Raw genomic sequence first — 57671 nt, 5'->3', positions numbered from 1 at the left:
TCCGCGTCTTCGCGCAGCGCAATCCGGCTGAAATCCCATGGGGCGACCTGGGCGTGGACGTGGTGCTGGAGTGCACCGGCTTCTTCACCACCAAGGAAAAGGCTTCGGCCCACCTGAAGGGCGGCGCCAAGAAAGTCATCATCTCCGCACCGGGCGGCAAGGACGTGGACGCGACCATCGTGTACGGCGTGAACCAGCACGTGCTGAAGTCCACCGACACCGTGATCTCGAACGCTTCCTGCACCACCAACTGCCTGGCCCCGCTGGTCAAGCCCCTGCACGACGCCATCGGCCTCGAAACCGGCCTGATGACCACCGTGCACGCCTACACCAACGACCAGGTGCTGTCCGACGTGATGCATGAAGACCTGCGCCGCGCCCGTTCGGCCACCATGTCCATGATCCCGACCAAGACCGGCGCCGCCGCCGCGGTCGGCCTGGTGCTGCCTGAGCTGAACGGCAAGCTGGACGGTTTCGCGATCCGCGTGCCGACCATCAACGTGTCGCTGGTCGACCTGTCCTTCATCGCCTCGCGCGACACCACCGTGGACGAAGTCAACGCGCTGATGAAAGCCGCTTCCGAAGGCGCGCTGAAAGAAGTGCTGACCTACCAGACCGAACCGCTGGTATCGATCGACTTCAACCACAATCCTGCTTCGTCGAACTTCGACTCGACCCTGACCAAAGTGTCGGGCCGCCTGGTCAAGGTTTCGTCGTGGTACGACAATGAGTGGGGCTTCAGCAACCGCATGCTGGACACCACCGTGGCGTTGATGACTGCCAAGTAATTTGCTTCAGACGTAAAAAAACCTCCCGGACTCGCGTCCGGGAGGTTTTTTTTCGCCCGTCTACATTAGAAGTTGTAGGTGGCGCGGGCGTAGAAGGTGCGGCCCTTAGGATCGGTGAAGCGCGGATCGTAGCCAGCCTGGAAGGTCTCGGTCTGGTAGGACAGCGGCGGGGTGCGGTCGAACAGATTGCGCACGCCCAGCGTCAGCGACAGGTTTTTCATGAAGTTCGCGGTCGCGTAGCCGTCCCAGGTGGTGTAGGAAGCGACGCGGAATTCAGGATCCTGGTCGATATAGCCGGTCTTCGAGTGCGCGGACAGGCCGGCGCCCCAGATGCCCTTGGTCCAGTTCACACTGGCGTTGTTCTGCCAGCGGAAGATCGGGCCGGTGCCGGAGAACACGCCCACGTTCTGGTGCCATTCGCCGCCGTCGTTGTTCTGGTACTCATACTTGTGCACATAGGTGCTGTTCAGAGCCAGGGTGGTGTTGCCGTAGTCGGCGCTGCGCCACTTGTAGTTCACGCTGATGTCCAGGCCGTCGGTGTTCACGCCGCCCAGGTTCTGGGTGCGCAGGTCGACATAGCCGCAGGTCAGCGGGTTGGGGCACTGCGAACCGTCGGTCGCCAGGTTGCCGGAGGCGGTGCGGTGGAACAGCGCGGCGTACTTGACCGGGTCGCCGAACACGTCGTCCTGGTTCAGCTGGCCGATCTGGTGTTCCAGTTTCAGCTTCCACAGGTCCAGGCTCATCGACAGGTTGTTGACCGGCTCGATGACGATGCCCAGCGCGTAGTTGGTCGACTCTTCAGGCGCCAGCGCCTTGTTGCCGCCCGTCAGGGACTGGAACTGCTGCTGGCAGTTGGCCGCCGCCGGCTTGCCCGGAATCGGGTTGCCGCCCGGGCAGTTGACCGGATCGTCGTACTGGTTGGTGTTGGTGTAGGTCTGGGCCGAGTTGATCTCGTACAGCGACGGGGCGCGGAAGCCGGTCGAGTAGGAGCCGCGCAGCAGCACGGTCTTGTTCGGCTGGTAGCGGAAGCCGAACTTCGGATTGGTGGTGTTGCCGAAGTCGTTGTATTTGTCGTAACGCACGGCGGCGGTCACGTCCAGGTCCTTCAGCAGGGCCATGTTCAGCTCGGCGTACACGGCGCTGACCTTGCGCGAACCTTCGTTCAGCGTGTTCGGGTCGATACCGGTGGAGGCCACCACTTTTTCAGCGTACTCGGTGTTGGCCGCGCTGTGGAAGTCCTGCTTGTCGAACTGGCCGCCGATGGCCAGGGCGGCTGGACGGCCGGCGCTGAACCAGTCGCCCAGTTCGCGGCTGGCGTGGGCGTCGATGCCCTTCATCGTGCCTTTGGCGTTCTGGATATTGCCGTTCAGCGCGGCGCTTTCGATCAGCGCCATGCCGGCGGCGCTTTGCTCGCCGTAAGGGTTGATCACGCCGTCGCGCACGCCCTTGGTGATGATGCCGCCGTCGCTGTAGCCGAGCAGATTGCTTTTCACCTTGTTTTCATTGTAGGTGAAGGCTGCCTCGTAGTCCCAGCCTGCCACGGTGCCCTTCAGCGACGCGATGAAGCGCTGCTGGGTGTTCACGTCGTCGCCTGCGCGCGAGCCGTTCGGCAGGTCGCGCCATTTCACGTGCACGAAGCCCGGCAGCACGCCGGCCGGGGTGTTTTCTTCGGTGTAGGTCGGGCTCAGCGGCACGTTCGGGGTGATCGCGCCAGGGTTGCCAGGGTAGTAAGGATTCAGCGAGCCGTCCGGACGCACGCGGTTCTGGTACAGGCCGCCGTATGGCACGGGAGCGATCTGGCTACCGACGGTGTTCTTGGAGATCAGGTATTCCAGGCCCAGTTCGTGGTCGGCGTTCAGTTTCATCGTGCCTTTGATCAGGCCGGTGTTGCGCTCGCTCTTGGGAATGTAGTCCACGAAGGAGGAGGTGGTCATCTGGCAGCCGCTGCCGGTGGCGTCCGGGATCAGGTTGGGCGAGCTGGTGCAGTTGGGCGCGGCAGGGTTGCCGCTGTTGCCGTCCTGGTAATAGTTGGCCGGGCTGGTGGTTGGCGACAGGCCGCCTGGATAGCGCTTGTTGAAATCGCGCTGCAGGCCGTTGATGCGGCGCTGCACTTGGTGGTCGCCCATGGCGAAGATATTAAAGCCGTCGGTGTCCAGATTGCCGTAGCCTACGCCGATATTGGCGCTGTTGGAACCGCCGCCTTTTTTATTCGGGGAATCGATGCCGCCGGTAACGGTGACGCCGGTGTAGTCCTTACGGGTGATAAAGTTAATCACGCCGCCCACCGCGTCGGAACCGTACAGCGAGGATGCGCCATCGCGCAATACTTCGACGCGCTCCAGCGCGGCGAATGGAATCATATTCAGGTCGGGGGCCGAGCTGTCGAAGGCGTTATTCGCCAGGCGGCGGCCATTCAGCAGGACCAGGGTTTTATTTGCGCCTATGCCGCGCAGGTCGGCGAACGATGCGCCGCCGGTGCTCAGGCCCACAACCTGGCTGGTGCCCTGGTTGGTTTGAACCGAGCTCAGGTTGGACATAACCTGTTCAATCGTGGTGATACCCTGTTTTTTCAGGTCGTCCATTTTAACCACGGTGACCGGCACTGCGGTTTCCGCGTCGATGCGTTTAATGGCCGAGCCGGTGATTTCAACGCGCTGGATAGGCGCATTTTGCGCGATGGCCGGTTGGGCCAGCATGCCGAGGCCCACAATCGCTGCGCCTCCGGAAAATACGACGCGCAGCGAGCGCGCCAAAGATTTCTCGATCAACATAGTTTTTTTCCTTAAGAGTGTCTGATGCATTAGCAGCCCTTCTGGGATTGCCAATCGGTCTATCAGACACCGCGTGGAATAGGGTGTCAAATGTACTTATGTAACGCAATTGAAACAAAGCAGCCCTTGACAGCGCTGTTTGTGCTTGCGCGATGTGCGTAAGTGTTTCACTTAGCTAGGCGGATGGCGGATTACACAGGTATTACAATTTGTATCGAGCGCCGTAGGCCGGATGGCAATGTTGTGGGCTTGCCACAGTATGCAGATGGGCAAGTTGCCGCTGATCTATGCCAGATATTGGCGCGATCGCGCCAGCATCGGGCACACTGGCGTCCCTTGCGCACCATACGGGCGAAAAAAAAGCGCCGCGGGGGCGGCGCCGGATGACGTAGGGAAACGCTTATTTGTAAATGCCGGAGCCGACCAGGACGTCGCCTGCTTTTTCCACGTAGCCGGATTTGGCTTCGACCACCTTGCTGACCGGATTCGGCCATTTGAAATCAACCCAGCCGCTGCCTTTTTCCTTGGCCACCTTCACCATTTCCTGGATCATGGCTTTGCCTTCGTTATCCTTCATGTCCAGCAGGTTTTTGCCCACCAGTTTTTGATTCACGCCATGGGCCACGGCCACGCCATTTAAATCGTAGACATAAATATACAAGTCGCGGTCGTGGAAATCCTTGTTGTTCGGGTCGGAAATTGCGGCAAAGGCTTTTTCCTTGCCGTCCGATTTAATCAGGGCGACCGCTTTTTTCACCATGGCCATGGCTTCGTTGGCCGTGCCTTTTTCCGCGGAATATGCCGGAGCTGCGAGCAAGCCCAGGCTGATTGCGATACCGCCTAAAAACATTTTCATCGGTGTCTCCTTTTGGATTGAACTGCTGGTCGTAATTCCTGCTGCTTATTCCAATATGGCGTTCCACAGCTCGATAACATGCCCGGCCTGGCTGGCAACGCGCGCGGGATCGACGCGGGCCTGTTCCTGGCCCTGCAAGCGCATCTGGTGCTGCAATTTGCGGAACAGGCGGTAAGCGTCGGCCACGCTGGCGGCAAGGGCCGGATTAATCAGGCCCAATTCGCCACACATTTTCAGTAACGCAATATTACCCACATTTCCCGTCAATTGTGAATAGGTCGATGCATGCTGTAACACAAGATACTGGACGATGAATTCAATGTCTATCATGCCGCCCGCGTCCTGTTTTAAATCGAACAGCTCGGAGCGGTTGGGGCGGGCGTCGGCCATTTTCTTGCGCATGGCGCGCACCTCGGTTTTCAGCGGGCCGTCCAGCGGCCGCTCGCGCCGCAGCACCTGGCAGCGGATCTGCTCGAAGCGCCGGCCGATGGCGGCGTCGCCGGCGCAGAAGCGGGCGCGCGTGAGCGCCTGGTGCTCCCAGATCCAGGCCGAATTGTCCTGGTAGCGCTCGAATGCCTGCACGCTGGACACCAGCATGCCGCTGGCGCCGTCCGGGCGCAGCGCAATGTCGACGTCGAACAGCTGGCCGGCCGAGGTGTGCGAGGTCATCCAGGTGATAAAGCGCTGCGCCAGCTTGGCGTACTGGGCGGGCGCATCCTGGTCCTCGTCGTCGAACAGGAAGATCACGTCCAGGTCCGAGATATAGCCCAGCTCCTTGCCGCCCAGCTTGCCGTAGGCGATCACCGCGAACTGCGGCACCTCGCGGTGGCGGGTGGCCACCGTCTTCCAGACCGCCTGCACGGTGGCGGCCACGATCACGTCGGCCAGCGCGGACAGGTGGTCGGCCAGCTTTTCCACGGTGAGGTCGCCCGCCAGGTCCTGCGCCAGCAGGTGGAACAGCTGGGCGTGGTGGACTTCGCGCAGGATGTCCATCTGGCGCTCGGTGTCGCCGGCGGCGGCGGCCAGCTGGCCGTCCAGCTCCTCGGCCAGCTGGGCCGCGTCGAACACGGCGTTGCGGATGCGGTCGTCCAGCAGCTCGTCCAGCAGGATGGGGTGCTTGGTGAGGAATTTGGCGGCCCAGCCGCTGGCATGCATCATGCGGATCACGCGTTCCAGCGTGTGCGGGTACTCGGTCAGCAGCGACAGATAGGCCGAGCGGCGCGCGATGGCCTCCAGGAAGTCGAGCAGGCTGCCCAGGGTCACCAGCTGGCTGCCCACGCTGGACTGCTCGGCGGTGCGGGCGATCAGCGGCAGCGCCGCGTTCACCAGCGACACCAGGCGGTTGCGGCTCGCCTCCGGCAGCGACTGCAGGCGCGGCGCCTGCCAGGTCGCCACCAGGCGCTGGGCCGCGCCGGCCGGGTCGTCGTAGCCCAGGGAGGCGAAGCGGGACTGGATGGCCTCCAGGTTGTCCGGGTCCGCGCATTCATTGCTGGTGGCGGGGTCGATGTCGCCGTCTTGCGGGCCGTTCGCTGCTTTTTCGGCGAACATGGCGTCGAATTGCTCGGCCACGAACTTGCGGTGCGCCTCGATTTGCGCCAGCAGGGCGGGCACGTCGGACAAGCCCATCATCTGGGCCACCACCAGCTGGTCGGCCTCGTTGGGCGGCAGGGTGTGGGTCTGGGCGTCGTCCAGGTATTGCAGACGGTGCTCCAGGTTGCGCAGGAAAGTGTAGGAAGCCAGCAGTTGCAGCACGATGTCGGTGGTTAGCAAGCCTTTTTCCGGCAGTATGCGCAAGGTGGCGCGGGTGGAGCGGTCGCGCAGCGTGGCGTCGCGCCCGCCGCGTATCAGCTGGAACACCTGGGCCAGGAACTCGATTTCGCGGATGCCGCCGCGCCCCAGCTTGACGTTGTTGCTGCGGTCCGGGTGCAGGCGCTCCTGGCGGTTCACCTCGGCGCGGATCTGGGCGTGCATATTGCGGATGGCGTCGATTACGCCGAAGTCCAGGTAGCGGCGGAACACGAAGGGGCGCACGATGGCGTCCAGCGCGGCGATGTCGGCCGGGGTGCCGGTGACGGCGCGCGCCTTGACCCAGGCGTAGCGCTCCCATTCGCGGCCCTGCACAATCAGATATTGCTCCACCATGCTCAGGCTGGCGGCCAGCGGGCCGGAGCCGCCGTTCGGGCGCAGCGCCATGTCGACGCGGAAGGTGTAGCCGTCCTCGGTGATCTCGGCCAGGGCGGCGATCAGCTTTTTGCCCAGGCGGACGAAGAATTCATGGTTGGACAGCGAGCGCTGGCCGGGGCCGGCCACGGTGTCGCCGTCTTCCGGGTAGACAAAGATCAGGTCGATGTCGGACGACACATTGAGCTCGCCGCCGCCCTGCTTGCCCATGGCCAGCACCATCAGCTCCTGCGGCTCGCCGCTGTCGTGGCCGACCGGCTGGCCGTGCAGGGCCACCATTTCCGCGTGCAGCGCCGCCGCGTGCTGCTGGATGGCGAAGTCGGCGAAGCGCGTCATGGCAGTCACCACTTCATGCAGGTCGGCCCTGCCTTCCAGGTCGCGCCGTATCAGGGTGCAGACCAGCAGATTGCGCAGGCGGCGCATGGCGCGCGGCAGCGGCAGGGGCTGGCCGGCGGGCTGGTCCAGGCCGGCGGCCGCTTCGCGCGCCAAATAATCGGCAAAATCCATCCCGGCAAGCGATAATTGCGCCAGCGCATCCACCTTGGCCGCCCGCCCCGGATCGGCGCTGATCCAGCGCTGGTAGTAACGGGAGGCGGAGGTGAGGGCGGGAGCGGTTGAGGTCATTGGCGGCAAAGTAACTTAGTGTTGCAACGTAATAAACAGAGCGTGGGGACGCCAGCCTATGCGGTAAAATGGACGCGCAGGCTAAGACGAGACGATTTTAGCGATTTATTAGACGCCGGGCCTGAATTATTAGCTTATTGATGCAAAATCCAGAGGAGACCGTGACAGACAGCGTGCCCTTGGCCGTGCGCTGGCAGCGGCTGCGTTCCGCCTATCGCGTCTGCAATCTGGCCACCCACCATGTACTGGGCTTTACTGTCAAGTTAGCCCTGTTGCTGTACTTTGCATTCGCCATCCTGCTGCTGGCGCTGCGCTACCTGGTGCTGCCCAATATCGACCACTACAAGGGCGATATCGAGCGCCAGGCCAGCCGCGCGCTGGGCAATCCCGTCACCATAGAACGCATCTACGCCTCCTGGTCCGGCCTGAACCCCACCCTGTTCCTGGGCGACGTGGTGCTGCGCGACCAGCAGGGCCGCGACGTGCTGGCCCTGCCCAGCGTGTCGGCCACGCTGTCCTGGTGGAGCGTGGCGGCGGCCGATGTGCGCTTCGAGTCGCTCGAGCTGATACGCCCCAAGCTGGACGTGCTGCGCACGCCGGACGGCAAGCTCTACGTGGCCGGCGCGCATATCGACCTGAACCAGAAGGGCGACGGCAAGGGCGGCGACTGGCTGCTGGCGCAGCGCGAAATCGTCGTGCGCGAAGGCCAGCTGGACTGGACCGACCAGCTGCGCGGCACGCCGCGCGTGAGCCTGCAGGACATGAGCCTGGTGCTGCGCAATAAGTGGCGCCGCCACCAGTTCTCGCTGCGCGCCACGCCGCCGGCCGCGCTGGGCGGCCCGCTGGACGTGCGCGCCGATTTCATCCATCCCGCCTTCGCGGTGCGCAAGTCCGATGTGCGGCTGTGGCAGGGCGAGCTGTACGCCGACGTGCGCCAGGCCGACCTGGCCGCCTGGAAGCAGCATATCGACTACCCGCTGGACCTGAGCTCCGGCATGGGCTCGGTGCGCGCCTGGATCAAGCTGGACCACGCCAAGCTGGCCGGCTTCACCGCCGACGTCAGCCTGGCCGACGTGACCGCCAGGCTGGGACCGGACTTGGAGCCGCTGGACCTGGTGGACGTGCGCGGCCGCGTGTCGGCCCGCGAAGAGATACCCGCCGCCATGCAAAGCGGCCAGCCCGCGTTCGGCGTGCTGGGCCACAGCGTCACCCTGAACAACTTCTCGCTGCGCACCCGCGACGGCCTCGAACTGCCGCCCACCGAACTGTCCGAGCGCTATGTGGCGGCCACCGCCAAGGCGCCCGCGCGCATGGAACTCAACGCCAGCGTGCTGGACCTGCAAACCCTGGCCGCGCTGGCCGGACGCCTGCCGCTGACGGCCAGCCAGCGCAGCGCGCTGGAGGACGTGGCCCCCACCGGCCGCCTGCGCGACGTGGCCGCCAGCTGGTACGGCAGCTATCCGGCGCTGCAGTCCTACCATGTGAAGGCCCAGCTCGACGGCCTGGGCCTGCGCCCGCGTCCGGCGCGCCTGCCACAGCCCAAGAACGGCAAGACGCCCGCCGTGCGCGGCATGCCGGCGCTGCCCGGCTTCGAGCACCTGAGCGGCACACTGGAAGCGAGCGAAAAAGGCGGCCGCTTCACGCTGGACGCCGACCAGCTGCTGCTGCAGATGCCGGACTATTTCGCAGAAGCGGCCATGCAGTTCGACAAGCTGCGCGGCCGCATGTCCTGGTCCTTCGAGGGCAACGAACAACTCAAGGTCGAGCTGGAAAACCTGGAGTTCTCGCAGGACGGCCTGAACGGGTCGCTGTCGGGCAGCCATGTGCTGGCGCTGGACGGCAAGAGCGCCGGCCTGGCCGACTTTACCGGCAAGCTGAACGGCTTCGACGTGAAGAAGATAGGCCGCTACCTGCCGCTGCAAACCCCGCCCCATCTGCAGCACTGGCTGACCGGCGCGCTGGAGGACGGCCGCGCGGACGACGTGGTGCTGCGCCTGCGCGGCGACCTGGCGCATTTCCCGTTCAAGAACGCCACCGCCGCCGAGCGCGCCAGGGGCGAGTTCCGCGTCACCGGCCGCCTGACCAACGGCAAGCTCAACTACGACCCCGGCTTCTACGCCAAGGACGGCAAGTCGCCGCTGTGGCCGCAGGCCGAGCATATCAAGGGCGGCTTCACCTTCGAAGGCACGCGCATGGAAATCCGGGGCGACACCGCCACCACCGGCGGCGTGGCGCTGAGCGGCGTGAAGGCCGTGATCGCCGACCTGTCCTCGCACGACAGCGTGCTGGAGATCGACGGCAACGCGGCCGGGCCTATGCAGGAATTCCTCAATTACATGGCGGCCAGCCCGGTGCTGGAATGGATAGGCCATTTCACCGATGAAACGCAGGCCACCGGCAGCGCCAAGCTGGCGCTCAAGCTGCAGCTGCCGCTGAACCATATGCACGATTCCAAGGTGCAGGGCGCGCTGCAGCTGGCCAGCAACGACATCGTGCTGTGGCACGACATGCCGGTGGTGGCGGGCTCCACCGGCAAGATAGAGTTCAACGAAAAAGGCGTGAACCTGAACGCGCTGGCCGGCACCTTTATCGGCGGCCCGGTGTCCATCACCGGCGGCAGCCAGCGCGACGGCAGCATCCAGGTGCGCCTGGGCGGCGCCGTCACGGCCGAGGGCCTGCGCAAGACCTGGCCGTCGCCGCAGATGCAGCGCGTGGCCGGCCATATCAGCGGCAGCGCGCGCTACACCGGCCTGGTGGTGGCGCGCGACCACCATTATTCCGTCACCGTCGATTCCACGCTGGCCGGACTGGGCCTGGACTTCCCGGCGCCGCTGGCCAAGGGGGCAGGCGACGCGCTGCCGCTGCATTTCGTGCTGAACGGCGCCGGCGCCAACGAGGCCGGGCTGATGCGCGACGACATCCGCGTGGCGCTCGGTTCCGGCCTGTCGGCCGCCTACCAGCGTCAGCGCCAGGGCAAGGAGGCGTGGAAGCTGGTGCGCGGCGGCATCGGCATCAATGTGCCGGCGCCGGAGCCGGACAGCGGCATGATGATGCAGGCCAATGTGAAGTCGCTCAATGTGGACCAGTGGCTGGAGCTGGGCGAGGCCATCGCGGGCAAGGAGCCTGCGGCGGCCGGCAGCGGCGGCGCCGACGTGGCGCAGTACGTGGTGGCCGACACCATGGCCGCGCGCGCGGGCGAACTGGTGATCGGCGAGCGCAAGCTGGAGAACGTGGTGGTGGGCGTGAGCCACCAGAAAAATCAGTGGCAGGCCAATATCGACTCGCGCCACGCGAACGGCTACATCACCTGGAATGAATCGCCGACCGGGCAGGGCGTGGGCAAGGTGACGGCGCGCCTGTCCTCGCTGGTGATCCCCGAGTCGCAGGCCAACGAGGTCAAGGATTTGCTGGAAAACAAGGCCACCCAGCCCACCATTCCCGCGCTGGACGTGGTGGTGGAACGCTTTGAACTGTTCAACAAGCCGCTCGGCCGGCTGGAGCTGCAGGCGCATAATGCGCTGATCACCTCGGCGCGCGAGTGGCGCGTGTCCAAGCTGTCGCTGATCAATGCGGACGGCGAGCTGAACGGCACGGGGCGCTGGGTGGTCAAGGACGGCCAGCCGCTCACCAATCTCAATTTCGAGCTGGCCATCGCCAACGCGGGCAAGCTGCTGGACCGCTTCGGTTTCGCCGACACCTTGCGCAACGGCAAGGGCAAGCTGAGCGGCGACATTTCCTGGAAGGGCCTGCCGTATGCGCTGGACATCCCCAGCCTGTCCGGCCAGATCAGCATGAATGTGGAGAAGGGCCAGTTCCTCAAGCAGGATCCGGGCGCGGCCAAGCTGCTGGGCGTGCTCAGCCTGCAGGCGCTGCCGCGCATGCTCAAGCTGGACTTCCACGACGTCTTCTCGGAAGGCCTGGCGTTCGACGGCATCAGCGCCAACGCCGCCATCAACCGGGGCATCGTCAAGACCGACAACTTGAAAATGCACGGCGTGGCCGCTACTGTGCTGATGGACGGCAGCGCCGACATCGCCAACGAATCGGCCAATCTGCACGTGGTGGTGATGCCGGAGGTCAATCTCGGCACGGCGCCGCTGGTGTACGCGCTGGCGGTCAATCCGGTGATCGGCCTGGGCAGCTATCTGGCCCAGCTGTTCCTGGCCCAGCCGATGATGCGCGCGCTGACCTATGAAATGCAGGTGACGGGGCCGTGGAAGGCGCCGGTCATCACCAAGCTGGAAACGGCGCGGCCGGACAAGCCGGCCGCGCAGAAAGCTCAACCATAAAGACATCGGGAAGGACATGCCCATGAACACCGTCGCAGCGATACAGATGATTTCCTCGCCTTCCGTGGGCGAAAACCTGGCCACCGCGCGGCGCCTGATCGCGCAGGCGGCCGCCACCGGCGCCAAGCTGGTGCTGCTGCCCGAGTACTGGGCCATCATGGGCCTGAGCGACGGCGACAAGGTGGCCGTGGCTGAGCCGCTCGGCAAGGGGCCTATCCAGGATTTCATGAGCGAAATGGCGCGCCACCACAGCATCTGGCTGCTGGGCGGCACGCTGCCGCTGGCCTCGGACGATCCGGCCCGCGTGGTCAACACCACGCTGGTGTATGACGACGAAGGCCGCCACGTGGGGCGCTACGACAAGATCCATCTGTTCGGCTTTTCCAAGGGCACCGAATCGTATGACGAGGCGCGCACCATCGTGCCGGGGCGCAATGTCGGCACGGTGGAGACGCCGGTGGGCAAGGTCGGCATGTCGGTCTGCTACGACCTGCGCTTCCCCGAGCTGTTCCGCGCCATGGGGCCGGTGTCGCTGATCGTGGTGCCGGCCGCCTTCACCTACACCACCGGCCAGGCGCACTGGGAAATCCTGCTGCGCGCGCGCGCCATCGAGAACCAGTGCTATGTGCTGGCGGCGGCGCAGGGCGGCATCCACCAGAACGGCCGCCGCACCTGGGGCCACTCCATGCTGGTCGATCCCTGGGGCGCGGTGAAAACCGTGCTGGCCGAGGGCGAGGGCGTGGTGCACGGCGAGGTGGACGCGCTGTTCATGGACAGCGTGCGCGAGAGCTTGCCGGCGCTGAAACACCGCACCATGTAGGCCCCCGGGGACAGACCCGGCGGGTCTGTCCCCGGCGTTGGCCGCTGGTTCAAAGTACAATGCAGCATCACACACAAGGCACTATCATGATCCCATTCGAACCCAATCTGTCCACCCTGGCCGTCGCGCGCGATTTGCTGCTGACGCCGTTCGGCCTGGACGAAGGCAAGCTGCTGAAAACGCTGGGCAGCATGTTCACCCACAAGGTCGACTACGCCGACCTGTATTTCCAGTTCACCAAGAACGAGGGCTGGAGCCTGGAAGAGGGCATCGTCAAGACCGGCAGCTTCTCCATCGACCAGGGCGTGGGCGTGCGCGCCATTTCCGGCGACAAGACCGCCTTCGCCTACTCGGACGACATTTCCGAACGCGCGCTGATGGAAGCGGCGGCGGCAACCCGCACCATCGGCCGCGCCGGCGCCGGCAAGATCAAGGTGGCCAGCGGCATGACCCAGGTGGGCGGCCGCTCGCTCTACCTGCCGCACGACCCGCTGACCTCGCTGGACGCGACCGCCAAGGTCAAGCTGCTGGAGCGCCTGGAGAAAATGGCCCGCGCCAAGGACCCGCGCGTGGTGCAGGTGATGGCCGGCCTGGCCGGTGAATACGACGTGGTGCTGGTGGTGCGCAGCGACGGCGTGCTGGCGGCCGACATCCGCCCGCTGGTGCGCGTGTCGCTGACCGTGATCGCCGAGCAGGACGGTCGCCGCGAGGTGGGTTCGTCCGGCGGCGGCGGCCGCTACGACTACGGCTACTTCAGCGACGAGCTGCTGGAGCAGTACGCGGAAGACGCGGTGAAATCGGCCATCGTCAACCTGGACGCGCGTCCTGCACCGGCTGGTCCGATGACCGTGGTGCTGGGACCGGGCTGGCCCGGCATCCTGCTGCACGAAGCCATCGGCCACGGCCTGGAGGGCGACTTCAACCGCAAGGGTTCGTCCACCTTCTCGGGCCGCATCGGCGAGCGCGTGGCCGCCAAGGGCGTGACCGTGGTGGACGACGGCACGCTGAAGGACCGCCGCGGTTCGCTCAATATCGACGATGAAGGCAACCCGAGCCAGTGCACCACGCTGATCGAGGACGGCATCCTGAAGGGCTATATCCAGGACACCATGAACGCGCGCCTGATGAAGATGCCCGTGACCGGCAACGCGCGCCGCGAATCGTTCGCCCACCTGCCGATGCCGCGCATGACCAACACCTATATGCTGGGCGGCGACAAGGACCCGGGCGAGATCCTGGCTTCGGTCAAGAACGGCCTGTACGCGGTCAATTTCGGCGGCGGCCAGGTCGACATCACGAACGGCAAGTTCGTGTTCTCGGCCAGCGAAGCCTATATGATCGAGGACGGCAAGATCACCTATCCGGTCAAGGGCGCCACGCTGATCGGCAACGGTCCGGACGTGCTCAACCGCGTGTCCATGATAGGCAACGACATGAAGCTCGATTCGGGCGTGGGCGTGTGCGGCAAGGAAGGCCAGAGCGTGCCGGTGGGCGTGGGCCAGCCGACCTTGCGCCTCGACGGCGTGACCGTTGGCGGCACCGCTTAAGCCGCGCTTGGCGGGTTACGAACCTGCGGTTCTAACCCGCCCTACGGAATTGCCGGCATTCGTAGGCATTTTCCGGCGTAGGGCGGGTTAGGCGGGACGCCGTAACCCGCCACCGCCATCAGAACTTGTAGCGCATCCCCACATTGAAGTAGCGCCCCAGCGCGCCGCTATAGTCCAGCGGGTTGTACGACACCGCGCCATAGGTGAGCGGGTCCAGCGGCGCAATCTTGTCGAACAGATTCTGCACCGACGCCGTCACTTCCATCTTCTCGCTGACCCTCCAGCGCGCCGTCAGGTCCACCGTGGTGAACGACGCCAGCTTGCAGCCGCGCGGCGCGTCCGTGCCGTCGGCAAAGTGGGTGGCGCAGCCGTCCGGGTCGTTCTTGAACAGCGTGTTGTCCAGCTTGCCCCGGTAGTTGGCGCTGGCCGTCAGGCGCAAGGCGTCGCGCTCCCAGGTGGCGCTCAGGTTCACCCTGTCGTCCGGCGTACCGATGCAGTTGGTCACGTCGCAATTGCCGTGCGTGCCGGCGAAGTCGCGCTGCGAACCGTCGGTCTCCGTGCGCAGCCATTTGAACAGGTGCGTCCACTTGGCGTCCGCCGACAGCGTGCCCCAGCTGCCCATGCCGAAGGTCTTGCGCAGGTCCAGGTCGGCCCCGCGCACCTTGGTGTTGCTGGAGTTGACGTAGCGCGCCAGCACCGCCGTGATGGCGCCCGGATCGCCCGGCAGGACGGCGGTGGACGGGTCGCGCGCGATATGGCCGGCCGCGATGGCCGCGTCGGTCTGTTCCTGGTTGATCTCGTTCTTGCGCTTGATCTGCCAGAAGTCCAGCGACACGCTGGTGCGCGGCAGCGGATCCCACACCACGCCGGCGCTGTAGCTCTTCGAGCGCTCCGGCGCCAGCGCCGGGTTGGGCGAGGTGATGATGGCGATGGAGGCCGGGTTGCAGGCCACCTGCACGCCCAAGGCGCAGCGCGCCGGGTCCTCCGCGGTGGAGAAGGCGGCCAGGCCGCCCACGCCGTTCTCGGCCGCGCTGGGGGCGCGGAAACCGCGCGCGAAGGTGCCGCGCAGCGCGAATTCCTTGACCGGCGTCCATTTCAGGCCCGCTTTCGGCGTGTAGGAATTGCCGACGTCGGAGAAATGGTCGTAGCGCAGCGCGGCCGAGGCCTCCAGCGTCTTGTGCAGCGGCGCCAGCAGCTCGGCGTACACGGCGCTGGCCTTGCGCTTGCCCTTGTAGGCCGAGTAGCCCAGGCCGATGATGTTGCCGATCTCCGTGCCCTGGGTGGGCGCCAGCTCGGTCGATTCGCGCCGGTATTCGGCGCCCACCGCCATGCCCAGCGCGCCGCCGGGCAGCTGGCCGAATTCGCGGCTGGCTTTCACGTCGAGCTGGTTGATGCGGGTGGCGGCGTCGTTGGCGATGGTGGGCGAGAGCGCGCCGTACAGCGCGGCCGAATTCAGGCCGGCGTTCTCGCCGATGCGCCAGTAGCTGCCGGCCGGCAGCGCGGCGTAGGCGGCGCTGCGCGCGCGCGCCGCCGCCACATTGGCCGGGCTGGGGTCGAGCAGGGCGAAGGCCACGTCGCGCTGCAGATAGCCGGTGCGGGTGTTGCTCACTTCGTTTTGCGAGAACAGCCAGGCGGCGTCGATGTCCCACTGCTGCCAGTTGCCCTTGGCGCCGGCCACGAAGCGCGTGAAGTCCGAGCCCACGTGGCTCACGCGCGGGCCGGCGTCGGCCGCCAGGTAGCGCAGCCGCGCGGCGCGGCCGAAGTAGGGATTGTCCGGATGGGCCGCGCCCAGCTGCACGGCGGCGTTGCTGACCGGGCCGCCCGGGTAGCCGACCGAGGCGCTGACGGTGGACGGCGTGGTGGTGGCGGTGGAATTGCTGTGATAGAAGTTCAGCTCGCTGTACGCCAGCCAGCCCGGACTGAGTTGGTAGCTCAGGCGCGCGAAGGCGTTGGCGGTTTCCTGCTCGGGCTGGATTTCACTGTATTGCTGCTGCGCGTCGATCAGGCAGCCGCCGCCGGGGTCGCCTTGCGGGTGGCGCGTGAAGTTGGCGCAGGCGGCGCCGGGGAAGAAGCGCGTGAAGCCGGCGCCGGCCGGGTTGCCGCGGCTGTAGTAGTCCAGCGTGTCGGGATTGCGCACATTGCCGTTGACCGCGCTGCCGGCGTTGTTGTTGCTGATGATGGCGCCGGTGCCGCCCAGCGTTTCCTGGGCCGAGAAGCCGTAGTCGCGCAGGTCGCTGCGGCCGATGTAGCGGCGGCCGCTGCGCGCGCTGTTGGCGACCGCGCCTTTGCGGCCGTATTCCAGGCTGGCCATGAAGTTGTAGCGGTCGCTATCCAGGCTGCCGATGCCGTGGGTAATGGCCAGGCGCGTGTCGTGGCCGTCGCGCTCTTCGGACACGCCCTGGCTGGCGCGCACCGTGGTGCCCTGGAAGTCGCGCCGCAGTATCACGTTGACCACGCCGGCGATGGCGTCCGAGCCGTAGATGGCGGAGGCGCCGTCCTTCAGGATTTCCACCCGTTCGATGGCTTCGGACGGGATCACGTTCAGGTCGGCGAACACTTTCTGGCCGTCGTCGGCCAGGCCGTAGGGCGCCACGCGGCGGCCGTTGATCAGCACCAGGGTGGAGGCCGCGCCCAGGCCGCGCAGCGAGATGCCGGACGCGCCCGAGGCGAAGCCGCCGCCGAAGGTCATCGGCACCGAGCCCTGGTTGTCCACCGCCAGCGTCTGCATCAGCTCGGCCACCGTGGTCTTGCCGGATTTTTCGATATCGGCCCGGCTCAGCGTCTGGACCGGCGAGGCGGTTTCGGCCTGGGCGCGGCGGATGTTGGAGCCGGTGATTTCCACCCGCTGCATGGGCTGCTGGGCGGCTTCCTGCGCGTAAGCCTGGCCCAGCACACTGAGCAGGCCGGGCAAGATCAGTTTCTTCATTGCATTCTCCATAAGGTAAGCAGGATTGTGCAGTCTTGCCTTCTTTGGGCGAGGGGGTGCTGATCTGGATCAAGGAAACTGCTTGCCAAAGCTTGCAAATTGTTGCTATAGTCGTTGCAACCTTTTAGGATTTCATCCATGCACTTCTGCGTTTTCTTTACCGGCCATTTTTACTTTAGCAATTCCAACCCAAAGGCGGTGGAGTAGCGGCCGGTTCACGTAGCAGCAAAAACGAGATCCCAGCAGACCCAGACAAACCGCCAGCGATGGCGGTTTTTTTTTAGCCCACGATTTTCAGCCTTAGACTTCAGGAGATACCATGCAACGCACCGACGACCTGCGCATCCGCGAAATGAAGGAACTGGTCCCCCCCTCGCACCTGATCCGCGAGTTCGCCTGCACCGAGGCCGCCAGCGCCACTGCCGCCAATGCGCGCGTGGCGCTGCACCGCATCCTGCACGGCCAGGACGACCGCCTGATGGTGGTGATCGGCCCGTGCTCCATCCATGACCCGAAAGCGGCCATGGAATACGCGCGCCGCCTGGCGCCGCTGCGCGAGAAGCTGGGCGCGGACCTGGAGATCGTGATGCGGGTGTACTTCGAGAAGCCGCGCACCACCGTGGGCTGGAAGGGCATGATCAACGACCCCTACATGGACAACAGCTTCCGCATCAACGACGGCCTGCGCATGGCGCGCGAGCTGCTGCGCGACATCAACGAGCTGGGCCTGCCGGCCGGCACCGAATACCTGGACGTGATCAGCCCGCAGTACATCGCCGACCTGATCAGCTGGGGCGCGATCGGCGCCCGCACCACCGAGTCGCAGGTGCACCGCGAGCTGGCCTCCGGCCTGTCCTGCCCGGTGGGCTTCAAGAACGGCACCGACGGCAACGTCAAGATCGCCGTCGAGGCCATCAAGGCCGCCTCGCAGCCGCACCACTTCCTGTCGGTGACCAAGGGCGGCCACTCGGCCATCGTGTCGACCAACGGCAACGAGGACTGCCACATCATCCTGCGCGGCGGCAAGGCGCCGAACTACGACGCGGCCAGCGTGGACGAGGCTTGCAAGGCCATCGCCGCGCAAGGCCTGGCGGCGCGCCTGATGATAGACGCCTCGCACGCCAACAGCTCGAAAAAGCCGGAGAACCAGATCCCGGTGTGCGCCGACATCGCCGGCCAGATCGCCGGCGGCGACGCGCGCATCGTCGGCGTGATGGTGGAGTCGCACCTGGTGGCAGGCCGCCAGGACCTGGTGCCGGGCAAGGAGCTGACCTATGGCCAGTCCATCACCGACGGCTGCATAGACTGGGACAGCAGCGTGCAGGTGCTGGAAGGCCTGGCCGCCGCCGTGCGCCAGCGCCGCCTGCACAATGTGGACTGACTGAAGCGCTAAAAAAAAAGCCCGCACGAAGCGGGCTTTTTTCATGTTGCGCAGATTACTTGAAGGTGTAGCCTGCGGACACGTACACAAAGCGGCCGCGTGGGTCGTATTGGTTGATGTCGTAGCCGGCCTGGAACTGGTTCGACACTGGCACGAACACGCCAGGCTGCTTGTCGAACAGGTTGCGCACGCCTGCGCTCAGCACCAGCGATTTCCAGGCTTTCCAGGTGACGTTGGCGTCGTAGGTGGCCATGGCGCCGATGAAGTTGCGCTGGCCGTCGCCTTGGCGGAAGCCGGTTTCATAGCTGGATGCGAAGTTCTGGGTCAGGGTAGCCGACAGCGGACCCTGGCTCCAGCCTGCGCTCAGCGCGTGCTTCCAGCGCAGGACCACGCCGCCGTTCTGCGCGCCCAGTACCGGGTCGCCATTCTGGTCCACCAGCGTGCCGACCTTGTGCGAGATCGTGCCGCCAGGGCTGGTCTGGTCGAACTTGTCCATGTAGGTGCCGTTCATGGTCATGTCGAAGCGGCCGTAGGCGGTGTTCTGGCGGAACTGCGCGAACACGTCCAGGCCTTCTACGTTGGCGTTGCCGGTGTTGGCCAGCGTGGTGTAGATCAGGTCGACGTCGTTGCCGGCCAGTTTCACCAGGTTGGCGTAGGCGGAGTCGCCGCGGCGGAAGCCCGATACCACTTCCTGCGCCGACGGCGTGGCCAGGATGTCGGACACCTTGATCTTGAACCAGTCCACGCCGAAGGTGAAGTTGTCGGCTGGCGACAGCACGATGCCGACCGAACGCTGCTTCGATTCTTCAGGCTTCAGATTCGGATTGCCGCCGGACACGGCGTTCACCTGCAGCTGCGACTGGCCGGTCTTCGGATCGTTGAAGGTCTCCGAAGTGCCGGTGGTTTGCGGCTGCCACAGATCGGTCAGCGTCGGGGCGCGGAAGCCCGAACCGGCCGAGGCGCGGATCAGCACCGACTTCAGCGGCTGCCAGCGGCCGTTCACCTTGTAGTTGTTGGTGCCACCGACGTCGTTGTAGTCGTCGCGGCGCAGCGCCACGCCCAGGTCCAGGGTCTTGGTCAGCGGCACGCCGCCTTCTGCGAACACCGAGTTGATGGTGCGCGACTTGTTGACTGGTGGCACGCTGCCGCCCAGGCCGGCGATGTCGCCGGTTTCCAGTGCCGCGCTTGGGCTGGTGTGGAACTTGTCCTTGCGCGACTGGGCGCCAACCGCGTACTGCGCGGTCAGGCCGGCGAACTGCGGCAGCTCGCCCGAGATCTTGGCGTCGAAGGTGTCGCTCTTCGATTTGCCCACCAGGGTGTCGCCCGCGTACTGGGCCGATTTCAGCTTCTCGGCCAGTGCGCCGGTCTGGACCGCGCCTGGCGCCCATGGGTTCCAGTTGTTGGCCGGATCGTTGATGATCTTGGCGTAAGCGACCTGCGAGAAGTAGCCGGCCGGCACGGTGCCGTGGATCTTGCTTTCGTTGCTGGCGACAGCCACTTCGTAGTCCTGGCCCCATACCTGGCCGCGCGAACCGATGACGAAGCGCGACTGCTTGGCTTCGTCGACGCTGGTGCGGTTGCCGAAGTCAAACACGCGGCTGGTGATGGCCAGCGGCTTGCCGATCAGGGTCAGGAAGTTTTCGTTGCCCTTGATGCTGCCGTATTTGGTCAGGTAAGGCACGGCGATCGACTGGTACACCGGATTGCTTGGGTACAGCAGCAGCGCTGGATGCACTTTTTGCTTGGCGAACTCGCCGTCGGTTTCCAGGAAGGAGCGGCGCACCGGGCTGCCCTGGAAGCTCTGGGTGACGGTGGACTCCGAATACAGCGCGTCGGCGAACAGCTCGTGGTCGGCGTTGATCTTGAAGGCGCCATTGGCGGTCAGGTTTTTCAGTTCGCGCTGTGGAATCAGGCCCACGAACGCGGCGCTGTCGAAGGCGCAATATGGCGTGCCCTTGGAGGTGTTGGTCGCGTTCTTGTACATCAGGATGGAATCGCACTTGCCCTGGTCGGCCAGCGGATTGCCGTAGCCGGTGCCTGGCGCATTGCCGAAGCCTGGCAGACGGTCGTTCGGGTAGGCGCCTGGAACAATCGCGCCTTCGATGTTGCCCTGGCCGGTCGCGCCGGAAGCGTAGTAAGGCAGGTTGTTGCCGGTGGCCGAGTAGGAGCGGTCGGTCGCTTTCAGCAGTTTTTCTTTTTCGTACGAAGCCGACACCACGACGGAGTAGCCGTCGGTGCTCAGGTCGCCCAGGCCGCCGGTGATGGACGCTTTCGAGTTCTGGCCGCCGCCGCCTTCGGTTGGCGAGCCGTAGCCGCCGGTCACTTCCACGCCCTTGAAGGACTTGGACAGGATAAAGTTGACTACGCCGGCCACGGCGTCCGAACCGTACACGCCCGAAGCGCCGTCTTTCAGCACTTCGACGCGTTCGATGGCGGCCAGCGGAATCACGTTGACGTTGACGGAGGCGCCGCCGCCGCCGGCGAAGGCGGCCAGGCGGCGGCCGTTCACCAGCACCAGGGTGCGCTCGGCGCCCAGGCCGCGCAGCGAGATCGAGGACAGGCCGTAGGTGGAGCTGCCGGCGCCGGTCGAGTTCTGGGTCGAACCGGAGGAGGACAGGGCGGAGATCGAGGTCAGCAGTTCTTGCGTGCTGGTCGCGCCGGTGCGGGCGATTTCTGCCTTGGACATGACCTGCACGGGCAGGGCGGTTTCGGCGTCGACGCGTTTCAGCGAGGAACCGGTGATTTCAACGCGCTGGATAGTTTCCGGCGTCGATTGCGCCTGGGCGGCATGCATGCCCAGCACCAGGCCACCGGCGCAGATCAGGCGTACCGAACGGGACAAAATTGTTTCTTGCATCATTTAACTACTCCCAAGATTTGTTGAAACGGCGTCTGCGGCCGTATTGACGTGCGTTGATAGATGGCAAAGATTTGCCATTAGTCCATGTAATCATCCAGACAAGACCGTGTCAATGTGAATAATTAGTGGTTTTTGGTGATTTTCCAGTTTTTCGGTATGTCTGTTGAACAGTCATAATTCGGCCGGATTTTCGGCTTTAGACGCTAAAAGGTGGAAATTTCGCAGTATGTGTTTGTAATGACGTGATCATTGTAAAAAATGGTCACTATGCAGAAAGGTGGTAGTTTGACGGTTTTGGCAAATAGTAAATAATGTAACGAAGATGTGCGGATGTCACTTTTTTGCTACAAAATGATACATGCGGCCTAGGGGAAGCCGCCGGCCGGGGCCGGCGGCGTGGCGTCAGAAGGCGTAGCTGCCGCGCAGATAGAGGGCGCGGCCCACGGCGTCGGTGTAGCGTGGGTCGTAGCCTTTCTGGAACAGCGTGCCCTGGTTGGAGAAGGGCGGTTCCTTGTCCAGCAGGTTCTTCACGCCGGCCGTCAGCGTCAGGCCAGCGATGCCGCTGTAGCTGGCGGTCAGGTTCCACAGGCTGTAGGACGGCACGTGGTTGAGGAACTGCGGCGCGATGTCCAGGTTCTGGTCCTGGTAGCCGCTCTTGAAGGACTGCGCCAAGGTGGCGCTCCACACGCCCAGGCGCCAGTTCAGCGCCGCGTTGTGCTTCCAGCGGAACACCGGGTTGTTGGCGGCGTAGCGGCCCACGTTCTGCGTGTAGGGGCCGTCGCGCTCATCCTGGTATTCGTATTGGTGGACGTAGGTGCCGTCCAGCGAGAAGGTGAGGTTGCCGTAGGCGGTGGCGCCCGAGCGCAGCGTCAGCGACACGTCCACGCCGTCGGTGTTGACGCGGCCCAGGTTCTCCTTCAGGTCCAGGATGGCCAGCGGCGAACCGTCCGGGTTGCGCAGGAAGCGGTCCTTGTACTTGGCGTAGTTGCCGTAGATGACTTCCTCCGGCAGGGCATTGATCTTGTCCTTGAGCTTGATGGTCCAATAGTCCAGCGCCAGCGTGGCCTGCGGCACGGGCTCGAGGACGATGCCGGCCGCGAAGGTGCGCGACTTCTCCGGGTTCAGGTCCGGATTGCCGCCCTGCAGCTTGAACTGCTGCAGGTCGCAGTCGCGCAGCGGGTTGGTGACGGGGTTGGAGGACGGCACGCCGCCGGGGCACAGCACCGGATCGTTGTAGGTGTTGTTGGTGTCGTTCCTGGAGCGCGGCGCGTTCTTCTCGAACAGCGTGGGGGCGCGGAAGCCGGTCGAGGCCGAGCCGCGCAGCAGCACCTGCTTGCCGGGCTGGTAGCGCAGGCCCAGCTTCGGGTTGGTGGTGTTGCCGGCGTCGCTGTAGTCGTCGAAGCGGGCGGCGAACTGCAAGTCCAGGTCCTTGACCAACGGCAAACTCAGCTCGCCGAACACGGCCTTGATGGTGCGCGAGCCGGCCGTGGACTGCGAACCGGACAGGCCGGAGCTGGCGGCCTGGCCGGCGATGTCGCGGTTGACGAAGAAGTCCGCCTCCTCGCGGCGCAGCTCGCCGCCGACGGCCACGGCGGCCTTGCCGCCGGCCAGCTCCCACAGCTCGCGGCTGGCCTTGAAGTCGATGCCGGTGTTGCGGGTTTTGCCGTTCTGCACCTTGCCGCGCAGCGCGGTGCTGGCCAGGTAGGCCTTGCCGGCCGCGTCCTGCAGGCCGAAGGGATTGAGGATGCCGTTGAACACGCCGGCCGCGAACGATTCGTCGCGCACATAGCCGCCGGTGAACCATTCGGCCGAGCGGCTCTCCGACAGCGTGAAGCCGGTCTTGTACTCCCAGCCGCGCAGCAGGCCCTCGGCGCCTATGCTGAGGCGGTCCGCCGCGCCCAGCGAGTTGATCTCGCGCTGGCCGGCCTCGGTGGGGCGCCAGTTGACCGACAGCGGCTGGCCGGACAGGCCGGGCATGGCGGGCACGCCGCCGCCCGGATTGCCCGGGTAGTATTTGCTGGTCCTGGGCAGTATCAGCCCGGTCTGCGGCGGCGGCGCGGTGTGCGACAGCACGTCGTTCTCGGCGTGCAGGTATTCGATGCTGGCCTGGTGCTCGTTGTTGATCTTGAAGCTGGCCTTGCCGAAGAAGGCGGTCTGCTTCCGCGCCGGCAGGTCGTCGATCAGGCGGGTGTAGTCCTGGCGGCAGGTGCCGCCGCCGCCGATGGGCAGGGAATAGGGCTGGTCGCAGCCGGCCGCGCGGCCCGGATTGCCGGTGACGTTGGAACCCGGATCGAAGAAGTTGCCGGGGAAGGTGGTGCCCGAGGTCAGGTTCAGGCCGCGCGAGGGAATCACCCCGGTCTGCGAGAAGGCGCGCTGCTGCGAGGTCAGGATGTCGAGCTTGTGCCAGTCGAACACGCCGAACACATTGTAGCCGTCCTGGTCCAGGTTGCCGAAGCCGGAGGACAGGTTGACGCGCTGCTCGTCGGCGCCGGGCGCGCGCGGCAGCAGGGCCTCGGCGCTGATGGTGGTGGTCTGCACCGAGCGCCGGGTGATGAAGTTGATGACGCCGCCGATGGCGTCGGTGCCGTAGATGGCCGAGGCGCCGTCGCGCAGCACTTCCACCCGCTCCAGCGCGCTGACCGGAATGATGTTGAGGTCGACGCTGGCGCCGTCGTAGGGATGGTTGGCGATGCGGCGGCCGTTCAGTAGCACCAGGGTCTTGTCGCTGCCCAGGCCGCGCAGGTCGGCGCTGGACTGGCCGCCGGTGGGCAGGCCGGAGCTGTTGCCGCCCACCACGTTGCCGGAGCTGAAGCTGGAGCTGTTGGAGGGGATGCGGTCCAGCACCTCCTGGGCCGTGGTCAGGCCCTGCTTGACGAAGTCCTCGGCCTTGAACACGGTCAGCGGATTGGCCGTCTCCGACACCAGGCGCTTGATCGACGAGCCGGTCACTTCCACGCGCGGCATGGGCTGCGCTGCCTGCTGTGCGGCCTCCTGCGCATGGGACCAGGCGGATACCGCCCCCAGGCCCAGCGTGCACGCCAGGCGCGCCGCGTGGGCGATTGCTGTTTTTCTCATCATGGACTGCGCTCCCTCTGTTATGGAAAGGGCAGTGTGCGCGGTCGCCGCAATGAAACTGTTGAGTAAAATCAAAAAAGGCGCTGATTGCTCAGCGCCTTTTCGTGCTTACATCAACGCCGTGGCGTCAGATCCCATCAGAACTTGTACGAGCCGCTGAGGTAGAACTGGCGGCCCAGGGCGCTCGAGTAGGACGGGTTGTAGCCAACCTGGTGCGAACCGGTGTTGCGCAGCGTGAACGGCGGATTGCGGTCGAACAGGTTGATGATGCCGGCGGTCAGCTCCACGTTCTTCAGCGGACGGTAGGCCGACTGCAGGTCGAAGGTGGTGTAGCTCGGCACGTCCAGCGTGATGCCGTAGCAGGCGCCCGGCGAACCGGCCACGATGACGGCGCAGTCGTCTTCCGACTGCGGCTTGTCCTTGTAGCCGTTGCGGTAGTTGGCGGCCAGCGTGTGGGTGAACTTGGCGGTCTCCAGCGAGGTGGTGGCGCGCACCACGTGGCGGAAGCTGACCTTGTCGTTCGAGCCGTAGCGGTTCAGGCTGGTTTCCCACTGGTCGTCGGTGCCCGGGGTGGTGTAGCGCGACTTGAGCAGCCAGGTGCCGGCCAGGCGGCTGGTCAGCTTGCCGTCGAACAGCTTCATCTTGTGGGTGAAGTCGTAGTCGACGCCCTGGTTTTCCACCTTGCCGATGTTGATTGGCAGCAGCTTGATGGCCAGCACGTCCTCGCCGGTCGAACCGATGTGCTTGGTGGTGAACAGCGAGGCGTACTTGGCCGGGTATTTAAAGATCAGGCCTTCGGACACGGCGGTCACCTGGTCGCGGATTTCCACATTCCACAGGTCGATCGCCATCGACAGGCTGTCGATAGGCTCGAACACAAAGCCCACGCTCCACTGCTTGGACTTCTCCGGCTTCAGGTCCGGATTGCCGCCCTGGAAGGCTTCAAACTGCTGGCGCTGCACGCCGTTGCAGTAGGAGGCCAGCGGGTGGCTGCCCATGCCGTTGGCGGCGGTCAGCGGGCACTGGTAGTTGCCGCCGGTGACGCCCCAGTCTTCCAGCGGACCGGCGATCTCGGTCATGCTGGCGGCGCGGAAGCCGGTGCCTGCCGCTGCGCGCAGCATCAGGTTCTTGGCGGCCGCGTACTTGGTGCTGACCTTCCAGGTGGCGGCGTTTTCCTTGCTGCCCACTTCCTTGCCGGTCAGGTTGTTGTCGATGGCGCCGATCTGGTCGTAGCGCACCGAGGCGGTCGCTTCCAGCTTCCTGGTGATCGGCATCATCAGCTCGGCGTAGGCGCCGGCGTTGTTGCGCTCGTAGTTGCTGTCCACCTGGGCGTTGTCGAACAGGATTTGCGCCTGCTTGGCCACGTCGGCCTGGTCGATGCGGAAGGCGGTGTTGCGGAAGTCCGCGCCCACGCCCAGCTGGGCGCTGCCGCCGGCCAGCTTGAACACTTCGCGCGAGGCGCGCGCATCGATGCCCTTCATTTCCACGGTCTGCGTGTTGTAGGTGCCGCTGAAGCCGGTGTCCAGCAGCGCGCTGCGCATGGAGGCTGGCATCTCGCCCTGGGCGTAGCCGAAGGGATCGATGGTGCCGGCGTCCAGCGCGGCCTGGAACTTGTCTGCCAGGGGGAAGCCGCCCACGTATTTCTGGGTCTGCTTGTTCTTCGAGTAGGTCACCGCCGAGTTGATGTCCCAGCCGAATGCCTGGCCGTCCACGCCCGCCACCAGGTGGGTGGCCTTGGTGCCGTAATCGTAGGTGCGGTTGCCCATTTCATACAGGCGGTACTTGGCCACCACCGAGGTGGCGCCGGCTTTCTGTTCCGGCGTCAGGTAAGGCTGGATGTACTTGTTGTACAGGGCCGAGCCCTTGGTGATGCTGAAGTCGGCCGGGTAAGGGGCGATGCTGGCGACGATTTTTGCTTCGGTGTAGGCGAAGTCGAAGAAGCCCTTGAAGCCGGTGTTGCCCAGCTTCAGGCTGCCCGAGCTGAAGATGGAGTCGCGCTGCGATTCAGGGTTGATCTCGATGGTGGACGGCGAATCGTAGTAGCACTGGCCGTCGGCGTAGAAGTCCAGGTTGCTGGTGGCGCACTTGCCGCCGTGCGACAGCGCGTATGGGTTCAGGTTGACATTCTTGACGATAGGCTGGCCGGTGACCGGATCGATTTCGCTGCTCTTGTAGCTGACGGCGGCGTTGGCTGGCAGCGCGCGCGAGGAACCGTTGATGAACTGCAGGGCCTTGCCGGTTTTCGGGTCGGTGAAGTTGACGATGCCTGTGCGCGCGAAGTCGCGCTGCGAGGCTTTCAGCTGCTTCTGCTCGTCATGGCTGGCCGAGACGAACACGCTGTAGCCGTCGTCCTCGTAGTCGCCGAAGCCCTTGCTGATGCTGATGGAGTTGCTCTTGCCGCCGGATTTCTGGGGGCTGTTGTACTTGGCGTTCACTTCCCACGGGGAGGCGCCTTTTTTCAGGATGAAGTTGACCACGCCGGCGATCGCGTCGGCGCCGTACAGGGCCGAGGCGCCGTCGGTCAGCACTTCCACGCGCTCGATGGCCGACAGCGGGATCGAATTCAGGTCGATGGTGGTGCCGGAGTTGGACGGCGCCACGCGGCGGCCGTTCAGCAGCACCAGGGTGTAGGCCGCGCCGATGTCGTGGATGGAGGCGGTGGTCACGCCGCCGCCGCCGCCGCCGACCGAGTCGGCCGCCACGGAGAAGCCCTGCATGGCGGGCAGTTGCTGGATGAAGTCGGTGACCGTGGTCACGCCGGACTTCTTGATGTCTTTCTGGCTGAAGGACTGCACCGGCAGCGACGATTCCGCCGCGATGCGCTTGATGCTGGAGCCGGTGATTTCCACGCGCTGCATGGCGGCGTCCGGCGCCGCGTCCTGGGCGCTGGCTGCGTGCATGCCCAGTGCCAGGCCGCCCGCGAACATGACGCGCAGCGAGCGCGACAATACTGTTTCTTTGATCATTGCTTTGTAGCTTTCTCTTGATGCGATAGGGGGAACGTCAACTTGCTGTTTTTGCAGGTCCCTGTAATTCTCACGAAAAATCACAGGGGCGATATGAAACCACCGATTGCGCAGGCTTGTCAATTTTTGTTCGGGTTTTTCGTCAAAATCGACGTATTTCTGCCAACTCGATACGGTTTTGGCAAGTGAGTTGTCTAGGCTTGTCAAAAGAAAAAGGGGCGGTGCTTGCGCACCGCCCCTCGGGCAGATTCAGCTAATCAGGCGATTAGAAGAATTTGTAGTTCAGGCCCACTTTGACGTAGCGGCCGATGGCGCCGGTCGCGTCCATCGGGTTGTAGCTCAGGCCGCCGTAGGTCAGCGGATCCAGCGGTGCGATCTTGTCGAGCACGTTGTTCATCGACGCGAACAAGGTCAGCTGTTTGCTGAAGTTGTAGCGGGTCGACAGGTCCAGCGTGGTGAACGAGGCGATCTGGCAGTCGGTGGTGCCTGGCTGGCCGTTGGCCAGGTTGGAGGCGCAAGGATTGCCTTCGAACAGGATGTTCTTCATCTTGGCGCGGTAGTTCACGATGCCGTTGAAGTTCCAGTCGCCGATATCCCAGGTGCCGGTCAGGTTGATCTTGTCCTTAGGCGTACCGGCGCAGTTCGAGGTGTCGCAGTTGCCGTGGGTGCCAGCGAACTGGTACACGGTGGTGGCGGACTCGTGACGCTTCCACGAAGCCACGTGGGTCCAGGTCAGGCCCAGCTGGGCTTTGCCGTAGGCGCCCAGGCGCAGGCGCTGCTTGATGTCCAGGTCCACGCCGCTGATTTCGGTGAAGCTCGAATTGCGGTATGGGGCCTGGGTCAGCACCAGCGTGCCCGAGTTCGGGATCACGACGCCGTTCACGACCAGGTTGTTGTCGTTGCGAACTGCGGTCGGCAGGGCGGCCGCTTCGTTGTACGGCAGCGGGTTGATCTCGTTGGAGCGCTTGATCTTCCAGCCGTCCAGGGTGATGCCGGTGTCGGCCAGCACGTCCCATACCACGCCCAGGGTGTAGCCCTTGGAGGTTTCTGGTTGCAGGTTAGGATCGCCCACTTTCACGGCGGCGACAGGAATGCCGCAGTCGGTCGAGGTGGCGCCGCCGGCGGCTGGTACTTTACCGCCTGGGCAACGGATCGGATCGGCCACGGTCGAGGTGCCGGTCGATTGCGATGCTTTCGAGCCTTCAGCCGCGCCTGGTGCACGGAAGCCTTCGGTGTAAGTGCCGCGCAGTGCGAAGGACTTGACCGGGGTCCACTTGGCGCCAACCTTCGGCGTGGTGGAGTTGAAGTTGTCGTATTTGTCGTAGCGGAAGGCTGCGCTCAGTTCGACGTTCTTGATCACCGGCGCCAGTACCTCGGCGTAGATCGCCGACACCTTGGTGTCGCCGAATGCTGCCACGTAGCTGGAGTTGATCGAGCCGTCTTCCGAACCCTTCAGCGAAGGATTCGACAGTTTTTCCTGGCGGTGCTCGGCGCCGACTGCCAGCCCCATATTGCCGCCCGGCAGAGCCCACAGCTCGCGCGAGGCCTTGAAGTCGATCACGTTCAGCTTGGTGGTCGAATCGGAGGTGGCGTTGGTCACCATGGCTGCGTACAGCGAGGCCGGGTTCTTGTTGGCCTGTGCGCCGATGTAGTACGGGAAGTACTTCGAGGTTGGATCGCCCAGGGCGGCCGCCACCACTTTCATGTTCAGCATATTGCTGTAGTCCAGGTGCAGCTTGGACTCGGAGTGGGTGAAGCCGGTGTCGTAGTCCCAGCCCATGGCCGAACCCTTGACGCCGATGACCAGGCGGTTGAATTCGTTGTTGGCCGAGCGGGTGCTTGGGCCGACGTCAAACGCGGTGTAGCGGATGCGGATAGGCGCGCCGTAAGGATTCTGCGGGTGCGCGGCCGACATGATGTTCAGGTTGCCGTAGTTGATGAAGCCCAGCGGGTTGGCGGCGTTCGGCGGGAAGGCCACGGTCGGGGTGACCGATGGCGGCACCAGGGTGAACGAGGTGTCGCGCTTGGAGTAGCCCGCTTCCACGTAAGCCTGGGTGTTTTCATTGATCTGGAAGGTGCCGCGCGAGTACAGGTTGATCGATTCGATCTCAGGCTGCATGTCGCGGAACTGGTCGGCGTACCAGACGCAGCCGCCGTTGGCGCCGGTCTGGCTGGCGCTGGTCAGCGACGAGCAGCCTGGCAGGGCGACGTAGTTGGTGGTCTTCGGATCGCGCAGCAGGCCGACCGGGGAGGCGGTGGCGTTGTTGGTGCCGTTGATGTAGCCGCTGGCAAACTGGGTGCCGATAGGGAAGCCGTAAGGACGCAGGTCGCCGTGGCCGATATGGCCGCGGTCGCCGCGGTCGCTGTTTTTCAGCTTGTCCGACTGCTGGTATTCGGCATTGAACACGAAGTTGTACTTGTCGTTGTCCAGGTTGCCTTTGCCGAAGGACAGGGAAGCCTTGTTCTGCTTGGCGTCGCTGTAGCGCGAGGTGCCGGTGTCGCCTTTTACTTGCAGGCCTTCGAAGTCCTTGCGCAGGATGATGTTGACCACGCCGGCAATCGCGTCCGCGCCGTAGGTCGACGAGGCGCCGTCCTTCAGGATCTCGATGCGCTCAACGATTTGCATCGGCACGGTGGACAGGTCGGTGAAGCTTTTCTGGCCGTCGTCGGCACGGGCGAACGGGGCCATGCGGCGGCCGTTCAGCAGTACCAGGGTGGAGGTCGCGCCCAGGCCGCGCAGCGAGATGGCGGTGGAGCCGGCGGCGAAACCGTTGCCGAAACCGGTAGGCAGCGAACCGGCGCCGTCCACGGTCAGGGTCTGCAGGTATTCGGCGACGGTCGCCTTGCCCGATTTCAGCAGCTCTTCGCGGCCGATCAGCTGGATCGGCGATGCCGTCTCAGCGGTAGCGCGCTTGATGCTCGAACCGGTAATTTCCACGCGCTGGACATTCGCGTTGGCATCTTGTGCCATCGCCGGCGTTGCCAGCAGACCTGCTGCAACCACGCTGCCCGAGAATATCAGGCGCACGGAACGTGCCATAACTGTTTCCATCATCATACTAAAAGCCTCCAACTGTTGAGATGTTCGAACGGATGTGCGCAGCGTCCTGCATCTGGCAAGTTGGTGCGCAACTTTCCCGTTTCCAGTTGAGCAAAGGGCTAGGCATTTGCTCAATTGTTCGATGAAATCATCAGCCGGGTTCAGCTGTCAATGTACGTGATCCCCCTATTTGCGGACCGATAGTTGTTGTTCAGGCAGGGAAAATGGCTGTGGCAAGCCCTAACATCCAGTAAATTCGGACTACGGCATGTAACTTGATGTAGCAGCTTTGTTGCTCGGGGCGCCGCCGGGTTTAACGCTTGCGTGGAAATGCGTTAGTTTTTGGCGACACTTATATGCAAAAAGGGCGGTGATCGCTCACCGCCCTTTTCAGGCTAAGCCCTCAAATGATGAATTATTTGAAGCTGTAGTTTGCGCCGACCTTGAAGTAGCGGCCGATGGCGCCGGAAGCGTCCATCGGGTTGAAGCTCATGCCGCCGTAGGTCAGCGGATCCAGCGGAGCGATCTTGTCCAGCACGTTGGCGACGGACGCGGTCAGCTGCAGGTTCTTGCTGAAGTTCCAGCGGGTCGACAGGTCCAGCGTGGTGAAGGACGCCAGTTTGCAGCCGTTAGGGGCCACGGTGCCGTCGGCAAACTTGGAAGCGCACACGTCGCCTTCAAACTTGATGTTCTTCATGCTGTCGCGGTAGTTCAGGTTGGACGCGAAGTTCCAGGCGCCGATGTCCCAGGAAGCGGACAGGGTGGCCTTGTTCTTCGGCGTGCCGGCGCAGTTCGAGGTGTCGCAGTTGCCGTGGGTGCCAGCGAACTGGTACTGCACGGTGTCGGACTCGGCGCGCAGCCAGGACGAGATGTGGGTCAGGTTCAGGCCGATGACGGCTTTGCCCCATGCGCCCAGGCGCAGGCGCTGTTTCACGTCCAGATCCACGCCGGTGACTTCGGTGTAGCTCGAGTTGCGGTAGGCGCCCGACACCACCAGCAGCGAGCCGGAGTTAGGGATGACCTGGCCGGCGGCGTTCTTCAGGTTGTTGTCGTTGCGCACGGCCGTTGGCGACTGCGCCGCTTCAGCGTAGGAGACCGGGTTGATCTCGTTGCTGCGCTTGATCTTGAACGCGTCCACGGCAATGCTGTTGCCTTCGAACGGATCCCAGACCATGCCCAGGGTGTAGCCCTTGGACTCTTCAGGCTGCAGGTTCGGGTTGCCGACCTTGATCGAGCTGACGGTGATCGAGCAGTCGGTCTGCGAAGCGCCGGCCGCCGGGGTGCCGCCCGGGCAACGGATAGGATCGCGCACAGGGGCGCTGCCCACTGCCTGACTCAGCACGTTGGACTCGGCCGCGCTAGGTGCGCGGAAGCCTTCGGTGTAAGTGCCGCGGACTGCGAAGTTCTTGGCCGGGGTCCATTTCGCGCCCAGTTTCGGGGTGGTCGAGTTGAACTGGTCGTAGTGGTCGTAACGCAGGGCTGCGGTCAGTTCCACGGTCTTCAGCACCGGCGCCAGTACCTCGGCGTACACGGCCGACACGTTGTTCTTGCCGAACGCGGCGGTGTAGCTGGAGTTGATGGAGCCGTCCGAGGTGCCGGACAGGGATGGGTTGTTCAGCGTTTCGCGGCGGTGTTCGCCGCCGATGGCCAGACCCATCTTGCCGCCTGGCAGTGCCCACAGTTCGCGGCTAGCCTTGAAGTCGGCGATCACCAGCTTGGTGCTGGAGTCGGAGGTGGCGTTGGTCACCAGGGCTGCGTACAGCGAGGCCGGGTTCTTGTTCGCCTGCGCGCCGATGTAGTACGGGAACAGCTTGGAGCTTGGGTCGCCCAGGGCCGACTGCAGCGCCTTCATGTTGAGCATATTGCTCCAGTCCAGGTTCAGCTTGGACTGCGAGAAGGTGAAGCCGGTTTCATAGTCCCAGCCCTTGATGGTGCCTTTCAGGCCGGCCACGAAGCGGGTGAACTCGTTGGTGTTCTTGCGGGTGCTGGCGCCCACGTCGAAGGCCGAGTAGCGCACGCGCACTGGCACGCCGTACGGGTTCTGCGGGTGGTTGGCAGCCATCAGGATGGTGTTGCCGTAGTTGATCAGCTGGTTGGCGCCGCCGTTCTGGCCCGGGAACACCACGGTCGACGAGGTCGACGGCGGGGTCAGGGTGAAGGCAGTGTCGCGCTCCGAGTAGCCGGCTTCAAAGAAGGCCTGGTGGTCGGCGTTGATCTGGAAGGTGCCGCGCGAGTACAGGTTGATCGATTCGATCTCTGGATTCATCGAGCGGAACTTGTCCTGGTGCCACAGGCAGCCGCCGTTCGGGTCTTGCGGGGTGACGCTGGAGAACTGTGCGCAGCCCGGCAGCGACACGTACTGGCCGGTTTTCGGGTTCAGCAGGGCGCCGGTAGGCGATGGCGAGGAAGCGCCGTTGGTGATGTAGCCGCCAGCGTACTGGGTGCCCACGCCATAGCCCCAAGGGCGGATGTCGCCGTGGCCGATCCAGGCGCGGCTGCCGCGGTCGGAAGCCTGCAGGCCGTCGGTGTGGCTGTATTCGGCGTTGAAGACGATGTTGTACTTGTCGTCGTCCAGGTTGCCCTTGCCGGCGGTGACCGAGATCTTGTTCTGCTTGGCGTCCGAGTAGCGCGAAGCGCCGGTGTCGCCCTTGATCTGCAGGCCTTCGAAGTCCTTCTTCAGGATGATGTTGACCACGCCGGCGATGGCGTCGGCGCCGTACAGCGAGGAAGCGCCGTCTTTCAGCACTTCGATGCGCTCAACGATCTGCATCGGGATGGTGGACAGGTCGGTGAAGCTCTTCTGGCCGTCGTCGGCGCGCGCGAAAGGCGCCATGCGGCGGCCGTTCAGCAGTACCAGGGTGGAGGTCGCGCCCAGGCCGCGCAGGGAGATGCCGGTGGCGCCAGCGGCGAAGCCGGAACCGAAGCCGGTAGGCAGGGAGCCGGCGCCGTCGGCCGACAGGGTCTGCAGGTACTCGGCCACGGTGGCCTTGCCCGACTTCATCATGTCGTCGCTGGTCAGGACCTGGATAGGCGACGCGGTTTCCGCGGTCGCGCGTTTGATGCTCGAGCCCGTGATTTCCACGCGCTGGATGTTGGCGTCTTGTGCATAAGCCTGTTGGGCCATCAGGCCCGCCGCCACTACGCTGCCCGAGAAGATCAGGCGCACCGAGCGGGATAAAACCGTTTCCATCATCATTACAAACAACTCCCAAGAAAAGTATCGTTTGGGCGCAATAAGGCATAGCGCTGCTGGCGCCGCAGGGGAAGATCCCGGATGCGGCGTCGGCAGGAGGCTTGAATTAGTTGCACACCAACAATTCTCTCCAAAAATCACATATTGTTTTCGGAGAGGGTTCGCATCAAAGCACCGGCCACCAGGAATTGTCAATGAAAAGCACATTTTTAAGTGCGTAAAAACAACACCCTCTTGCGGTGTTAATACGGCTATGTTGCGTTGCGTTCATCTATGAAAGATAGTCATTTGTGCGGATTCGGTATTGCGTTGCAGCATATTTTTTTCTTGCGCGCTTTTCTGGGGTAAGGATGATGGTGGGGGAGCGGGTGCTCCTATAACCTTGGGATATACCTGCATGAAACCAGTCCATCGCTGGCGGGCCGCTTTGCTGCTGGGCCTTGCGCTCAGCTCGGCAGCAGCGTCATCGGCCGAGCCGGTGAAAGTGCTGCGCTACATCCTGCCTGCCGCGGAAACCAGTTTCGATCCCGCCGTGGCGCGCGACCTGACGTACACGATACGGCTGAAGCGCGGCCTGCTGTTCACCCCGGATCCGGCCTTCAAGGGCCGGCAGCGCGAGCTGACCATGGCAGACTACGTCTATTCCTGGAAGCGCCTGATCGACCGCGAGATCACCTATTTCTACTGGAATATGCGCGACCCGGTGCTGGGCGGCATCCGCCTGGAGAACGAGCGCATGATCTTCACCGACATCCTGAAGGCCGAGGTGCTGTGCAAGCTGCAGACCCGCAATTACCAGTGGATAGCCGACTACCCGGACGGCGATAATTTCATGCAGCTGTTCTACGGCCCCAACATCGGCCAGAACAACAACGGCTGCTACCAAGACGCGCAGTACGACGCCTGGTACGCCACCAGCAAGCGCCTGCCGGCCGGCGCCGGGCGCGACGCGCTGTACCACAAGATGGCGCGCCGCCTGGAAGCGACCGGCGGCGCCATGATGGGCTACGCGCGCTACCGGAATATGCTGGCCCAGCGCAGTGTGCTGGGCTATAAGAAACATCCCATCCTGCACCAGGAATGGGCGTATATCGATATTGAGAGGAAGTGATGCTTGCCTATATTCTGCGCCGCCTGTGGCAGATGCTGCCCACCATGCTGGGCGTGGTGCTGCTGGTGTTCGTGCTGTTCAACTGGGTGGGCGGCGATCCGGCCTATATTTTGGCGGGCAAGATGTCCAACGCCGAAAGCATCGCCAACATCCGGCGCCAGCTGGGCGTGGACCAGCCTTACTACGTCCAGCTCGGCATCTTCCTGAAGCAGATCGCCACCTTCGACTTCGGCCAGAGCTGGGCCACGGGCGAGTCCGTGTCCAACATCATCACCACGCGCCTGGGGCCGTCGCTGACGGTGCTGGTGCCGCTCACGCTGCTGGAAACGCTGATCGGCATTGCGCTGGCGCTGATCGTCGCCTTCGTGCGCGGCTCGCTGCTGGACCGCGCCGTGATGATAGCCTGCACCGTGGGCATGTCGATTTCCATCCTGGTCTACATCATCGTGTTCCAGTACGGCTTCGCCTACCAGATGGGCTTGTTCCCGGTGCAGGGCTGGGGCGAGAATTTCTGGGACAACCTGCTGCGCTATTCCACCTTGCCCATCCTGATCGGCCTGGCGGTCTCGATCGCGCCCACCTTGCGGCTGTACCGCAGCTTCGTGCTGGACGAAGCCAACCAGGATTACGTGCGCACCGCGCGCGCCAAGGGGCTGGGCGAGGCGCGCGTGATGTGGGTGCACGTGCTGCGCAACGCCGCCATCCCCATCATCACGCACGTCATGGCCAACCTGCCCGCGCTCTTGATCGGCGCCTTCCTGCTGGAGCGCTTCTTCGGCATTCCCGGCATCGGGCGCGAAGTGATCCTGGCGGTGGAGCGCAGCGACTTTCCCGTGATCAAAGCCATCACCGTGTACGTGGCCATCGCCACCATGGTGTTCAACCTGCTCACCGACCTGCTGTACCAGGCGGTCGACCCCCGCGTACAGTTGAAATAAGGAAGTACAGATGCAGAACACACACGCCGCGCCCGGATTGTGGGCGCTCGCCTGGCGCCGTTTGCGCGCCGACCGCGTGGCCATGGTGGCCCTGGCCATCGTCGGCGCCTTCATGCTGCTGCTGGTGCTCTCGGCCAGCGGCCTGATCGTCTCCGACTGGGAAGAAGAAGTCGGCATCAACTACGCCCCCCCCAGCTTCGCCGCCGGCGTTGCTGACGTAGGGCGGGTTAGCCCCCCGGGCGTAACCCGCCAGGCTCCGCCACCGCCCAACGAATTCGACCCCCTGGCCGAAGACCTGCAAGCCCTGCAAGGCGCCCCCGCCCCCGAGGTCGACATGCACGGCGTCGCCGACCCCCTGGCCGACGACCTGAAAGCCCTGCGCGCCCAGCTCCCCGGCGCCGCCGGCCCGGCCGCCGAGCGCCTCCCCAGCCTGCCTTTCGGCGGCGACAAATGGGGCCACGACGTCATCAAGAAAACCATCAAAGGCGCGGAAACCTCCATCGTGGTGGGCCTGGTGGCGGCCCTGGTGGCGGTGGGCCTGGGCACCTTGTTCGGCGCCGTGTCCGGCTTCTACGGCGGCCTGGTGGACGACTTCTTCAACTGGTTCTACAGCATCTTCACCTCCATCCCGTCCATCCTGATGATCTTGACGGTGGCCGCCGTGCTGCAGCAAAAGGGCGTGATGACCATCGTGCTCATCCTCGGCCTGACCGGCTGGACCGGCCCCTACCGTTTGATACGCGCCGAATACATCAAGCACAAGGCGCGCGAATACGTGATGGCGGCCGACGCCATCGGCGCCTCCAGCTGGCGCAAGATGTTCTCGCACATCTTCCCCAATGTCAGCCACGTGGCGCTGGTGCAGATGTCCATCCTGGTGGTGGGCTTCATCAAGGCCGAAGTCATTCTCAGCTTCCTCGGCTTCGGCGTGCCGGTGGGCGTGGTCAGCTGGGGCTCCATGCTGAACGAGGCGCAGAACGAGCTCATCCTCGGAAAATGGTGGCAGCTGACGGCGGCCGCCACCGCGATGGCGCTGCTGGTCACCGCCTTTTCCCTGTTCACCGACGCGCTGCGCGACGCCCTCGACCCGAAAGTGAAGTAAATGGACAGTCTCGACCACAACCTGCTTGAAGTGCGCGATCTGCGCGTGCGCTTCCGCATCGACAAGAAAAACACCTTCGAGGCCGTGAAAGGCATCAGCTTCGCCGTGCCGCGCAACAGCACCGTGGCGCTGGTGGGCGAATCGGGCAGCGGCAAATCGGTCAGCTCGCTGGCGGTGATGGGCCTGCTTCCGGCCGACACCACCCTGATCGACCCGGCCAGCAGCATCCTGTTCCAGGGCCGGGACGTGCTGCGCCTGAGCACCGCCGAGCGGCGCCGCATGTGCGGCAAGGACATCTCCATGATCTTCCAGGAACCGATGTCCTCGCTGAACCCGGTGTTCACGGTGGGCTACCAGATCGGCGAAGTGCTGCGCCAGCACATGGGCATGAACAAGAAGGAGGCGCGGGCGCGCACGCTGGCGCTGCTCGACGAGGTCGGCATTCCCGACCCGGCACGCAAGATCGACGCCTATCCCAGCCAGATGTCCGGCGGCCAGCAGCAGCGCGTGATGATCGCCATGGCGATTGCCTGCGAGCCGCAACTGCTGATCGCCGACGAGCCCACCACGGCGCTGGACGTCACCATCCAGAAACAGATCATGGAGCTGATCGCCAGCCTGCAGAAGAAGCGCCAGATGTCAGTGCTGTTCATCACGCACGACCTGGGCCTGGTGGGCGAAATCGCGGACCATGTGATCGTCATGCGGCACGGCGAGGTGCGCGAAACCGGCCCCACGCGCCAGATCTTCGGCGACCCGCAGGACAGCTACACCCGCGCGCTGCTGCATTGCCGCCCGTCGCTGGACGCGCGCCCGTGGCGCCTGCCCGTCATTAACGACTATATGGAAGGCAAGGCCGGCGCCGGCATCGAACTGCGCCAGCGCGCGCGCGGCACCGCGCCGGACGACGAGCACGTGCTGGTGGTGGACAAGCTCAGCAAGAGCTTCTTCCTGCGCGAGGGCCTGTTCGGCAAGCGCGAGTTCAAGGCGGTCAAGGACGTGTCGTTCAAGCTGCCGCGCGGTAAAACCCTGGGCGTGGTGGGCGAGTCCGGCTCCGGCAAGACCACGGTCGGCCTGACCCTGCTGCGCCTGCACCAGGCCACCGGCGGCACCGCCATGTTCGAGGGCAAGGACCTGATCTCCATGCCGGCCAGCGAGTACATGGCCTACAAGCGCCGCATCCAGATCATTTTCCAGAATCCCTACGCCTCGCTGAACCCGCGCTTCACCGTGGGCCAGATCCTGCTCGAGCCCATGCGGCTGCACAATATCGGCGCCAACGAGCGCGAACGTGTGGAAAACGCGTACCAGCTATTGGAAAAAGTGGGTTTGCCCGCACTTGCCTTCCATCGCTACCCGCACGAGTTTTCCGGCGGCCAGCGGCAGCGCATCGCCATTGCGCGCTGCCTGACCATGAAGCCGGAAATCCTGGTCTGCGACGAGTCGGTGTCGGCGCTGGACGTGTCGGTGCAGGCGCAGGTGCTCAATCTGCTGCAGGATTTGCAGGACGAGTTCGGCTTGTCCTATATCTTCATCTCGCACGATTTGTCGGTGGTGAAATACATTTCAGACCAGGTGATGGTGATGAACCAGGGCGAGGTCGTGGAGCTGGCGGATTCGGACGAGCTGTACCGCAATCCGCGCCATCCCTACACCAAAGCGCTGCTTGGAGCGATCCCGCGTCACGATTTCGGCTAATTCGGATAAGATAGCGTCACCATGGCCAACTTACTCTCATTGCTGCAGGAATACGGTGTCTTCATCGTGTTCGCGGTCGTCCTGATCGAACAGATGGGCCTGCCCATACCTGCGTTCCCCTTGCTGATCGTGTCGGGCGCGCTTGCCGCCAACGGCGAACTGCATTGGGCCGGTGTGCTGGCGGCCGCCTTGCTGGCCTGCTCTGTGAGCGACTTTTTCTGGTTCCGCGCCGGGCGCCGCTACGGCAAGCGCATCCTGAAGCTGCTGTGCCGCATCTCGCTGTCGCCGGACTACTGCGTCAGCCAGACCGAGGACAACTTCCGCCGCTGGGGGCCGAAATCGCTGCTGGTGGCCAAATTCATTCCCGGTTTTAACACCATCGCGCCGCCCATGTCGGGCGCCATGGGCACCTCGTATCCGCGCTTCCTCGGCTTCAGCGTGCCCGGTGGGCTGATCTGGTCCGGCACCGGCATCGCCATCGGCGCCTATTTCCACCAGAGCATAGACGACGTGCTGGACATCCTGTCCACCATGGGCGGCACCGCGCTGAGCGTGCTGGGCGTGCTGCTGGCGCTGTTCATCCTGTACAAATATGTCGAGCGCAAGCGCTTCCAGCAAGCCGTGCAGATGGAACGCATCACCGTGGACGAGCTGCGCCAGCTGCTGGTGGACGGCCATGCCCCCGTGATGGTGGACGCGCGCAGCGTGACGGCGCAGATGCTGGAACCGGCCGTGCCGGGCGCGCTGCTGGCCAACGGCGATCCGCTGGCCGTCATCGCGTCGCTGCCGAAAGACCGCCACATTATTGTGTATTGCAGCTGCCCCAACGACGTGACCGCCGCCCATATGGCCAAGCTCATGCATGCGCGCGGCTACAGCTATGCGCGGCCGCTGCACGGCGGCCTGGACGCGTGGAACTCGGCTTTCGCCCATGAGCTGCGCCGTCCGCGCGACGAGGAGGGGACGGCGGTGACCGCTTCCCACGGCTAGGCCGGCGGCCCCGCCGTTCCGTCGAAAACCCCGGCTGCGGCCGGGGTTTTTTGCTTTTGTGGGGTAGTCATACTACGTTGAAAATATGGCAGGACGTCAGTTTTTTACCTCATTGAATTTGAGAATGTACTAAAACTACAAAGAATACTTGCGCCTGCGCCGGGATTTCCATTAAGCTAAGGCCTCAACGATTCTTATTGCCATCATGACTGCCCAGCCCACTTCCCCTCAAAATTCCGGCTTCCCAGGCGGCCCGCGTTTGCTGGCGGACGTCGGCGGCACCAATGCGCGCTTTGCGCTGGAAGTGGCTCCCGGTAGCATTCAACAGATCAATGTGCTGGCCTGCGCGGACTACCCCTCGCTGGCGGACGCGCTGCGCGCCTACCTGGCGCTGCCCGGCGTGAAGGCGGTGGCGGGCGCGGGCATCGTGCATGGCGCCATCGCCATCGCCAATCCGGTGACGGGCGACTTCGTGCGCATGACCAACCACCACTGGGAATTCTCCATCGAGGCGCTGCGCGCCGCGTGCGGCTTCGAAGTGCTGGTGGTGGTCAACGACTTCACGGCCCTGGCCAGCTCGCTGCCTTTCCTGTCGGATGAACAGAAGCGCCAGGTGGGCGGCGGCACGGCGCAAGCCGGCGCGCCGCTGGGCCTGATCGGCGCCGGCACCGGCCTGGGCGTTTCCGGCTTAATACCGAGCAAATGCGCCGGCAAGGACGGTGGCTGGACCGCGCTGCTGAGCGAAGGCGGCCATGTGAGCTTCTCGCCCGCCAACCCGACCGAGGTCGCCATCCTGCAATATGCTTGGACGGAATTCGATCACGTGTCGGCCGAGCGCTTCATGTCCGGCGTGGGCATCGAACTGATCTACCGCGCGCTGTGCGCCCATCGCGGCGTGGCGCGGGAAGACATCGCCGTGCCGGAAATCGTGCGCCGCGCGCTCGACGGCGAGAGTGCGCTGTGCGACGAAGTGGTGGAAACCTTCTGCTGCATGCTGGGCACGGTGGCCGGCAACCTGGGCGTGACGCTGGGCGCGCAGGGCGGCATCTATATAGGCGGCGGCATCGTGCCGCGCCTGGGCGCGCGCTTCGACCGTTCCGGTTTCCGCGCCCGCTACGAGCAGAAGGGCCGCTTCGCCCAGTACCTGGGCCGCATCCCGACTTTCGTCATCACCGCTGAATACCCGGCTTTCGTTGGTGTTTCTGCAATCTTGAGCGATCGACTTGCCTCGGCGTAATTCTTGTTACGGCTGTCTGGACAATTTATCCCTTTCGTAGTTTTATCAGGTACAATTGCCGCAGTTGGACCTGACACCTCCATCCCCATCGGTACTGCCCCTGCCCAGCGCGCAAAGGCCCGGGCACATCTTGCATTTATTGCAAACACAAGATAGCTATGAATACAGTTGAGGCGAAAAGAGTCCTCGAAACCGCTTTGCTATGCGCGCATGAGCCTTTGTCCATGCACAGCCTCAAGAAGCTGTTTGTGGAGCTCGATGAGCAGGGCAGGCCGCGCAACGAGGGCCTGGGCGCCGATACGATCAAGGAAATACTGGAAGAACTGAGGCTGGACTGGGATGGCCGCGGCGTCGAGGTGGTGAACCTGGCCAGCGGCTGGCGTTTCCAGAGCCGGCCGGAAATGAAGCTGTACCTGGACCGGCTAAGCCCGGAAAAGCCGCAGAAATACTCGCGCGCAACGCTGGAAACACTGGCCATTATTGCCTACCGCCAGCCGGTGACGCGCGGCGACATCGAGGAGATTCGCGGCGTGGCCGTGAATTCGCAGACGATCAAAATGCTGGAAGACCGTGGCTGGGTGGACGTGCTCGGCTACCGCGACGTGCTGGGAAGGCCCGCCTTGCTGGGCACCACCAAGCACTTTTTGGATGATTTGGGACTCAGTTCGCTGTCCCAGCTGCCACCGTTGCAGCAAATCAGCGATATGCGAGGTGGCGCGCCCGACATGGAAGCGCTGGAAGCAGCCCTGCAGGAGAACTTTGACAAAGCGGCGCAACACGCCGCGTCGCCCATCAATGAGGCACCGGCTCACGCCCTTGCGCCAGAAACGACGGTTGACGCTGAGCACAACCAAGAAATGAACAATGAATAACACTGATACCCAAGAGACTGCCGGCGCACCCGCCGCCGACCTGGCTGCCAAGCCGAAGCGCCGTACCAAGGCGCAGATTGAAGCCGACAAGGGCGAGGCGCATGCGCCGAGCGCGCTGGCCGCGGGCGAAGCACCCAAGCCCAAGCGCAAGGCCAAGGCCGATGCCGCTCCTGCCGCCGATGCTGGCGATGCGGCGGCCGCCGCGCCCGTGAAGAAGCCGCGCGCCAAGCCTGCCCAGGCTGCCGATGCCGCCGCCGCGCCTGCCGCCGCTGGCGAATCCGCCGCCGCCGAGGGCGCGCCGGCCAAAACGCCGCGCGCCAAAAAGCCGAAGGCCGATGCAGCCGCTCCTGCCGCCGAATCCGGCGACGCGCCAGCCGCTGCGGGCAATGGCGACAGCAAATCCGAACGCCGCCCGCGCGGCCCGCGCCAGATGCGCGAACTGCGCGCCGTGCGCGAACTCACCCGTCCAGCGCCAGTGGCGGCTCCCGTCGCCGAGGGCGCGGAAGGTGCGCCGGCCGCGGTTGTGGCCGCTGGCGCCGAAGGCGAGGGCGCAGCCCCGGCCGGTCCGCGCCATGAGCGCGGTCCGCGCAACGAAGGCCGCAACAAGAACAAGAAAAAGGGCAAGCAGCGTCCAGGCGCCCAAGGGCAGGGCGGCCACGCGGGCGGCAAGCTGAGCGATGCGGACGCCGCATTCGCCTATGCCACCTCCGACGCCTTCGACAGCGAAGAAGCCGGCAAGGGCCGCCAGCCGGCCAAGGCCGTGCGCCGCGACCTGACCGCCGAAGACGACGCGCCCAAGCTGCACAAGGTATTGGCCGAAGCCGGCCTGGGTTCGCGCCGCGACATGGAAGACCTGATCGTTGCCGGCCGCGTGTCGGTGAACGGCGAGCCGGCCCACATCGGCCAGCGCATCCTGCCGACCGACGCCGTGCGCATCAACGGCAAGCTGATCCACCGCAAGGTGAGCAAGAAGCCGCCGCGCGTGCTGGTGTACCACAAGCCTGCCGGCGAAATCGTGTCGCACGACGATCCGGACGGCCGTCCATCGGTGTTCGACCGCCTGCCGACCATGAAGGCCGGCAAATGGCTGGCCATCGGCCGCCTGGACTTCAACACCGAAGGCCTGCTGCTGTTCACCACCTCCGGCGATCTGGCTAACCGCCTGATGCACCCGCGCTACAACATCGACCGTGAATACGCGGTGCGCACGCTGGGCACGCTGGAAGAAGGCATGCGCCAGAAGCTGCTGGCCGGCGTGGAGCTGGAAGACGGCCTGGCCAACTTCTCCAAGATCGCGGACGGCGGCGGTGAAGGCATCAACCGCTGGTACCGCGTGGTGATCAGCGAAGGCCGCAACCGCGAGGTGCGCCGCATGTTCGAGGCCATCGGCCTGACCGTGTCGCGCCTGATCCGTACCCGCTACGGCGCCATGACCTTGCCTAGCGACCTGAAGCGCGGCCGCTGGGATGAGATGGAAGAAAACACCGTGCGCGACCTGATGGCCGCGTATGGCGTGGAGAAAAAACAGCCGGGCGACCAGCCGGCCCAGGGCGGCCAGAAGCGCGCCCAGGGTGGCCCGCAAGGCGGCCGTGGTCCGCAGGGCCAAGGCCAGGGTGGCCAGCGCGGCAACCAGAAGCCGCGCCGCGACCGCGACGAGCACGATGACGGCGAGCCGAACGGCAACCGCATGGACGTGAGCAATAAAAACGCCGACCCCTTCCCGCAAGCACCACGCGGCCAGGGCCGTGGCCAGGGCGCCTACTTCGGCGCAGGCCAGGGCGGCGGCCAGGCCGGCGGTTATGGCCGTCCGGGCGGCGGTTCGGGCCGTCCAGGCGGCTCCGGCCGTCCGGGTGGCGGTGGCGGGCAGGGCGGCCTTGGCCGTGGCCAGGGTGCTGCCGGCGCCGGCGGCGCAGGCAAGGCGCCGAAAGGTCCGCGCCAGCCGGACCCGCTGCAAACCACTTTTGGCTTTGGTAACGCCGGCGGCCAGCGCCGCGGCAACCAGCAGCCGCGTGGCGGCGCGTCCGACCACGGCATGCCGCGCCGCCGCAAGGGCTAATCCGAATCCTGGGGTCGGACCCGATGGGGCTGGCCCCCGCGGTTTCCCGGCCTCCAGGCCAGGTTTTTGCGTAGTTTTGATTGTTGTTTGCGTGTCCACTGTGGTATGTGGCATTGCAGCGAAGTCAATTGGCGGTTATAATGACCAGCCTAGGAAAAGTGATTCGCTGGTTTTAATGCCGAGAGTGCTTTCATCTGGCTGGGTAGTACAAGAAGATGGGCAATAGCCCATTTTTTTTTTGGTGAACCGTTTTTAGCGGAGAAATTTTTTGCAACTGCCGGAATTAATTGAAAAGACCGTCGCCGGTCTGGGCTATGAGCTGGTTGATGTCGAACGGGCCGAGCGCGGACTGCTGCGCGTCTATATCGATTTCAGCGCGGCGGATGCGGCCGAAAAAGGCCCGATCACGGTTGAGGACTGCGCCACGGTCAGCCATCAGCTGAGCCATGTGCTGACGGTCGAAAACGTCAACTACGAGCGGCTGGAAATCTCCTCGCCCGGCCTGGACAGGCCGCTGCGCAAACTGGAAGATTTCACCCGCTTCGCTGGTTGCGAAGCCATCGTCAAGCTGAAAGTCGCCATGCCGGGCACCTCCAACCGCAAGTCCTTCGAGGGCGTGCTGCAGGAGCCGCAGGGCGATCAGCTGGCATTGGAATTTGAAGGTAAAGATGGTCCGGCGCTGTTGGAGTTTACGCTCGCCGATATGGATAAGGCACGCTTGGTGCCGCAGGTGGATTTTAAGGGACGCAAAGCATGAGTCGCGAAGTTTTGTTATTGGTGGACGCGCTGGCGCGTGAAAAGAACGTCGACAAGGACGTGGTCTTTGGTGCGCTGGAATTTGCGCTGGCGCAAGCTACGAAGAAGCGCTACGAAGGCGAGGTCGACATCCGCGTTTCGATCGACCGCGATTCGGGCGAGTTCGAATCCTTCCGCCGCTGGCACGTGGTGCCCGACGAAGCGGGCCTGCAGCTGCCTGACCAGGAAGTGCTGCTGTTTGAAGCAAAAGAACAAATCGCCGACATCGAAGTGGACGACCACATCGAAGAGCCGATCGAATCCGTGGAATTCGGCCGCCGTTTCGCCCAGGACACCAAACAGGTGGTCCTGCAGCGCGTGCGCGATGCCGAGCGCGAACAGATCCTGGCCGACTTCCTGGAGCGCGGCGACTCGCTCGTGACCGGCACCATCAAGCGCATGGAACGCGGCGATGCAATCGTCGAGTCCGGCAAGATCGAAGCGCGCCTGCCGCGCGACCAGATGATCCCCAAGGAAAATCTGCGTATCGGCGACCGCGTGCGTGCCTTCATCCTGCGCGTGGACCGCAATATGCGCGGCCCGCAGGTGATCCTGTCGCGCACCGCGCCGGACTTCATCATGAAGCTGTTCGAACTGGAAGTGCCGGAAATCGAACAAGGCATGCTGGAAATTAAATCCGCAGCCCGCGACGCCGGCGTGCGCGCCAAGATCGCCGTCTACACGGCCGACAAGCGCATCGACCCGATCGGCACCTGCGTCGGCATGCGCGGTTCGCGCGTGCAGGCTGTTACCGGCGAGCTGGGCGGCGAACGCGTGGACATCGTGCTGTGGTCGGAAGATCCGGCCCAGTTCGTGATCGGCGCGCTGGCCCCGGCCAATGTGTCGTCCATCATGGTCGATGAAGAGAAGCACGCCATGGACGTCGTGGTCGACGAAGAAAACCTGGCCATCGCCATCGGCCGCTCGGGCCAGAACGTGCGCCTGGCCGCCGATCTGACCGGCTGGAAGATCAACATCATGACGGCCGAGGAATCGGCCGACAAGGCAGCCCAGGAAACCGCCGCGATCCGCGCGCTGTTCATGGAAAAACTGGACGTCGACCAGGAAGTGGCCGACATCCTGGTGGAAGAGGGCTTTGCCAGCCTGGAAGAAATTGCTTACGTGCCGATCTCCGAAATGCTGGAAATCGACGCGTTCGACGAAGATACCGTCAATGAATTGCGGACCCGCGCACGCGATGCGCTGGTGACCGAGGCGATCGCCTCGGAAGAAGGTCTGGAAGGCATGGACGAGGCATTGGTCGGTCTGGAAGGCATGGACCGCATCACCGCCGGCAAGCTGGGTCTGGCTGGTATCAAGACCGTAGAAGCTTTTGCCGCACTGGCTTACGACGAATTTGGCGCCATTTTGGCCCTGTCCGCCGACCGTGCCCGTGCACTGATTGCAAGTGAATTTGAAGATGTGACCGACGATGAGATGAAGTTGGTTGACTCGAAGTACGACGACCGCGCCAAGGCCCTGCAAGCCAAAGCCTGGTCGGCGGCCGAATCCGCAAAGGCATAATTTGAGTATCTTTATCATCTCCGCGACACATAGAAAAGAGGACTGAATGGCGAGTAACAACGTAGCCCAATTTGCCACCGAACTGAAGATGCCTGCAGATTTGCTGCTGACGCAGCTGCGTTCTGCTGGCGTCGAAAAGAGTTCGACGTCAGATCCATTGTCGAAAGATGATAAGGATAAGTTGCTGGAACACCTGCGCCGCACCCACGGCGCAGCTGCGGACACCGAAAAGAAAAAGATCACGCTGACCCGCAAGGAAACCACCGAGATCAAGCAGGCTGACGCCACCGGCAAATCGCGCACCATCCAGGTGGCGGTGAAGAAAGTACGCACCTTCGTCCAGCGCGACGAGCCGGTGCCTGCCGCCGCGCCTGCCGCACCAGTAGTGGACGCCGCCGAAGTGGCGCGCCGCGAGGAAGACGCACGCAAACAGGCCGAGCTGATCGCCCGCCAGGAAGCGGAACTGCGCGAGAAGCAGGAACGCCTGGCCAAGCTGGAATCGGAAAAGGAAGCCCAGGCGCAAGCCGCCGCTGCCGCCGAAGCCGAAGCGAAGAAAGCTGCGGAAGCCGAAGCCAAGAAAGCCGCCGCCGCCGCCAAGGCCGCCGCCGACAAGCCAGCTGCTGCTGCAGCGCCGGTCGTCGACGCCGCCGCCGAAGCGAAGAAGGCCGCTGCCGCTGAAGAAGCGAAGAAAGCCGCCGAACTGGCCAACAAGGAAGCCGCCGAGCGCGCTGCCGCCACCGAGCGCGCACGCAAGGCCGTGGCCGACGAAGTGGCCCAGATCAAAGCCATGATGAACGCGCCGCGCCGCGCCATCAAAGCGCCTGAGCCTACCCCGGCTCCGGTGCCGGTCAAGGCCAAGACTGCCGAAGGCACGCTGCACAAGCCTGCCGACAAGAAACCAGCCACCGACAAGCCGGGCGATAAAAAGCCTGCCGTCGGCGACAAGAAATCCATCAAGTCGGCCAATGTGTCGTCGACCTGGCAGGACGACGCCAAGAAGCGCGGCGCCCCTGGCGGCGGCGCAGGCAAAGGCCGTGGCGGCAACACCGGTTCGGCCGGTGGCCGTGACGGCTGGCGCAGCGGTGGCCGTGGCGGCCGCCGTGGCGGTTCGCATGCGGACGACCGCGAGACCAATTTCCAGGCCCCGACCGAAGCCATCGTCAAAGATGTGCACGTGCCGGAGACCATCACCGTGGCCGAGCTGGCGCACAAGATGTCCGTCAAGGCGTCCGAGGTCATCAAGCAGCTGATGAAGCTGGGCCAGATGTGCACCATCAACCAGGTGCTGGATCAGGAAACCGCGATGATCCTGGTGGAAGAGATGGGCCACAAAGCCCACCCCGCCGCCGAGGACGATCCGGAAGCGCTGCTGGCGGACCAGGGTGAGCACGCTCACTTCGAGTCCACCTCGCGCGCTCCTGTCGTGACCGTCATGGGTCACGTCGACCACGGCAAGACCTCGCTGCTGGATTACATCCGCCGCGCCAAAGTGGCGTCCGGCGAAGCTGGCGGCATTACGCAGCACATCGGCGCTTACCATGTCGACACGCCGCGCGGCACCATCACCTTCCTGGATACCCCGGGCCACGAAGCCTTTACGGCCATGCGTGCCCGCGGCGCCAAGGCAACCGACATCGTGATTCTGGTGGTGGCTGCGGACGACGGCGTGATGCCGCAAACGAAAGAGGCGATTGCCCACGCAAAAGCTGCAGGCGTACCGCTGGTGGTGGCGATCAACAAGATCGACAAACCGGGCGGCAACCTGGAGCGCGTGACGCAGGAACTGATCTCCGAACAAGTGGTGCCGGAAGAATACGGCGGCGACTCGCCGTTCGTGCCGGTATCGGCCAAGACCGGCCAGGGCATCGACGACCTGCTGGAGCAAGTGCTGCTGCAAGCCGAAGTGCTGGAACTGAAAGCACCGGTCGACGCGCCAGCGCGCGGCCTGGTGGTGGAAGCCCGCCTGGACAAGGGCAAGGGTCCCGTGGCCACCATCCTGGTCCAGTCCGGTACGCTGAAGCGCGGCGACGTTGTGCTGGCAGGCTCCTCGTATGGCCGCGTGCGCGCCATGCTGGACGAGAACGGCAAAGCCGTGTCGGAAGCCGGTCCTTCGATCCCGGTCGAAATCCAGGGTCTGACCGAAGTGCCGGCCGCCGGTGAAGAAGTCATGGTCATGGCTGACGAGCGTAAAGCCCGTGAGATCGGCCTGTTCCGTCAAGGTAAGTTCCGCGACGTGAAGCTGGCCAAGCAGCAAGCGGCCAAGCTGGAGAACATGTTCGAACAGATGGCCGAAGGCGAAGTGAAGAATCTGCCGCTGATCGTCAAGACCGACGTGCAGGGTTCGCAGGAAGCACTGGTGTCCTCGCTGCAGAAACTGTCGACCTCCGAAGTGCGCGTACAGGTTGTGCACGCAGCGGTGGGCGGCATCACGGAATCGGACGTCAACCTGGCGGTGGCCTCGAAAGCGGTCATCATCGGCTTCAACGCCCGTGCCGATGCACAGGCGCGCAAGCTGGCCGAGTCGAACGGCGTGGACATCCGCTACTACAACATCATCTACGACGCGATCGAAGAGGTGAAAGCAGCACTGTCCGGCATGCTGGCGCCAGAGCGCCGCGAGCAGATCACCGGCCAGGTCGAAGTACGCCAGGTCATCCTGGTTTCCAAGGTCGGCGCGATTGCGGGCTGCCTGGTTACCGACGGTGTGGTCAAGCGTTCCTCGTCCGTCCGCCTGCTGCGCAACAACATCGTGCTGTGGACCGGCGAGATCGACTCCCTCAAGCGCTTCAAGGACGACGCGAAAGAAGTCCGCGCCGGTCTGGAATGCGGCTTGTCGCTGAAGAACTACAACGAAATCCAGGTTGGCGACACCCTGGAAGTGTTCGAAGTGCAGGAAATCGCCCGTACGCTGTAATAGCGGTCGGCGCACTGGCGGGTCAGTGAAACCGGGGCGTGCCCCCGGTTTTATTGACCCGCCAATTTTTTTTAGGTAACACATCATGGCAAAACATAGCAAAACCATCCCCGCGCGCGGCTTGCGCGTCGCCGACCAGATTCAGAAGGATTTGTCGGTGCTGATCGCCTACGAGCTGAAAGACCCGCGCGTCGGCATGATTACGCTGTCCGAAGTCCAGCTCACGCCGGACTACGCGCACGCCAAGATCTACTTCACCATGCTGAAGGACGATCCGGAAACCGTGAAGAACACGCTGGCCGGCCTGAACGCGGCCTCCGGCTACCTGCGCAATATGCTGGGCAAGCGCCTGCACATCCACACGCTGCCGTCGCTGCACTTCCACCACGACATGTCGGCCTCGCGCGGCATGGAGCTGTCGGCGCTGATCGACCAGGCCAATTCGACCCGCTCGCTGGACGACGAGGGCGACGCCGCCCCCAAGGCTGAAGGCGAAGACCAAGCCGAATGAATCAGCAAAAAGTAAAACGCGTGCGCGACATCGTCGATGGCGTGCTGCTGCTGGACAAGCCGGTCGGCCTGTCCTCCAACGACGCGCTGATCAAGACCAAGCGCATGCTGAACGCGAAGAAGGCGGGCCACACCGGCACGCTGGACCCCTTCGCCACCGGCCTGCTGCCGCTGTGCTTTGGCGAAGCCACCAAGTTCTCGCAGGACTTGCTGGAAGCCGACAAGACCTATCTGACCACCGTGCACCTGGGGCAGCGCTCGGACACCGGCGACACCGAAGGCCAGATCATCGAAACGCGCGACGTGAACGTCACGCGCGATCAGATCGAAGCCGTGCTGGCGCGGTTCCGCGGCCCCATCGAGCAGGTGCCGCCCATGTACTCGGCGCTCAAGCGCGACGGCAAGCCGCTGTACGAGTACGCGCGCGCCGGCATTACGCTGGAGCGCGAAGCGCGCCCGGTCACTATCCACAAGCTGGAATTCGTCAGCTACGAAGCACCGTTTTTGAAGCTGGAAGTCAAGTGCAGCAAGGGTACGTATATCCGCGTGCTGGGCGAAGACATCGGCGCGGCGCTGGGCTGCGGCGCGCACCTGAACGCGCTGCGCCGCATCCAGGTCGGCGAGCTGACGATGGACAATATCGTTACGCTGGAAGAGGTGGCCGCCCATGCCACGCCGCTGGAACTGCTGGCGCCGGTCGATGCGCTGCTGTCGTCCTTCCCGCCGGTGCAGCTGACCGATGAGTTGGCCAAACGCTTCCTCAACGGCCAGCGCCTGCCGCTGGGCAAAGAGCCGGCCGTGGCCGTGCCCAAGCTGGAGCAGGTACCTGGCCGCGTGCGCGTCTACCATGGCGACAAGCTGCTCGGCACCGCCCAGTTGGGCGAGTTCGACATCCTGGCGCCCGAGCGCCTGATCTCCGTCGCAGGCGCCGCTTAAAAGCGCTTCCCGAAGCCGACGAACACGCCGCCCGGCATGGCGCGCAGGACGAAGGGGCCTTTCCGCTGCGCCAGGTAGCCGCTGGCCGCGCCCACTGCGGCGCCGGCCAGCACGTCGGTCTGCCAGTGCGAGCGCGTCTTCACGCGCGACACCATTTCATACACCGGCAGCGCCGCCATCAGCCACACGGCGGGATGGTCGTCTTTATATTCGAGGATGAAGGGCGTGACCAGCGCCGCCGCCGTCGTCACATGGCCGCTGGGGAAGCTCTTGCCGCCCGCGTGCCAGCGGTTGGGGTCGTCCGTTTCACTGGGCCGCAGGCGGCCGGTGGCCCGCTTCAGCACCTCGGTAGCGGCATTGCCGACCACGAAGGCCTCGCTGCTGGCCCAGACCGTCCGCCAGCAGGGTGGCCGAGAGGATGAGATTGCGCGCGCTGGCCATACCGCCTCCGATGTCTGATCATTCGGCAAGCATAGTAGGGCGGAGATTAGTTCGGTGTTAACGCGCTCAGCAATATGCGCGGAGTTTGATCCGGCTCAAGTTCCGTGTAAAAAGAGGTGCACAGCAAAGGATTTTTATTGCGGTGCGGTACGTGCTATAATAGTGGGTTCCAGTGATCGCATTCGCATTCACTCCGCAGTTTTTCTGTAAATACAACGACTATGTCTACTACTAAACGCGCAATTCGCAATATCGCCATCATCGCCCACGTTGACCACGGCAAAACCACCCTCGTGGACCAGCTGCTCAAGCAGTCTGGCACCTTCCGTGAAAACCAAGCGGTCGACACCCGCGTGATGGACTCGAACGACCTCGAAAAAGAGCGCGGCATCACGATTCTGTCGAAGAACTGCGCCGTTGAGTACGAAGGCACCCACATCAACATCGTCGACACCCCAGGCCACGCCGACTTCGGCGGCGAAGTGGAGCGTGTTCTGTCGATGGTGGACTCGGTTCTGCTGCTGGTCGATGCCCAGGAAGGCCCGATGCCACAGACCCGTTTCGTGACCCGCAAGGCGCTGGCCCTGGGCCTGAAGCCTATCGTGGTGGTCAACAAGGTCGACCGTCCGGGCGCGCGCGCCGACTGGGCGATCAACCAGACTTTCGAACTGTTCGACAAGCTGGGCGCTACCGATGAGCAGCTGGACTTCCCTATCGTTTACGCTTCGGGCCTGAACGGCTACGCCGGCCTGACCGAAGACGTGCGCTCGGGCGACATGAAGCCGCTGTTCGACGCCATCCTGGAACACGTGCCAGTGCGCGACGACAATCCGGACGGTCCGCTGCAGATGCAAATCACCTCGCTGGACTACTCGTCCTACGTGGGCAAGATCGGCATTGGCCGTATCAACCGCGGCCGCGTTAAAACCGGCCAGGACGTTGTGGTTGTGAACGGCCCAGGCGCCACCCCGATCAAAGGCCGCATCAACCAGGTGCTGAACTTCAAGGGCCTGGAGCGCGTGCTGGTAGACGACGCTGTTGCCGGCGACATCGTGCTGATCAACGGTATCGAAGAAATCGGCATCGGTTCGACCGTGTGCGCACCGGACACCCCGGACCCGCTGCCAATGCTGACCGTGGACGAGCCTACCCTGACCATGAACTTCATGGTCAACAACTCGCCGCTGGCCGGCCGCGAAGGCAAGTTCGTGACCTCGCGCCAGCTGCGCGACCGTCTGGACAAAGAACTGAAAGCCAACGTTGCCCTGCGCGTTGCGCCAACCGAAGACGACACCACCTTCGAAGTATCGGGCCGTGGCGAGCTGCACCTGACCATCCTGATCGAAAACATGCGCCGTGAAGGCTTCGAGCTGGCCGTTTCCCGTCCACGCGTGGTGTTCAAAATGGTCGATGGCGTGCGCCACGAGCCGTACGAGCAGCTGTCGGTTGACGTTGAAGAAGCCAACCAGGGCGGCGTGATGGAAGAACTGGGCCGCCGCCGTGGCGACCTGCAGAACATGGAATCCGACGGCAAAGGCCGTGTGCGCCTGGAATACCGTATTCCTGCGCGTGGCCTGATCGGCTTCCAGGGCGAATTCATGACCCTGACCCGCGGCACCGGCCTGATGAGCCACGTGTTCGACGCCTACGCTCCGGTCGACAACGGCAAGGGCGAACTGGGCGGCCGCCGCAACGGCGTGCTGATCTCGCAGGACGACGGCGCCGCCGTTGCCTACGCCATCTGGAAACTGCAGGATCGCGGCCGCATGTTCGTGGTCCACAACGACCCAGTGTACGAAGGCATGATCATCGGTATCCACTCGCGCGACAACGATCTGGTGGTTAACCCGATCAAGGGCAAGCAGCTGACCAACGTGCGTTCGTCGGGTACCGACGAAGCCGTGCGCCTGGTGCCGCCTATCCAGATGTCGCTGGAATACGCAGTGGAATTCATCGACGACGACGAACTGGTGGAAATCACCCCGAAATCGATCCGTCTGCGCAAGCGCTTCCTGAAAGAGCACGAGCGTAAGAAGGCTTCCCGCGAAGCGTAATCGCTGAGCCTGGAATGAAAGCCGCCGCACCCGCAAGGGGCGGCGGCTTTTGTCATTTTGCGGCGCACCATAGCATCGCCGGTTTCTTGTCTATTTTTTATTGCTGGTATACTGAATCCCTGTCCGGAAGTCGTAGGTGCAGTGCACAACCGTAAAGGGAGCTCAGCGTGAACGATAGAAGCAATGTATTCCAGCCGGCATGGCCCGGCAGTCCCTTCGACCTCGCCCGCCAGGCCGGCGAATACTGGATCGACGCCTGGCAGCGCTCGGTGCTGTTCATGGACGTGCTGCGCCAGCGCGGCGACGACCATGCCGAGAGCGTGGCGCAGGCAGCGCCCCATGTGCTGAACTTCGAATTCGACGTGGTGATGGATGGCCGCGACCTGGATCGCCCCGTCAACTACGGCCTGCTGCGCATCACCCCGCCGGATGGCGTGGAGGTGGACGCGGCGCGGCGTCCCTTCATCGTGTTCGACCCGCGCGCCGGGCATGGCCCCGGCATAGGCGGCATGAAGCACGACAGCGAAATCGGCGTGGTGCTGCGCGCCGGCCATCCCTGTTATTTCGTCGGCTTCCTGCCGCAGCCGGTGCGCGGCCAGACCATAGAGGACGTGTGCCGCGCCGAGGCGCGCTTTATCGCCAAGGTGGCCGAGCTGCATCCGGACGCGGACGGCAAGCCCGCGCTGATCGGCAATTGCCAGGCCGGCTGGCAGATCATGATGACCGCAGCCCTCAACCCGGACCTGCCGGGACCGCTGGTGCTGGCCGGCGCGCCGCTGTCCTACTGGAATGGCGTGCACGGCAAGAACCCCTTGCGCTACCTGGGCGGCCTGCTGGGCGGCACCTGGCTGACCGCGCTGTCCGGCGACCTGGGCAACGGCATCTTCGACGGCGCCAACCTCGTCAGCAACTTCGAGAGCATGAACCCGGCCAACACCTGGTGGAAGAAGGAATACCGGGTGTACGCGCAGGTGGACACCGAGGCGCAGCGCTTCCTGGAATTCGAAAAGTGGTGGGGCAACCCGGTGCTGCTGAACGCGCCCGAGATGCAGTACATCGCCGACAATCTCTTCGTCGGCAACCGCCTCAGCTCCGGCTCCATCCATGACTCCACCGGCCGCCGCATCGACCTGCGCAACGTGAAGTCGCCCATCGTGGTGTTCTGCTCCTGGGGCGACGACATCACGCCGCCGCACCAGGCGCTGGGCTGGGTGCTGGACATGTACCAGGACGACGAGGCGCTGGCGATGAGCGGCCAGACCATCATCTACGCCATGCACGAGACCATAGGCCACCTCGGCATCTTCGTGTCGGCCACGGTGGCCAACAAGGAGCACGAGGAATTCACCTCCGCCATGGACCTGATCGACGTGCTGCCGCCCGGCCTGTACGAGGCGGTGTTCCTCGAAAAAACGCCGGACACCTTGAACGCCGCGCTGGCCACCGGCAACTACGTGATGCGCTTCGAGCGCCGCTTCCTGGACGACCTGCGCGCGCTGGGCGGCAACGACGCCGAGGACGAGCGCCGCTTCGCCGCCGTGGCGCGGGTGTCGGACGTGAACGTGGGCCTGTACCGCACCTTCGTGCGCCCGCTGCTGTCGGCCGTCGTCAATGACCAGAGCGCCGAAGCGCTGCGCCAGATGCATCCCTATCGGCTGCGCTACCGCGTGTACTCCAGCAAGAACCCCTTCCTGCACGGCATAGCCGGGCTGGCGGACAAGGTGCGCGCCGAGCGCAAGCCGGCCGCGCCGAACAATATCTTCAGCGCCATGCAGGAGGCGTTCTCGCGCCAGATCGCGGCCACGCTGGACCAGTACCGCGACGTGCGCGACAGCGCCGTGGAGCGCTACTTCCTGAACCTGTACGGCTCACCGGTGCTGCAGGCGCTGGTGGGCCTGCGCGCGGACGACCAGCGCGTGCGCCAACTGGGCCGCGACATTGCGCGCGAAACCGTGGTGGCGTCGGCGCGCGCCAAGCTGGTGGAAACCGCTGCCATCGGCGGCAAGGTGGAGGCCATTGTGCGCGCGCTGCTGTATATATTCCGCGCGCCGGAGCTGCGTGCCGCCGACGAGCGGGCTTACGCCACGCTGCGCGAGCTGCGCGCGCACAGCCACGCGGGCCAGCTAATGTCGCTGACGCGCTTCAAGGAAGTGGTGCAGCAGCAGGCGCAGATCCTGTCCTGGGACGAGGCGGCCGGCTTCACCGCGCTGCCGGCTTTGCTGCCGGACGACGCCGATGAAAAGGCGGACGCGCTCAACGTGGTGCGCCAGGTGGCCGGAGCTGCCGGCGCCCTGTCCGGCGAAGCGGCCGAGCGCATGGAACGCGTGGCCATGGCGTTCGGCGCACCGGCCGCAGCGGCGTTGAATGTGGCGGCGGCGGTGGCGGCCAATCCGCCCGGCATCGGGCTGGATGGCCAGGCCGCAGGCAAGGAGAAGGCATGAGCCCTGCGGCGGCCGAGAGCCGCCAGCATGTGCATTACGACCGCCTGATCGCCGCCGCGCAAGCGGTGGAAGCGCCGGTGGTGGCGGTGGCGCATGCCTGCGACCGCAACGCGCTGGAGAGCGCGCTGGACGCGGCGCGCTTGGGTCTGATGACCCCCATCCTGGTGGGACCGGAGGCGCGCATCCGCGCCGCCGCCGCCGAGGCGGGCCTGGACATATCGAGCCTGGCCATCGTTCCCACGGAGCACAGCCATGCGTCGGCGCAGCGCGCCGTGCAGCTGGTGCGCGAGGGCCATGCAGCGGCGCTGATGAAGGGCAGCCTGCACACTGACGAGCTGATGGCGGCCGTCGTGCAGGCCGAGGGCGGCTTGCGTACTTCGCGCCGCCTGAGCCATTGCTTTGTGATGGACGTGCCGGGCTTCCCGGAGCCGCTGATCGTCACCGACGCCGCCGTCAATATCGCGCCCACGCTGGCGGACAAGGTCGACATCGTGCAGAACGCCATCGACCTGGCGCACATCCTGGCTTTCGACGAGGTGCGCGTGGCCATCCTGTCGGCTGTGGAGACGGTGAATCCGAAAATTCCATCCACCATAGAAGCGGCGGCGCTGTGCAAGATGGCCGACAGGGGCCAGATCACCGGCGCGCTGCTGGACGGTCCGCTGGCGCTGGACAATGCGGTGAGTATGGAGGCGGCCGAGGTCAAGCAGCTCAAGTCGCCGGTGGCCGGGCGCGCCAACGTGCTGCTGGTGCCGGACCTGGAAACCGGCAATGTGCTGGCCAAGAGCCTGACCTTCATGGCGGGCGCGGATGCGGCCGGCATAGTGCTGGGCGCGCGCGTGCCGGTCATACTGACCAGCCGCGCCGACTCGGTGCAGGCGCGCCTGGCCTCGTGCGCCGTGGCCGCGCTGATCGCGCACAGCAAGCTGGCCGGCGCCAGGCTGCTGGGGAGCTAGGCCGTGGCGGCCATGCGCGCGGACGACGCGGTCATCGTCATCAATGCCGGTTCGTCCAGCATCAAGTTCTCGCTGTACGCCGGGGCGGAGCTGGCGTTGCGCGCCAAAGGAAAAATCGAGAACCTGTACGCGGGGCAGACCCGCTTCGTGGCGCAGGACGCGGCGGGCAGCGAGTCCGCCTCGCACGCGTGGCCGGGCGCGCCGCTGGCGCACGATGAAGCCATGCATTACCTGGTGCAGTATGCGCAAGGCCATCTGGACGGATTGAACGTGGTGGCGATAGGGCACCGCATCGTCCACGGCGGCACGGAATTCAGCGGGCCTGTGAAGCTGGACGCGGACGTGGCGGCGCGGCTGGAACGGCTGTCGCCGCTGGCGCCGCTGCACCAGCCGCACAACCTGGCGCCGGTGCGCAGCATCTTCGCGCTGGCGCCGCAGGTGCTGCAGGTGGGCTGCTTCGACACCGCCTTCCACACCGCGCAGCCGCCGCTGGCGCAAGCCTTCGCGCTGCCGCCCGAGATTACGGAGCAGGGCGTGCGGCGCTATGGCTTCCACGGGCTCTCGTATGAATACATCGCCAGCGTGCTGCCGGAGCTGGACGGCCGGCTGGCAGGCAAGCGCGTGGTGGCGGCGCACCTGGGCAACGGCGCCAGCATGTGCGCCATGCGCGGCGGGCGCAGCGTGGCCAGCACCATGGGCTTTACCGCCATCGACGGCCTGCCGATGGGCACGCGCTGCGGCAGCGTCGATCCCGGCGTGGTGCTGTATCTGATGGACGAACTGAAGATGGCGCCGGGTGATATCCAGCGCCTGCTGTACCAGCAATCGGGCTTGCTGGGCGTATCCGGCATCTCGTCCGACATGCGCACGCTGGAGCGCAGCAGCGACCCGCGCGCCAAACTCGCCATCGACCTGATGGTGTACCGCATCGGCCGTGAACTGGGCTCGCTGACGGCGGCGCTGGGCGGCTTGGACGGCATCGTGTTCTCGGGCGGCATAGGCGAGAACAGCGCGTCCCTGCGCAGCGCCGTCGGCCGCGACGCCGCCTGGCTGGGCGTGCAGCTCGACGCCGCCGCCAATGCCGCCGGTCCGGCCGCCGCCGCCTCTGCCGTAGGCGGCGCCTTCCGCATCAGCGCTGCCGGCAGCGCGGTGCCGGTCTGGGTCGTCCCCGCCAACGAAGAACTGATGATCGCGCGCCACGCGCAATCCCTGCTGGAGGCCTGACATGAGCGTCGAAACCGTTTATCCCATACTGGCAGGGCGCCGCGCGCTGGTGGTCGGCGTGGCCAACGAGCATTCCATCGCCTACGGCTGCGCCAAGGTCTTCCGCGAGCTGGGCGCGGACATCGCGCTGACCTACCTGAACAACAAGGCCAAACCCTACGTCGACCCCATCGCCGAAGAGCTGGACGCGGCGCTGCTGCTGCCGCTGGACGTTGCCCAGCCCGGCCAGCTGGAAGCGGTGTTCGCCGCCATCGGCGAACGCTGGGGCAGCCTCGACATCCTGGTGCACTCGATCGCGTATGCGCCCAAGGCCGACCTGCAAGGCGGCCTGCTGGACTGCTCGCTGGACGGCTTCCTGCAAGCGATGGACGTCTCCTGCCACTCCTTCGTGCGCATGGCCAAGCTGGCCGCGCCGCTGATGAGCGAAGGCGGCACCATGTTCGCCATGAGCTACCACGGCGCCGACAAGGTGGTGCCCAACTACAACGTGATGGGGCCGGTGAAGGCGGCGCTGGAAGCATCCTGCCGCTACCTGGCGCACGAGCTGGGACCGCA

General features: G+C 64.6%; 33 protein-coding genes (2 of these 33 running past the window's edge). 23 read left to right on the top strand and 10 right to left on the bottom strand.

The genetic code is table 11. The features are described 5' to 3' along the window. Positions 1-788 carry the 3' portion of a type I glyceraldehyde-3-phosphate dehydrogenase gene (gene gap, locus GTP77_RS16860; protein ID WP_161073307.1) on the top strand. 223 nt of this gene lie to the left of the window's left edge, so the window shows 788 of its 1011 coding nt (coding positions 224-1011); its start codon lies beyond the left edge, outside the window; its stop codon occupies positions 786-788. Positions 789-853: 65 nt separating this feature from the next. Here gap and GTP77_RS16855 read toward each other — a convergent pair whose 3' ends face one another. The 3 genes from GTP77_RS16855 to glnE all read right to left on the bottom strand — a co-directional run bounded on the left by GTP77_RS16855 (position 854) and on the right by glnE (position 7220). Continuing rightward, positions 854-3559, bottom strand: a complete 2706-nt coding sequence (locus GTP77_RS16855) for a TonB-dependent receptor (protein ID WP_161073306.1) — start codon at positions 3557-3559, stop codon at positions 854-856. 400 nt (positions 3560-3959) lie between these two features. Further along, positions 3960-4415 (bottom strand): cache domain-containing protein, encoded by a 456-nt coding sequence (locus tag GTP77_RS16850; RefSeq protein WP_161073305.1) that lies wholly within the window; start codon positions 4413-4415, stop codon positions 3960-3962. A 45-nt stretch (positions 4416-4460) separates the two neighbouring features. Then, a complete protein-coding gene (glnE, locus tag GTP77_RS16845) occupies positions 4461-7220 on the bottom strand; it encodes a bifunctional [glutamate--ammonia ligase]-adenylyl-L-tyrosine phosphorylase/[glutamate--ammonia-ligase] adenylyltransferase (protein ID WP_161073304.1) in 2760 nt (919 codons plus the stop codon). Between the two features lie 161 nt (positions 7221-7381). On the opposite strand from glnE, the gene GTP77_RS16840 reads away from it, so the two are divergent. The 3 genes from GTP77_RS16840 (at position 7382) to tldD (ending at position 13876) form a co-directional block, all read left to right on the top strand. Beyond that, positions 7382-11509, top strand: coding sequence for a YhdP family protein (locus GTP77_RS16840; RefSeq protein ID WP_371869367.1), 4128 nt, complete (start codon positions 7382-7384; stop codon positions 11507-11509). Positions 11510-11531: 22 nt separating this feature from the next. Next, a complete protein-coding gene (locus tag GTP77_RS16835; protein WP_187358747.1) occupies positions 11532-12329 on the top strand; it encodes a carbon-nitrogen hydrolase family protein in 798 nt (265 codons plus the stop codon). A gap of 86 nt (positions 12330-12415) precedes the next feature. Continuing rightward, positions 12416-13876, top strand: coding sequence for a metalloprotease TldD (gene tldD / locus GTP77_RS16830; protein ID WP_161073301.1), 1461 nt, complete (start codon positions 12416-12418; stop codon positions 13874-13876). 118 nt (positions 13877-13994) lie between these two features. Here the strand turns inward: tldD and GTP77_RS16825 are convergent, their stop codons facing one another. After that, positions 13995-16802 (bottom strand): TonB-dependent receptor, encoded by a 2808-nt coding sequence (locus tag GTP77_RS16825; protein WP_229202234.1) that lies wholly within the window; start codon positions 16800-16802, stop codon positions 13995-13997. A gap of 319 nt (positions 16803-17121) precedes the next feature. On the opposite strand from GTP77_RS16825, the gene aroG reads away from it, so the two are divergent. Then, complete coding sequence (aroG, locus tag GTP77_RS16820; protein ID WP_161073299.1) at positions 17122-18183, top strand: 3-deoxy-7-phosphoheptulonate synthase AroG; 1062 nt, start codon at positions 17122-17124, stop codon at positions 18181-18183. A gap of 55 nt (positions 18184-18238) precedes the next feature. Here aroG and GTP77_RS16815 read toward each other — a convergent pair whose 3' ends face one another. From GTP77_RS16815 to GTP77_RS16795, 5 genes are all read right to left on the bottom strand, one after another. Next, positions 18239-21043 (bottom strand): TonB-dependent receptor domain-containing protein, encoded by a 2805-nt coding sequence (locus tag GTP77_RS16815; RefSeq protein ID WP_161073298.1) that lies wholly within the window; start codon positions 21041-21043, stop codon positions 18239-18241. A 402-nt stretch (positions 21044-21445) separates the two neighbouring features. After that, complete coding sequence (locus GTP77_RS16810) at positions 21446-24121, bottom strand: TonB-dependent receptor (RefSeq protein ID WP_161073297.1); 2676 nt, start codon at positions 24119-24121, stop codon at positions 21446-21448. Between the two features lie 134 nt (positions 24122-24255). Then, positions 24256-27084: a TonB-dependent receptor gene (locus GTP77_RS16805; RefSeq protein WP_161073296.1), complete on the bottom strand. Its 2829-nt coding sequence runs from the start codon at positions 27082-27084 to the stop codon at positions 24256-24258. 265 nt (positions 27085-27349) lie between these two features. Continuing rightward, positions 27350-30124: a TonB-dependent receptor gene (locus GTP77_RS16800; protein ID WP_161073295.1), complete on the bottom strand. Its 2775-nt coding sequence runs from the start codon at positions 30122-30124 to the stop codon at positions 27350-27352. 415 nt (positions 30125-30539) lie between these two features. After that, positions 30540-33320, bottom strand: a complete 2781-nt coding sequence (locus GTP77_RS16795) for a TonB-dependent receptor (protein ID WP_229202233.1) — start codon at positions 33318-33320, stop codon at positions 30540-30542. 394 nt (positions 33321-33714) lie between these two features. Between GTP77_RS16795 and GTP77_RS16790 the strand changes: the two genes are divergently transcribed. The 13 genes from GTP77_RS16790 (at position 33715) to truB (ending at position 50000) form a co-directional block, all read left to right on the top strand. Further along, a complete protein-coding gene (locus GTP77_RS16790; RefSeq protein ID WP_161073294.1) occupies positions 33715-34428 on the top strand; it encodes a periplasmic substrate-binding domain-containing protein in 714 nt (237 codons plus the stop codon). Next, positions 34428-35366, top strand: coding sequence for an ABC transporter permease (locus GTP77_RS16785; RefSeq protein ID WP_161073293.1), 939 nt, complete (start codon positions 34428-34430; stop codon positions 35364-35366). The genes GTP77_RS16790 and GTP77_RS16785 overlap by 1 nt, the downstream gene beginning before the upstream one ends. 10 nt (positions 35367-35376) lie before the next feature. After that, positions 35377-36468: an ABC transporter permease gene (locus GTP77_RS16780; RefSeq protein ID WP_161073292.1), complete on the top strand. Its 1092-nt coding sequence runs from the start codon at positions 35377-35379 to the stop codon at positions 36466-36468. Then, complete coding sequence (locus GTP77_RS16775; protein ID WP_161073291.1) at positions 36469-38166, top strand: ABC transporter ATP-binding protein; 1698 nt, start codon at positions 36469-36471, stop codon at positions 38164-38166. A 21-nt stretch (positions 38167-38187) separates the two neighbouring features. Beyond that, a complete protein-coding gene (locus GTP77_RS16770; RefSeq protein WP_161073290.1) occupies positions 38188-39156 on the top strand; it encodes a VTT domain-containing protein in 969 nt (322 codons plus the stop codon). Positions 39157-39361: 205 nt separating this feature from the next. Then, the gene (locus tag GTP77_RS16765; protein WP_161073289.1) at positions 39362-40393 is read left to right on the top strand and encodes a glucokinase; all 1032 of its coding nucleotides are present in this window, start codon (positions 39362-39364) and stop codon (positions 40391-40393) included. 158 nt (positions 40394-40551) lie between these two features. Further along, entirely contained in the window at positions 40552-41265 is a 714-nt protein-coding gene (gene scpB, locus GTP77_RS16760; RefSeq protein WP_161073288.1) for an SMC-Scp complex subunit ScpB, read from the top strand. Continuing rightward, the gene (locus tag GTP77_RS16755) at positions 41258-43321 is read left to right on the top strand and encodes a pseudouridine synthase (protein ID WP_161073287.1); all 2064 of its coding nucleotides are present in this window, start codon (positions 41258-41260) and stop codon (positions 43319-43321) included. The genes scpB and GTP77_RS16755 overlap by 8 nt, the downstream gene beginning before the upstream one ends. Before the next feature lie 268 nt (positions 43322-43589). Next, positions 43590-44078 carry a ribosome maturation factor RimP gene (rimP, locus tag GTP77_RS16750; protein ID WP_056399542.1) on the top strand — a complete coding sequence of 163 codons (489 nt, stop codon included), beginning with the start codon at positions 43590-43592 and terminating at the stop codon, positions 44076-44078. Further along, positions 44075-45640: a transcription termination factor NusA gene (gene nusA, locus GTP77_RS16745; RefSeq protein WP_161073286.1), complete on the top strand. Its 1566-nt coding sequence runs from the start codon at positions 44075-44077 to the stop codon at positions 45638-45640. The genes rimP and nusA overlap by 4 nt, the downstream gene beginning before the upstream one ends. A 46-nt stretch (positions 45641-45686) precedes the next feature. Beyond that, positions 45687-48554 (top strand): translation initiation factor IF-2, encoded by a 2868-nt coding sequence (gene infB, locus GTP77_RS16740; protein WP_161073285.1) that lies wholly within the window; start codon positions 45687-45689, stop codon positions 48552-48554. A gap of 85 nt (positions 48555-48639) precedes the next feature. Beyond that, on the top strand, positions 48640-49065 hold the full coding sequence (gene rbfA / locus GTP77_RS16735) for a 30S ribosome-binding factor RbfA (RefSeq protein ID WP_161073284.1): 426 nt from the start codon (positions 48640-48642) through the stop codon (positions 49063-49065). After that, positions 49062-50000 (top strand): tRNA pseudouridine(55) synthase TruB, encoded by a 939-nt coding sequence (gene truB / locus GTP77_RS16730; protein ID WP_161073283.1) that lies wholly within the window; start codon positions 49062-49064, stop codon positions 49998-50000. Before rbfA ends, truB begins: the two co-directional genes overlap by 4 nt. Here the strand turns inward: truB and GTP77_RS16725 are convergent. Next, positions 49997-50368: a phosphatase PAP2 family protein gene (locus GTP77_RS16725; RefSeq protein ID WP_161073282.1), complete on the bottom strand. Its 372-nt coding sequence runs from the start codon at positions 50366-50368 to the stop codon at positions 49997-49999. The two genes, truB and GTP77_RS16725, sit on opposite strands and share 4 nt — an antisense overlap. Positions 50369-50662: 294 nt before the next feature. On the opposite strand from GTP77_RS16725, the gene typA reads away from it, so the two are divergent. From typA to fabI, 5 genes are all read left to right on the top strand, one after another. After that, on the top strand, positions 50663-52495 hold the full coding sequence (typA, locus tag GTP77_RS16720) for a translational GTPase TypA (RefSeq protein ID WP_161073281.1): 1833 nt from the start codon (positions 50663-50665) through the stop codon (positions 52493-52495). A 167-nt stretch (positions 52496-52662) separates the two neighbouring features. Continuing rightward, complete coding sequence (locus tag GTP77_RS16715) at positions 52663-54936, top strand: DUF3141 domain-containing protein (protein WP_228895259.1); 2274 nt, start codon at positions 52663-52665, stop codon at positions 54934-54936. Then, entirely contained in the window at positions 54933-55892 is a 960-nt protein-coding gene (locus GTP77_RS16710) for a phosphate acetyltransferase (protein ID WP_161073280.1), read from the top strand. The genes GTP77_RS16715 and GTP77_RS16710 overlap by 4 nt, the downstream gene beginning before the upstream one ends. 12 nt (positions 55893-55904) lie before the next feature. After that, on the top strand, positions 55905-57116 hold the full coding sequence (locus tag GTP77_RS16705) for an acetate/propionate family kinase (protein WP_161073321.1): 1212 nt from the start codon (positions 55905-55907) through the stop codon (positions 57114-57116). 1 nt (position 57117) lies between these two features. After that, positions 57118-57671 carry the 5' portion of an enoyl-ACP reductase FabI gene (gene fabI / locus GTP77_RS16700; RefSeq protein WP_161073279.1) on the top strand. The gene runs 229 nt beyond the window's last position, so the window shows 554 of its 783 coding nt (coding positions 1-554); it begins with the start codon at positions 57118-57120; its stop codon lies off the right edge, out of view.

Origin of the sequence: Pseudoduganella aquatica (genome assembly GCF_009857595.1) — a bacterium.
Lineage (GTDB): Bacteria > Pseudomonadota > Gammaproteobacteria > Burkholderiales > Burkholderiaceae_D > Rugamonas > Rugamonas aquatica_A.
This window is presented reverse-complemented; position numbering and strand designations above follow the sequence as displayed.

What these genes read in the sequence shown, in the direction of transcription:
- GTP77_RS16855 (WP_161073306.1), bottom strand. Translation starts at nt 3,559, where the DNA reads ATGTTGATCGAGAAATCTTTGGCGCGCTCGCTGCGCGTCGTATTTTCC.
- GTP77_RS16850 (WP_161073305.1), bottom strand. Translation starts at nt 4,415, where the DNA reads ATGAAAATGTTTTTAGGCGGTATCGCAATCAGCCTGGGCTTGCTCGCA.
- glnE (WP_161073304.1), bottom strand. Translation starts at nt 7,220, where the DNA reads ATGACCTCAACCGCTCCCGCCCTCACCTCCGCCTCCCGTTACTACCAG.
- GTP77_RS16835 (WP_187358747.1), top strand. Translation starts at nt 11,532, where the DNA reads ATGAACACCGTCGCAGCGATACAGATGATTTCCTCGCCTTCCGTGGGC.
- tldD (WP_161073301.1), top strand. Translation starts at nt 12,416, where the DNA reads ATGATCCCATTCGAACCCAATCTGTCCACCCTGGCCGTCGCGCGCGAT.
- GTP77_RS16825 (WP_229202234.1), bottom strand. Translation starts at nt 16,802, where the DNA reads ATGAAGAAACTGATCTTGCCCGGCCTGCTCAGTGTGCTGGGCCAGGCT.
- aroG (WP_161073299.1), top strand. Translation starts at nt 17,122, where the DNA reads ATGCAACGCACCGACGACCTGCGCATCCGCGAAATGAAGGAACTGGTC.
- GTP77_RS16815 (WP_161073298.1), bottom strand. Translation starts at nt 21,043, where the DNA reads ATGATGCAAGAAACAATTTTGTCCCGTTCGGTACGCCTGATCTGCGCC.
- GTP77_RS16810 (WP_161073297.1), bottom strand. Translation starts at nt 24,121, where the DNA reads ATGATGAGAAAAACAGCAATCGCCCACGCGGCGCGCCTGGCGTGCACG.
- GTP77_RS16805 (WP_161073296.1), bottom strand. Translation starts at nt 27,084, where the DNA reads ATGATCAAAGAAACAGTATTGTCGCGCTCGCTGCGCGTCATGTTCGCG.
- GTP77_RS16800 (WP_161073295.1), bottom strand. Translation starts at nt 30,124, where the DNA reads ATGGCACGTTCCGTGCGCCTGATATTCTCGGGCAGCGTGGTTGCAGCA.
- GTP77_RS16795 (WP_229202233.1), bottom strand. Translation starts at nt 33,320, where the DNA reads ATGATGATGGAAACGGTTTTATCCCGCTCGGTGCGCCTGATCTTCTCG.
- GTP77_RS16790 (WP_161073294.1), top strand. Translation starts at nt 33,715, where the DNA reads ATGAAACCAGTCCATCGCTGGCGGGCCGCTTTGCTGCTGGGCCTTGCG.
- GTP77_RS16785 (WP_161073293.1), top strand. Translation starts at nt 34,428, where the DNA reads ATGCTTGCCTATATTCTGCGCCGCCTGTGGCAGATGCTGCCCACCATG.
- GTP77_RS16780 (WP_161073292.1), top strand. Translation starts at nt 35,377, where the DNA reads ATGCAGAACACACACGCCGCGCCCGGATTGTGGGCGCTCGCCTGGCGC.
- GTP77_RS16775 (WP_161073291.1), top strand. Translation starts at nt 36,469, where the DNA reads ATGGACAGTCTCGACCACAACCTGCTTGAAGTGCGCGATCTGCGCGTG.
- GTP77_RS16770 (WP_161073290.1), top strand. Translation starts at nt 38,188, where the DNA reads ATGGCCAACTTACTCTCATTGCTGCAGGAATACGGTGTCTTCATCGTG.
- GTP77_RS16765 (WP_161073289.1), top strand. Translation starts at nt 39,362, where the DNA reads ATGACTGCCCAGCCCACTTCCCCTCAAAATTCCGGCTTCCCAGGCGGC.
- scpB (WP_161073288.1), top strand. Translation starts at nt 40,552, where the DNA reads ATGAATACAGTTGAGGCGAAAAGAGTCCTCGAAACCGCTTTGCTATGC.
- GTP77_RS16755 (WP_161073287.1), top strand. Translation starts at nt 41,258, where the DNA reads ATGAATAACACTGATACCCAAGAGACTGCCGGCGCACCCGCCGCCGAC.
- nusA (WP_161073286.1), top strand. Translation starts at nt 44,075, where the DNA reads ATGAGTCGCGAAGTTTTGTTATTGGTGGACGCGCTGGCGCGTGAAAAG.
- infB (WP_161073285.1), top strand. Translation starts at nt 45,687, where the DNA reads ATGGCGAGTAACAACGTAGCCCAATTTGCCACCGAACTGAAGATGCCT.
- rbfA (WP_161073284.1), top strand. Translation starts at nt 48,640, where the DNA reads ATGGCAAAACATAGCAAAACCATCCCCGCGCGCGGCTTGCGCGTCGCC.
- truB (WP_161073283.1), top strand. Translation starts at nt 49,062, where the DNA reads ATGAATCAGCAAAAAGTAAAACGCGTGCGCGACATCGTCGATGGCGTG.
- typA (WP_161073281.1), top strand. Translation starts at nt 50,663, where the DNA reads ATGTCTACTACTAAACGCGCAATTCGCAATATCGCCATCATCGCCCAC.
- GTP77_RS16710 (WP_161073280.1), top strand. Translation starts at nt 54,933, where the DNA reads ATGAGCCCTGCGGCGGCCGAGAGCCGCCAGCATGTGCATTACGACCGC.
- GTP77_RS16705 (WP_161073321.1), top strand. Translation starts at nt 55,905, where the DNA reads ATGCGCGCGGACGACGCGGTCATCGTCATCAATGCCGGTTCGTCCAGC.